Raw genomic sequence first — 56049 nt, forward strand, 5'->3', positions numbered from 1 at the left:
TATGGAAGCGACTTCGTAGGAGCGGCTTCAGCCGCGACCGGGCGTTCGCAGACGCCTGGTCGCGCTGGTCCCGCAGCGACGGCGGCAACGGCGGACCGGGTCCACCAGCGGTCGCCGCGGGTCGTCCTTCCCGGGGCAAACACCGCTTCCACGCAACTGCGCGTCGGCATTGAAGCCCTCCCACAGTGCACCCAGGGAGTTCACCTAAGGCGCTTATGGAAGCGACTTCGTAGGAGCGGCTTCAGCCGCGACCGGGCGTTCGCAGACGCCTGGTCGCGCTGGTCCCGCAGCGACGGCGGCAACGGCGGACAGCGGGTGCATCGGCGATCGCTGCGGGTCGCCACTTCCCGGGGCAAACGCCACTTCCACGCAACTGCGCGTCGGGACTGAGGCTCCTCCCACAGTGCACTCGGCGCGTTCGCCGCAAGCCCCTGTGGGAGCGACTTCAGTCGCGAGGCGCGAAGGACGGAGCGTCCGACAAACTGCAGTCGGGACTGAAGCCCTCCCACAGTGCACCCAGGGAGTTCGTCGCAAGCGCCTGTGGGAGCGACGTCAGTCGCGACGCGTGGAGGCCGAAGCGTCCGGCACTGCGGTCCTTCCCACATCCTCATGCTCACCGATGCGGCAGGGATGGCGGCAGCGTCGCCGATAGGGCATCACCGGCACGCCGGTCGCGGCTGAAGCCGCTCCTACGACGATATTCCCGGCTTACTGGGCGTCGGGCTGGTTTTCCGGGCGCGCCGCGTCGAAGGCTGGCAGCGCCAGGCAGGCGCGCTCGATCCGCTCCAGGGTCGGGTAGACCTGCAGGTCCACGCCGAAGCGGCGCGCGTTGTACAGCTGCGGCACCAGGCAGCAGTCGGCCAGCCCGGGCTGCTCGCCATGGCAGAAACTGCCGGTGTCCGGCGATTCGGCTAGCAGTTGCTCCAGCGCATCGAAGCCGACCTGCATCCAGTGCCGCATCCACTCCTCGCGCTCGGGCTGCGGTACGTTCCAGGCGCTCTCGAAGAACTGCGCCACGCGCAGGTTGTTGAGCGGATGGATGTCGCAGGCGATCAGTTGCGCCAGGCCACGCACGCGGGCGCGATCGATCGGCGCGTCCGGCAGCAGCGGCGGTTCCGGCCAGCGCTCGTCCAGGTACTCCAGGATCGCCAGCGACTGGCGGATCGGCTGACCGTCGTGGCACAGGGTCGGCACCAGCTCCTGCGGGTTCAAGCGTGCATATTCCGGCAAATGCTGCTGCCCGCCATCGCGCACCAGATGCACCGGCAGCGACTGATAGGCCAGGCGCTTGAGCTCCAGCCCGATGCGCACCCGGTACGCGGCACTGGAGCGCCAGTAGGTGTAAAGCTGCAGTGCCTCGTCCATGCCCGCCTCCGTCTGCGCAATCGACAACGATACCGGTGGACACCTGGGCCGCGGCGCCGCCGGTCGCCCCGGCACCGCCGCCGGCCGGGTCAGGGCAGCGGCGCCTGCTCGATGCGCTGCTCGATCGCGCCGAAGATGCTCACTCCGTCACGGTCCAGCATCTCGATCCGCACCACGTCGCCGAAGGACATGTACGGCGTGCTCGGCTTGCCGTCGCGCAGGGTCTCCACGGTGCGCTGTTCGGCGAAGCAGGAGGCGCCGCGCGCGGTGTCCTGGTTGGCGATGGTGCCCGAGCCGACCACCGCGCCGGCGGCCAGCGGCCGGGTCTTGGCCGCGTGCGCGACCAGCTGCGCGAAATCGAACTGCATGTCCTCGCCGGCTTCCGGCGCGCCGAACCAGGCGCCGTTGATGTGGGTCAGCAGCGGCAGGTGCACCTTGTTGTCGCGCCAGGCCTCGCCCAGCTCGTCGGGGGTGACGAACACCGGCGACAACGCCGAGCGCGGCTTGGACTGCACGAAGCCGAAGCCCTTGGCCAGTTCCGGCGGAATCAGGTTGCGCAGCGATACGTCGTTGACCAGGCCGATCAACTGGATGTGCGCGGCGGCCTGCGCCGGCGTCACCGCCATCGGCACGTCGTCGGTGACCACCACGATCTCGGCCTCCAGGTCGATGCCGTAGTCCTCGCTGACCACCTTGACCGCATCGCGCGGGCCGTAGAAACCGGCGCTGACCGCCTGGTACATCAGCGGGTCGGTGTAGAAGCTCTCCGGCACCTCGGCGCCGCGCGCGCGGCGCACGCGCTCCACGTGCGGCAGGTAGGCGCTGCCGTCGAGGAATTCGTAGGCGCGCGGCAGCGGCGCGGCCAGCGCCGCCATGTCCAGGTCGAACTGGCCGTCGGCACTGCCGTCGTTGAGCGACTCGGACAGGGCGTTCAGGCGCGGGGCGAGGTTGCTCCAGTCCTCCAGCGCGCGCTGCAGGGTCGGCGCGATGCCGGTGGCGCGCACCGCGCGGGTCAGATCGCGGGACACGACGATCAGGGTGCCGTCGCGACCGCCTTCCTTCAGGGAACCTAGCTTCATGTCCGTCCAGTGCTGGGGGCTGAGCCGGCGATTGTACGGCCAGACAGCGGCTTGGTTTCAACTGAAACGGACCCGCATTTTGTGCAGCGCGCCAATTCAGGTACACTGCGCGGGTCTGCATGCGGCCGTCCGTTTCCCTCAGGGACCGCCGGCGAGGCCAGGATCGCAACGATCCGACTCGCCCGCCCCGCCCGACGCCTTTCGTGGTGCCGACGAACCCCAGCCTCGCGTTGCGGGTTGATCCACCCTCTCGCAGCGCGGTTCACGGGAACGCTCCGAGCCTCACCTACTTGCGCCTGCGCGCCGGGTCCGTCCCGGCGTCGGCGCGTTATCCGGAGCATTCTCATGTCGTTCGAATCCCTGGGCCTTGCGCCCTTCCTGCTGCGCGCGCTGGCCGAGCAGGGCTACGAAACCCCCACCCCGATCCAGGCGCAGGCCATCCCGGTGGCCCTGCAGGGCCACGACCTGATGGCCGGTGCGCAGACCGGTACCGGCAAGACCGCCGCGTTCGGCCTGCCGCTGCTGCAGCACCTGGGCACCTCGCCGCAGACCGTGGGCGCCGGCCCGCGCAAGCCCCGTGCGCTGGTGCTGACCCCGACCCGCGAACTGGCCACCCAGGTCCATGACAGCCTGCGCGGCTACAGCAAGTACCTGCGCATCCCCAGCGCCACCATCTACGGCGGCGTGGGCATGGGCAACCAGCTCGACGCGCTGCGCCGCGGCGTGGACCTGCTGATCGCCTGCCCGGGCCGCCTGCTCGACCACCTCGAGCGCCGCAGCGTGGACCTGTCCGGCATCGAGATCCTGGTGCTGGACGAGGCCGACCGCATGCTCGACATGGGCTTCCTGCCGTCGATCAAGCGCATCCTCGCCAAGCTGCCGCGGCAGAACCGCCAGACCCTGCTGTTCTCGGCCACCTTCGAGGAAGGCATCAAGCAGCTGGCCCGCGAGTTCATGCACGACCCGCAGGAAATCCAGGCGACCCCGAGCAACACCGTGGCCGACACCATCGCCCACCGCGTGCATCCGGTGGACGGCGCGCGCAAGCGCGAGTTGCTGCTGCACCTGCTGGCCGCCGACTCGCGCAAGCAGACCCTGGTGTTCGCCCGCACCAAGCATGGCGCCGACAAGCTGACCACCTTCCTGGACAAGTCAGGGATCAAGGCCGCAGCGATCCACGGCAACAAGAGCCAGGGCCAGCGCCTGCGCGCGCTCGGCGACTTCAAGGCCGGCCGCATCACCGTGCTGGTGGCGACTGACATCGCGGCGCGCGGCATCGACATCGACCAGTTGCCCAAGGTCATCAACTACGACCTGCCGATGGTCGCCGAGGACTACGTGCACCGCATCGGCCGCACCGGCCGCAACGGCGCGCAGGGCGAGGCGGTGTCGCTGGTGGCGCAGGACGAGGCCAAGCTGCTGCGCGCGATCGCACGCCTGCTCAAGCGCGACATGGACATCCGCGACGTGCCGGGCTTCGAGCCGGCCACGCCGATCCGCTGGGGCAACAACAATCCGCCGGACGAGCGTCCGGGCGGCCAGCGTCCGCCGCGCCGCGGCAGTCACGCCCGCCGCGGCCACGGCGATGCGCCGGCGCACGCGCATGCCCACGCCGGCAGCAAGAAGCCCGGCGGCCACCACGCCGACGGCGCCCGCCGCCAGGGCCAGGGTCGCCGTCACGGCAATGGCGGCGGCAACCGCCCGGCCGCGCCGCGCTGAGCCCGCCGCGGCCGCGCCCTCCGCACACACCCAGGCCGCCCTTCGGGGCGGCCTTTTTTGTCCCGCCCCACCCGGCAGCACGCAGATCGCCCGCCTGCAGCATGACGCCACCGTCGTCGTTGCGCGCGCCCAGCACCACGCCATGCCGCCCCACCCCGACCGTAGAATGGCTCCCATGGATATCTTCAAAGTCTTCACCCTCGAAGCCGCGCACCGCCTGCCCAACGTGCCGCCCGGCCACAAGTGCGCGCGCCTGCACGGACACTCGTTCCGCATCGAACTGCACGTCAGCGGCGAACCCGGCGCCGAGAGCGGCTGGGTCATGGATTTCGGCGACATCAAGGCGGCGTTCCGCCCACTCTACGACCAGCTCGACCACCATTACCTCAACGACATCGAGGGGCTGGACAACCCCACCAGCGAACGCCTGGCGGTATGGATCTGGGAACGGCTCAAGCCGGCGCTGCCGCTGCTGAGCGAGGTGGTGGTGCACGAGACCTGCACGTCCGGCTGCCGCTATCGCGGGCCGGGTTGAGCAAGGCCGGGATCGGGGAATGAGGATTCGAGAATCGCAAGGGCGGCATCGCGCCGGTTGAGGGTTTTCGATGCCGCGCCTCGCGTTGCATCGTCGCGCGCATCTGGCGCTTTCCACGCTCGCGGAGGCGTCCGACAAGGACTGGCGGAATTGCGCCAAGCCATTGATCAGAAAAGTAGTTTGAACGAATCCTGAGCGGCTTCAGAAAATTTTGTTGCATCGCAGCAGAATGGGCGTATGTTGCACTGCAACAGCAGTCGGCATTCCAATGGAGTTGCATGATGTCCGCTCAATTCAACGACCAGTTCAGCAGCTACACCCAGCAGTTCGCTGCCACCGCGGCGCGTGCCAACCGCCTGGCGCTGGAGAGCGCCGAGAGCGTGTTCGGCGTGCAGTTGAAGACCTTCGAAAAGAACGTGTCGGCCACCACCGGCTTTCTCGGCGAACTGACCGAGGCGCGCGACCTGGGCACCGTGCAGGCGCTGTGGCCGAAGGGCCTGCAGATCGCCCGCGACAACTTCGAGCGGCTGGCCACGGCCAACCAGGAAGTGTTCGGCCTGGGCCTGAAGACCTCCGAGGCCATCGGCCAGCTCGCCAAGCACCAGTTCGAGGCGGCGACCGAGCAGGCCGCGCCCAAGGCCAAGCCCGCCGCCAAGTAAGACCCGATTCGACGTCGCTGCGGTTCGCCGCCCGACGCACCCTCGGTCTGCACGGGTCCCTCCCCCCGTGCAACCCCCAGGCCCGGTAGATCCCTCCCTCTACCGGGCCTTTTTTGTGTGTGGGATTTGGGAGTGGGGATTCGGGATTGGTCGATCGCGTGCGTCCCGGCGTCCGTGTCTTTCTTTGTGGGAAAAGCTGCTGCACCGGTGCTTCATCGGTGAGGCGTCGGGACTGAAGTCCCTCCCACACAACCCGCCCGGCAGTTGATTAGCCCGGCGACATGCCCATCCATGGCTGCAACTGCGCCGCCAACTGCTCGGCCTGCGGTTGCGGCCGGTACGGCAGCCGCCCCCAGCACGGCATCGGCAGCCGCGTGCGCAGCATCGCCATGTTGTCGTCGATGCGCTCCATCGCCGGGTCGATCTCGTTGCCGATCCAGCCGATGCACTGCAGGCCGTCGGCGGCGATCGCCGCGGCGCTGAGCCGGGCGTGGTTGAGGCAGCCCAGGCGCAGGCCGACCACCAGCACCACCGGCAGCCGCAGCGCGCGCGCCAGATCGGCCTGGTCCAGGCTCGCCGACAGCGGCGCCGCCCAGCCGCCCACGCCTTCCACCACCACCACGTCGGCCTGCGCGCGCAGGCGTTCGAACGCGGCCGCGATCGGCGCCAGTTCCAGTTGCACGCCGGCGTCGGCGGCGGCCAGTTCCGGCGCCAGCGGCAGCGGCAGCGCGTAGGGATTGAGATCGTCATAACGCGGGCGCGGCGCACTGGCCTCCTGCAACGCCAGTGCGTCCTCGTTGCGCCAGCCCTCGGCCTCGCGCGTGCAGCCGCTGGCCACCGGCTTCATGCCCACCGCGCGCTGGCCGCGCGCACGCAGGGCATGCAGCAGCGCGGTGCTGGCGATGGTCTTGCCGATGCCGGTATCGGTGCCGGTGACGTAGAAGGCGGGAACAGCCATGCGAACGAAACCCTGTCGGTTGGCCGGCGGGACGCGCGGCGGCGCGCAGGATAGCCGGGCGCGCCGCGCGCGTCAGCCGCGGCGGTGCCGGCGGACCCAGCGCGCTGCTAGACTCGGGCGATGTTCGCCTCGTCCTCGCTCACCGGCAGCAAGCCGGAACAGTACGCCCAGTTGCTCGACCAGGCCCGTGCCCTGGTCGCCGGGGAGCCCGACCGTATCGCCAATGCCGCCAACTTGGCGGCGCTGGTGTACCACGCGCTGCCGCGGCTGAACTGGGTCGGTTTCTATCTCTACGACGGCAAGGAACTGGTGGTCGGGCCGTTCCAGGGCCTGCCGGCCTGCGTGCGCATTCCGCTGCACAAGGGCGTATGCGGCGCGGCCGCCAGCAGCGGCCAGACCCAGCGCATCGACGACGTGGAGGCGTTCCCCGGGCATATCGCCTGCGATGCCGCCTCGCGTTCGGAACTGGTGGTGCCGCTGCTGCGCGACAGCGCGCTGGTCGGCGTGTTCGACCTGGACAGCCCCGACCTGGCCCGCTTCGACGCCGACGACCAGCGCGGGCTGGAAGCGATCGCCCAGGTCTTCGTCGACAGCCTGCGATGAGCACCACCAAGCTGCGCAACATCGGCCCCAAGAGCGCGGCCTGGCTGCGCCAGGTCGGCGTGCGCACGCAGCAGGACCTGGAGGCGGCCGGCGCGGTCGGGGCCTTCGTCAAGGTCAAGCGTGCCGGCTTCAAGCCCAGCCTCAACCTGCTGTATTCGCTGGAAGGCGCGCTCAGCGGCTGCCACTGGCAGGAACTGTCCGAGGCGCGGCGCGCGCAGTTGCTGGGCGAGCTGGAAACGGCGACGGCGGCGCTGCCGGCGCAGCGCGGCCTGCCGGTCGCCGGGCCGGTGGCGACCACCCATTTCGACCGCGACGACGCGCGCGGCGACGATGACGCCGACGGCGCCTACGCACAGGACCCGCACGACGCGCCGGTGAGCGACCACGGCGGCGGCGGCGACGGCCACGGCCCCCACGCCGACTGAGCCGCGCAGGCAGCGGCGATCGCGTACAATCGCGCCGCTTCAAGGTGACCCGCCGGCTCCGGCCAGCGGGTTGAAACGGGAAGCCGGTGCGTCTTGCGACAAGGCCGGCGCTGCCCCCGCAACGGTAAGCGATCCGCGCTGACGACCTGCGCCACTGTGCCTGGGCATGGGAAGGCGTCGCAGCCGGGAGGTCCGCCTCCCCGATCGCCAGCCCGGAGACCGGCCTTGCAGTTCACTGGTTGCGATGCGGAGGGCGTCGCGGCGTGCCGCGCCGCGTCCGGCGCCGTCCGCTTGCACCTTCCGTTCGCGACTTCCTTGCCGTCACAGCGCGCAGCCGCGCGCCGGAGTTGCCACCCATGTCGTCCCGCCTGCTTTCGGTCGCGATCGCGTCCGCCCTGTCCCTGCCCGCGCTGGCCCACGCCGCCGATGCCGCCACCGACCTCGACCAGGTCCTGGTCACCGCCACCCGCACCCAGATCTCGGTGGAGGACAGCGTGGTCCCGGCGCAGGTCATCGACCGCGCCGAGATCGAGCGCAGCCAGGCCGATTCGCTGGCGCAGCTGCTGCAGGGCCGCGCCGGCATCGGCATCTCCAACCAGGGCGGCCTCGGCAAGCTGACCACGCTGAACCTGCGCGGCAGCGAATCGGACCACGTGCTAGTGCTGGTGGACGGCGTGCGCATCGGCTCGGCCAGCGCCGGCCTGGCCGCGTTCCAGGACCTGCCGCTGAGCCAGATCGAGCGCATCGAGATCGTGCGCGGCCCGCGTTCGAGCCTGTACGGCTCCGACGCGATCGGCGGCGTCATCCAGATCTTCACCCGCCGCGGCGGCCAGGGCTTCCAGCAGAACCTGAGCCTGGGCGGCGGCAGCCACGGCCTGCGCGAGGCCGGCGCCGGCTTCAGCAACCGCGGCGAGCGCGGCTGGCTGGCCGTGCAGGGCGGCTACCAGAAGACCGACGGCATCAATGCCTGCAACGGCTCGGCCGCGCTGTTCGCCGGCTGCTTCGTCGACCAGCCCGACCGCGACGGCTACCGCAACGTCTCGCTGAGCGCGCGCGGCGGCTACGCGCTGACCGACACGCTGCGCGTCGAAGGCCAGGCGCTGAACATCGACAGCCGCAACGAGTACGACGGCGACGCGCTGTTCGCCGGCAACGAGGCCGACAACACCCAGCAGGTGTTCAGCGGCAAGCTCGACTGGACGCCCTCCGATCGCCTGCACCTGGCCGCGCAGCTCGGCCGCAACGTCGACGATGCCGACAGCTACTACCGTGCGCCGGGCGCACGCACCCGCAGCTTCATCAGCACATTCGACAGCCGCCGCGACACCGCCGCGCTGCAGGGCGACATCAGCCTGGCCGAAGGCCACCTGCTCAGCGTCGGCAGCGACTGGCAGCGCGAGCACGTCACCAGCACCACCGCCTTCGACGTCGACAGCCGCGACAACACCGGCGTCTTCGCCGAGTACCAGGGCCGCTTCGGCGCGCAGCAGGTGCAGGCCAGCGTGCGCAGCGACGACAACGAACAGTTCGGCGAGCACACCACCGGCAGCCTCGGCTGGGGCCTGGCGCTAGCGCACGGCCTCAAGCTCACCGCCAGTGTCGGCACCGGCTTCAAGGCGCCGACCTTCAACGACCTGTACTACCCGTTCGCCGGCAATCCGGACTTGAAGCCGGAGCGTTCCAAGAGCGGCAACCTGGGCATTGCGCAGTATGCCGACAGCTGGAACTGGACCTTCAACGCCTACGAGACCCGGGTCAAGGACCTGATCTCCTACGACGCGGTCAGCTTCCTGCCGGTCAACGTGGACGAAGCGCGCATCCGCGGCGCCGAACTGACCGGCTATGCGTTGCTGGCCGGCTGGGAACTGTCGGCGCAGCTGAGCCACACCGATCCGCGCAACCGCAGCGACGGCGACAACCGCGACAACTGGCTGGCGCGCCGCGCGCAGAACACCGCGCGCCTGGACGTGGACCGCGGCATCGGCCCGGTCAAGCTCGGCGTCACCGTCTTCGGCAGCGGTCACCGCTTCGACGACGCGGCCAACCGCGTGCGCCTGGCCGGCTACGGCACCGTCGACCTGCGCGCGGAATACGCGTTCACCCCGGACTGGACGCTGCAGGCCAAGGCCAGCAACGTGTTCGATCGCGACTACCAGACGGTGAACTGGTACAACCAGCCGGGCCGCGAATACGCGCTGACCTTGCGCTACGCGCCGGCGGCGCGCTGACCCACGCAGCGCGCTGCAGGAGCGACCGCAGCCGCGAACGGGGATCACCAGGAACGCTCCGTTCGTAGCTGAAGCCGCTCCTGCAGGGGCGGTGACGCGGCTGCTTGCAGGCGTGCGCAGCGTGCCCATGGCATGCTGCGCACCCACCGGCAGTGCCGGCCGATGCAACGGATTGCCAGCATGCATGTCGTCTATCGCCCTGCCGTTCCCGCCGATGCGGCCGCCTGCATCGACCTGCGCGCACGCACCCGCGAGAACGCATTCTCCGCCGAGCAATTGGCCGCGCTCGGGATCGATGCGGGCAGTTGGCAGGCGTGGATCGCCGATGGCAGCGTGCCGGGGCACGTGGCCGAGGTCGCCGGGCGCATGGTCGGCTACTGCTTCGGCGACCGCCACAGCGGCGAGATCATGGTGCTGGCCCTATTGCCCGAATGGGAGAACCACGGCATCGGCAAGGCGCTGTTGGCGCGGATGATCGAGGATTTCCGCCGCTGGGGCTTCGCACGCCTGTTTCTGGGCTGCGCGGCCGAGCCGGCGCTGCGCTCGCATGGGTTCTATCGCCACCTCGGCTGGCGCCCGACCGGCGCGATCGACGCCCTGGGCGATGAAGTGCTGGAGTATCGGCTGCCGCACTGAGCGGTTCGCGCCGCCATCGGCGACGCCGCGCTCGTCGCGGTCAGTGCGCAGCGGCGGTGGCGCGCGCCTCCTCCAGCAGCCAGTCGACGAATCGCTGGATCGGCGCATCGCTCAGTTGCACCGGCTCCGGTAGCACCAGGCAGAAGGTCTTGGCGATCGAGGTGGCCGCGGGCCACGGACACAGCAAGCGGCCGTCGGCCAGTTCGGCTTCCACATACAAGCGCGGCACCAGCGCGACCCCCAGGCCGGCCAGTGCGGCTTCGATCGCCATGGCATGCAGGTCGTAGCGTGCGCCGCGCGCGGGGTGGCTCAGGGCGATCCCGGACTCCTGCGCATAGCGTTGCCAGGCATCCGGATTCTGCCGGCGCTGCAGCCGCGGCAGCGCATCCAGCGCGCTGGTCGCGTCCTTCCCGTGCAACAGCCGCGGATGGCACACCGGCACCAGCACTTCGTGCAGCAGGCGCTGCACGCGCATCCCCGCCCAAGCCGGGTGCTCGAAATGCAGCGCGGCATCGAAGCCGCTGCCAACGAGCACGAACGGCTCCATCCGTTCGGCCAGATGCACGGTGATCTGCGGATGCCGCGCCTGGAACCGGCCCAGCCGTGGAATCAGCCAGCGCATGGCGAAAGTCGGCAGCGCGGCGATATCGAGACTCGCGCCGTCGCGCGGCCGCCCCATCAGATCGCGGCTGTCGCGCTCCAGCCGGTCCAGGGTCTCGCGGACCTGCGCCGCATAGCGACGGCCGTTCGGCAGCAGCCGCACGCGATTGCCGACGCGCTCGAACAGGACCACGCCGAGGAAACTTTCCAGACGGCCGATCTGGCGGCTGATGGCGCCTTCGGTCAGGACCAGTTCCTCGGCCGCGCGCGCGAAACTGCCATGCCGGGCCGCCGCCTCGAACGCCATGAGCGCGGAATGGCTGGGGATCTTGCGGCGCATGTCGGCTCCGGTAGCAGGCGGCGCACTTTACCAGCCCGAGCATGACATGCAGTCACGGAAGGGTGACCGAATATCGATATCAACGCGGAAAACACCGGACTAGGATGAGTCATCCTCAACCATGACACGCCGGCACGCACCGTTCCGGCCCAGGACGATCCGATGCTCTACACCGTGGAATGCAGCTTCGCCGATCCCGCCAGCGAAGCGGAATGGAACGACTTCTACAGCCGGGAAAAACTGCCGGCGCTGATCTCGGTCGAGGGCTTTCGCAGTTCGCAGCGCTTCAAGGCCCTTCGCGACGGCGGTCCGACCTATCTCGCGCTGCACGCCATCGACGGCCTGCACGTCCTCAGCGGCGCGGAATACCGGCAGAAGGGCGGCGGCAACTTCGCCCGCTGGCAACGCCACATCGCCGACTGGCACCGCAATCTCTATGACGGCTTGGAGCGCGCGCCTGCCGTGGCGCGCGACGAGGTGCTGCTGGTCAGCGCCGACGGCCCCGCATCGCTGTTGCGGCTCGGTCTCGCGCCGCATGGCCTGCATGCGGTGGAACTGGACAAGGTGCCGGCGCAGCGCTGGCTCGCCAGGTGCGGCCGCGCCCGGCTGCCGGCCATCGGCGAGCTGGCGCAGGATCTCCAGGCCTATGCGCCAATGACCGCGCAACTGGTCGCGGCCCGCGGCATCGCCCGCACGCTGCCGCAGTAGGCGCACGATGCCGAACCTCACGCTTTTCATCCCCGCGCAGGCCATGCCGGCCGATCCGGTGCTGGCCGCGCTGACCGACCACTGCACCGCACTGTGCACGGAGGTGCTGTTGGCCGCGGTGCAGAACGTGCACATCATCTATGTGCCGGTCCGGCACGGTCGTGGCCACCCGGTGTTCGCGGAACTCCGCTACCGACGCGCCGACGCGCGCACGCCGGCGGTCATGCAGCGGTTCATGGCCGCAATCGATGACGCCATCCGCGGTGCGACCGGCGCCACCGCACGCATCCGCTGCATCGGCCACGCGCCCGCCGAACTGCACGCACGCAACTGAGCCCCCGGGATCCGCATGTCCATCCCCACGTTTCCGCACCTGCAGATCGGCGATATCAGCGTCACCGCCCTCAGCGATGGCTATCTCGCCACCGGCCTGGAGATCCTGTCGCCCATCGCCGCGGCCGATGCGCTGCAGATGCAGCAGGCGGCGCGGGTGCTGCAGCCCAGTGCGGTGCACATCAACTGCTACGTGGTGCGCATCGGCGGCCGCACCGTGCTGATCGATGCCGGCGCCGGCGGCTTCCGCGACGGCGCCGGCCGGTTGCGCGGCAGCCTGGCGTCGGCCGGGCTACAGCCGGCGCAGATCGATGCGGTACTGCTGACCCACGCCCATCCCGACCATGTCGGCGGGCTGATCGAGGCGTCCGGAGACGCCGCGTTTCCGAATGCGGAGGTGCTCGTGCAGCGTCGCGAAGTCGGGTTCTGGCAGGACGACGCCAACCTGAGCCGCGCGCCCGCACGTGCCCGCGGCAACTTCCTGCTCGCGCGGCAGGTGTTCGCGGCCTATCGCGACAGGTTGCGCAGGTTCGACGACGGCGAAATCCTGCCCGGCGTGCACGCGTTGCCGCTACCGGGACACACCGCCGGGCACACCGGCTATCGGCTCGATTCCGGCGGCCGCGGCCTGCTGGTGTGGGGCGACATCGTGCATTTCCCCGACATCCAGATCCCGCGCCCGGACGTGGCGGTGGTCTTCGACCACGATCCGCAGCTCGCCACCGCGACCCGCGCGGCGCTGCTGGATCTGGTCAGCGCGGAGCGGCTGCCGATCGCCGGCATGCATCTGCGCGAGGCCGGCTTCGCCCACATCGAACGCCGCGGCACCGGCTACGCAATCGCCAGCGTTCGGTCGTGACCGGTCGATGGCGACCTGCGGCCGATGTCCGTCGGCACGCAGGCAGCGGGCCATGCCGTGCCAGCCGCGTTCCACCGCCGGCGTCAACGCAGCGTCAGCAGCTCGCGCAGATCGTCCATCAGCAGCACCACGTCGGCGGTGTCCAGATCCAGGTCGCGCGGATAGCCGTAGCGCACCAGCGCCACCGGCATGCCGGCGGCGTGGCCAGCCTGCAGGTCGGTGGGCGAATCGCCGACCATCAGGCAGTGCGCCGGCGGCTGCCCGAACTGCTGCGCCAGGTGCAGCAACGGCGCCGGGCTGGGCTTGCGCTCGGGCAGGCTGTCGCCGCCCAGCACCGCGGAAAACAGCGCGGCCACGCCCAGATGCTGCAGCAGTGGCGGCACCATCGCCGCCGGCTTGTTGGTGCACAGCGCCAGGGTCACGCCTTCCGCGCGCAGCTGCGCCAGCGCCTCGGCCGCCCCCGGATACAGCCGCGGGCTGCGCAACAGGCATTCGGCGTAGTGGCGCATGAAGGTCGGCATCACCGTGTCGAGCGGCGTGGCGTCGCCGGCGTGCCGCCAGGCGATCTCGACCAGTTTGCGCACGCCCTCGCCGATCCAGCCGAGCACGGTCGCCTCCGGCACGCGCGGCAGGCCGAAGTCGGCCAGCGTGCGGTTCAGCGCCTCGGCGATGTCGGCGCCGCTGTCGACCAGCGTGCCGTCCAGGTCGAACACCACCAATGCATACGGAAACGTCATATCGTGCCAGCACAGGGGAAGAAGTGTGCATTGTAGGTGGCGCACGGCCAGCATGCGGTCGCGCCAAGACCGATCAGCATGACCAGACGATGAAGTCAGTGTTCCAATCGTTGCAGCATGCCCCTGTGGGAGGGACTTCAGTCCCGACGCGGAGCGGGCGAAGGCCACGTTCCCGCTTCGCTCGCGCATCCCTTTGCTTTCAATCCACGCCGGTAACTGTGCGACTAGCGCTGGTGCCAGTCGTCGCTGTACCGAATCGGGCTTCGATCCACACACCCGCAAGCGCACGACTGCGACAGGCGCTGCCTATGGTGCTGCCGTTCCTGTCTCAATCTACGCAACGTTGAAGGTGCGGCTGCCAGCGCAGCATCCTCAACGACTACAACAACCCGCTTCAATCCACGTACCAGGCAGAACACGCTACAGCCTCCGCGCGCCACCGCCTTAACCGAACAGCCGTCCCTGCGCCTGCCCGGGCTCGCGCTCGTGGAAGCCCGACAGGCCCACGCCGACCAAGCGGTAGCGGGTGGATGCCGGCAGGTCCACGCGCGCGCGCAGCGCCAGGGCGATGTCGATCAAGGCCTGCAGCGATTCGGGCGGCTGCTCCGGGGTGAAGCTGCGGGTGAGGATGCGGAACTGCGCGGTCTTCAGCTTCAACACCACGGTGCGCGCGATGCGCTCGGTGCGGCGGGTGGCGTTCCAGGTCTTCTCGGCCAGTTGCCGGATCGCCGGCTCCAGCGCCTCCAGCGCCAGGTCTTCGGCGAAGGTGTCCTCTGAGGAGATCGACTGCACCGGCTGGTCCGATTCCACCGGGCGCTCGTCGATGCCGCGCGCGCGCTGGTACAGGCGCAGGCCGAAGCTGCCGAAGCGCGCTTCCAGTTCCGCCTCGCTGCGCGCGCGCAGATCGCCGACGGTGACGATGCCCAGCTCCGCCAGCTTGCCCTCCATGACCTTGCCCACGCCGGGCACCTTGTTCACCGGCAATGGGGTCAGGAACGCGTCCACGCGATGCGGGCGGATCACGAACTGGCCGTCGGGCTTGCGCCAGTCCGAGGCGATCTTGGCCAGGAACTTGTTCGGCGCGATGCCGGCCGAGGCGGTCAGCGCGGTTTCTTCGCGGATCTGCGCGCGGATGGTCTGGGCGATCTCGGTGGCGGTGCGCAGTTCGCCCTTGGGCGCGGTGACGTCCAGGTAGGCTTCGTCCAGCGACAGCGGCTCGATCATGTCGGTGTGGCGCTGGAAGATCTCGCGCACCTGCCGCGACACCGCCTTGTAACGGGCGAAATCCGGCGGCACGAAGATCGCGTCCGGGCACAGCCGCTCGGCGCGCAACGCCGGCATCGCCGAGCGCACGCCGAACACGCGCGCCTCGTAGGAGGCGGCGCACACCACCGAGCGCATGCCGCGCCAGGCCACCACCACCGGCTTGCCGCGCAGCGCCGGATCGTCACGCTGCTCCACGGACGCGTAGAACGCATCCATGTCGACGTGAATGATCTTGCGCATCGACCCCATACCCTACGCCTGCGAACGGTGTGCGCATGATAAGCCCGGCACTGCGCACGGATTGAGAACGCGCGCCTTGATCCGGCGCAGTGCGCGCGCCGTCGCCGCGGCCGACACTACGCGTGCGTACGGATAAAACGTTTGATTGAACGCGCGACGCTCATGCACTCTTGCGCGCCTCGACTGTCTCGCCTGGGAATGTTCCGCTCATGAGTCGTCTGTCCTCCTATTCGCGCGAGCAGTTGCTCGCCAGCGCACGCGGCGAGTTGTTCGGCGCCAATGCCGGGCGCCTGCCCGACGACCCGATGCTGATGTTCGACCGCATCGTCGCCATCGACGAGACCGGCGGCGCGCACGGCAAGGGCGTGATCCGCGCCGAACTGGATATCCGCCCGGACCTGTGGTTCTTCGGCTGCCATTTCATCGGCGATCCGGTGATGCCCGGCTGCCTGGGCCTGGATGCGATGTGGCAGCTGACCGGCTTCTTCCTGACCTGGCTGGGCGCACCCGGCCGTGGCCGTGCGCTGGGCGTGGGCGAGGTGAAGTTCACCGGCCAGGTGCTGCCCACCGCCAAGCAGGTGGTGTACGAGATCGACATCAGCCGGGTGATCAACCGCAAGCTGGTGATGGCGGTGGCCGACGGCCGCATGTCGGTGGACGGACGCGAGATCTATACCGCCAAGGACATGCGCGTGGGCCTGTTCACTTCGACGGAGGCATTCTGATGCGGCGCGTGGCAATTACCGGGATGGGCATCACTTCGTGCCTGGGCAACGATCTGGACAGCGTGGCGCGCGCCTTGCGCGAGGGCCGGCCCGGCATCCGTTACAACGCGCAGGCGGCGGAGTTCGGCCTGCGCAGCCAGGTCGGCGGCGATGTGCAACTGGACCTGGACGCGGCCATCGACCGCAAGCTCAAGCGCTTCATGGGCGACGCCTCGGCCTACGCCTACCTGGCGCTGCGCGATGCCTTGGCCGACGCCGGCCTGGACGAAGCGGCGATCAGCGATCCGCGGATCGGCCTGATCGCCGGTTCCGGCGGCGGCTCCAGCCACTGGCAGGTGGAAGCGGCGGACCTGCTGCGCAACCGCGGCGTGCGCAAGGTCGGCCCGTACATGGTGCCGCGCACGATGTGTTCGGCGGTGTCGGCCAGCCTGGCCACCGCATTCAAGATCAAGGGCGTCAGCTACTCGCTGTCGGCCGCGTGCGCGACCTCGGCGCACTGCATCGGCGCGGCGGCGGACCTGATCCGCCACGGCCAGCAGGACGTGATGTTCGCCGGCGGCGGCGAGGAACTGGACTGGACCATGAGCCTGATGTTCGACGCCATGGGCGCGCTGTCCACCGGCTTCAACGATACGCCGGCGGTGGCCTCGCGGCCCTACGACGCCGCGCGCGACGGCTTCGTCATCGCCGGCGGCGGCGGCATGCTGGTGCTGGAGGACTACGAGCACGCGGTGGCGCGCGGTGCGCGCATCCATGCCGAACTGGTCGGCTACGGCGTGACTTCCGACGGCGCCGACATGGTCGCCCCGTCCGGCGAAGGTGCGGTGCGCTGCATGCGCATGGCGCTGCAGGGCGTGGACGCGCCGATCGACTATCTCAACACCCACGGCACCTCGACCCCGCTCGGCGACGTCACCGAGTTGGACGCGGTACGCGCGGTGTTCGGCGACGCGGTGCCGCCGCTGTCCTCGACCAAGGCGCTGTCCGGACACTCGCTGGGCGCGGCTAGCGTGCACGAGGCGATCTACTGCCTGCTGATGCTGCGCGACGGCTTCATCGCCGGCTCGGCCAACATCGACACGCTGGATCCGCGCGCCGAGGGCTTCCCCATCGTGCGCGAAAGCCGCGATGCGGACTTGCGCACGGTGATGTCCAACAGCTTCGGCTTCGGCGGCACCAACGCCGCGCTGGTATTCGCCAAGGCCTGAGTCGGGCCACGCCTGCACGGTGCCGGCAGCGGCAGCGTGCCGCGCGTCAGCGCTCCAGTTGCCGGACGTCGCGACGCCCGGCGTCGTCGTCCTTGTGCGCTTCCGGCTTGGTCGGTGGCGCTGAAGGCGGTGGCGGTGGCGGTGGAGGCGGTGGTGGTGGTGGCGGCGGAGGCGAGGTCGGCTTCGGCGAATGCCGCTCGACCCACTGGATGGTCGCCGGCGACGGTGGCCACGCCGGCGATGCCGACGGCGCGGACGCAGGGGGCGGCACCGGCGGCAATCCCATCGATTCGCGCTGGCGCCGGTCGTCTTCCTGCCGTTGCAGTTCCTTCGACAAGTCTTTGTTGTAGCGGGGATTGAGCGCATCCGGCGGCGGGATCTGATACATCCGTTCGCCCGGCGGCGTCCATTGCGGCGCGCTGCTCACGGCCTCGGAGGCAGACGCCGCTGGCGGCGGCGCCCGCCATTGCGGCCCCAACTGCCGCTGCAACGGGGCCGGAATCTGCGCCGGGCCGGCCGCGGCCGTTGCGCTTTCCAGCGGCCGATAGCGCGCGCGTTCGCGCGCCCACGGCTGACCGCGATAGTGCGTGTCCCAATAGCGATCCAGCGCAAAGCCGACCGTGGGCACGCCGGGTGCAGTGCCCTGTTCCTGTGCGCTGAAATCGATCGCGCCGGCCGGCAGCCAGCCGCGTTTCTCGCGCCAACTGACATCGCACCAGGTCCAGTCGCGGGTGCAGCCATGCACCCGCAGTGCGTCGTCGGTGATCGGCGTGGCCACGCGCGGATACTCCGGCGCCGGGCCGGCGCGCAGGCTGGCGCCGATGCGCACCGTGCCGCTGCCGTCCTGCGCCAAGGCCGGCGCGACCATGCTCAACAGCAACGGCGTCCACCACCCTGATCGCTTCATGCGGTCCTCCTTGTGCGGTGCGGCAGTGTCCTATGCCGCGTTCGCGGCAGCGACGATCGCCGTGCCGCTGTGCTGTGTTCTAGCACAGAGGAGCTGGGATTGGAGATTGGAGATTGGGGATGACCAGCCTGCGGCTGTTGAGAGCCGGGATTGGGGATCGAGAACGGGAACGGGGTCGTCCTGCACGGAACAACATCGCCATCAAGCGATCTGACGAACGTGGCCGCCTTCCGATGAAAAGTCGCCGCTTTTTGTGGGAGGGGCTTCAGCCCCGACGGGCTTTCCCGGGAAAGCCCGTCGGGGCTGAAGCCCCTCCCACAGTGCAATCGCAACCACTACGCCTGCGCAGGAAAATCCCGAATCCCGGCTTCCAACAGCCTCAGGCTGGTCATCCCGAATCCCGAATCCCGAATCCCGGCTTATCCGGCCATGCCGCTGTGCCGCAGCAACGCCTCCAGCTCCGGCGCGCGGCCGCGGAAGGCGGTGAAGTTCTCCAGCGCCGGGCGGCTGCCGCCGCGCGAGAGGATCTCGTGCAGGAAGCGCGCGCCGGTGTCCGCCAACTGGTCCGGCGCTTCCTCGAACGCGGCGTAGGCGTCGGCGCTGAGCACCTCGGCCCACTTGTAGCTGTAGTAGCCGGCCGCGTAGCCGCCGGCGAAGATGTGGCTGAACTGGTGCGGGAAGCGGTTCCACGCCGGCGGCCGGTTCACCGCGACTGCGTCGCGCACCCGCTCGAGCAACTGCAGCACGCTGTCGGTCTGCGCATCGAAGCTGTGGTGCAGTTGCATGTCGAACAGCGCGAACTCGAGCTGGCGCACGGTGAACATGCCGCTCTGGTAGTTCTTCGCCGCCAGCATCTTGTCGAACAGTGGGCGCGGCAGCGGCTCGCCGCTGTCCACGTGCGCGGTCATCGCCTGCAGGCGCGGCCATTCCCAGCAGAAGTTCTCCATGAACTGGCTGGGCAGTTCCACCGCGTCCCATTCCACGCCGTTGATGCCGGCCACGCCCAGTTCGCCGACCTGGGTCAGCAACTGGTGCAGGCCATGGCCCATCTCGTGGAACAGGGTGGTGACCTCGTTGTGGGTGAAGGTGGCCGGCTTGCCGTCGCTGCCGCGACCGAAGTTGCACACCAGGTACACCAGCGGGGTCTGCACGCCGTCGGCGCGCTCGCGGCGGTTGCGGCAGTCGTCCATCCAGGCGCCACCGCGCTTGCCTTCGCGTGCGTACAGATCCAGATAGAACTGCCCGACCAGGCGCCCCTGCGCGTCGCTGAGGCGGAAGAAGCGCACGTCCGGATGCCACACCGGCGCGCTGTCGGCCTCCACGCGCAAGCCGTACAGGTCGTGGATCAGGCCGAACAGGCCGTCCAGCACCTTGGGCTCGGTGAAGTAGCGCTTCACCTCCTGCTCGGAGAAGCTGTAGCGTGCCTGCTTCAGTTTTTCGCCGGCGTAGGCCAGATCCCAGGCTTCCAGCGTATCCAGGCCCAGGTGCTCGCGCGCGAACGCTTCCAGCTCGGCGCGGTCGCGCTGCGCGTAGGGCTTGGCGCGTGCGGCCAGGTCGTGCAGGAACTCCAGCACCTGGGCGGGATCCTGCGCCATCTTGGTCGCCAGCGAATACTCGGCATAGCTGGCGAAGCCGAGCAGCGCGGCCAGTTCGCCGCGCAGGGCGAGGATGCGGCCGATCGCCGCGCTGTTGTCCAGCGCCGCATCGCCGAACTCCGAGGCGCGGATCGCATTGGCGCGGTACAGCGTCTCGCGCAGCGCGCGGTCCTCGGCATACATCTGCACCGGCAGGTAGCACGGCATCTGCAGGGTCAGCTTCCAGCCTTCCTGGCCGTCGCGTTCGGCCGCCGCGCGCGCGGCGGCGATGCTGTCCTCGGGCAGGCCGGCCAGGCGCGCCGGGTCGTCGATCAGCAGCGACCACGCGTCGGTGGCGTCGAGCACGTTCTGCGAGAACTTGGCCGACAGCGCCGAGAGTTCTTCCTGAATCGCGGCGAAGCGCTGCTTGTCGGCCTCGCCCAGTTCGGCGCCGCCCAGGCGGAAATCGCGCAACGCGTTGTCCAGCACCTTGCGCTGCGCCGGGCCGAGCGTAACCGCCTCCGGCGATTGCGCCAGCGTGCGGTACTGCGCGAACAGCGCCAGGTTCTGCCCCAGCGCGCTGGAGAAGCGCGTCACCTTGGGCAGGTTGGCGTTGTAGGCCTCGCGCAGCGCCGGCGTGTTGACCACCGCCTGCAGGTGGCTCACCTGGCCCCAGGCGCGCCACAGGCGCTCGGTGGCATCGTCCAGCGGCGCCACGAAGCTGTCCCAGTGCACCGGCGCCACCGTCTCGGCGGCGGCCACGGCGGCCTCGGCCTGCGCCAGCAACGTGTCGATCGCCGGGCCGATGTGCTCGGGCTGGATCGCATCGAAGCGCGGCAGGCCGGAAAAATCGAGCAGGGGATTGGTCATCGCGGAACTCTCGGTAGCGGGGAAAGGACCGGCGCGGCCGGCCATGGAAGACAGATGGCGGTCAGTCCAGCGCGGCACAAGGCAACGGCGGCAAGCCGGCGCCGGCCACCGCCGCGGCCAGCTGTGCGTCGGCCTGTTCGACGTCGATGCCGTGCTCGGCGTACCACTGCGGCCGGTAGTAGCTGTGCACGTAGCGCTCGCCGCTGTCGCACAGGATGGTGACGATGGCACCGCTGCGGCCCTGCTCGCGCATGCGCGTGGCCGCCTGCAGCACGCCGACGAAGTTGGTGCCGGTGGAGCCGCCCACGCGCCGGCCCAGGCGCGCGCTGACGTAGCGCATCGCCGCCAGGCTCAGCGCGTCGGGCACCTTGACCATCGCATCCACGCAGCTGGGGATGAAGCTCGGCTCCACCCGCGGCCGGCCGATGCCTTCGATACGCGAGCCGCCGGTGCTTTCCAGGCCGGCGTAGTCGCGCCCGGCCAGCGCCTCGCGGTAGCCGTCGAAGAATAGCGACACCTCCGGGTCCGCGCACAGGATGCGGGTGGGATGGCGCCGGTAGCGCACATAGCGGCCAAGCGTGGCCGCGGTGCCGCCGGTGCCGGGGCTGCATACGATCCACGCCGGGATCGGATGCGGCTCCTCCTGCATCTGCCGGAAGATCGACTCGGCGATGTTGTTGTTGGCGCGCCAGTCGGTGGCGCGTTCGGCGTAGAGGAACTGGTCCATGAAATGGCCGCCGGTCTCGCGCGCCAGTTGCACCGAATCGGCATGCAGGTCGCAGGCGCGCCCGACCAGGTGGCAGCGCCCGCCCTGGAACTCGATCGCGGCGATTTTTTCCGGCGAGGTCGTCGCCGGCATCACCGCGATGAACGGCAGCCCCAGCAGGCGCGCGAAGTACGCCTCGGACACCGCGGTGGAACCGCTGGAGGCCTCGATCACCGGCCGCCCCTCGCGCAACCAGCCGTTGGCCAGCGCGTACAGGAACAGCGAGCGCGCCAGGCGGTGCTTGAGGCTGCCGGTGGGATGGCTGGATTCGTCCTTGAAGTACAGGTCGATGCCGGGGAACCCGGGCAGGTCCAGCGGGATCAGGTGGGTGTCGGCCGAGCGGTTGAAGTCGGCTTCGATCTTCTGGATGGCGGCGGCCACCCAAGCGCGATGGGTCATGGCGGTGCGGGAGCGGAGAAACCGCGCTCACGATACACGCCCGGCCGGGCGCCAGGACCATGCGCCGCGCAGGCCGCCACGCCGGCGTTCACCCGGCGCGGCCCACGGCCCAGCGGCGGCGCTCAGCCGGCGGCGGCCACGCTGAAGCCGGCGTCGGCGATCGCCTGCTCCAGCGCGGCCACGTCGATGCGTGCGGGGTCGTAGTCGATGCCCACGCGCCCGCCCTCCAGCACCACCGTGCTGGCGGCCACGCCCGGGCAGGCGTCCAGCACCCGCTGCAGCCGTGCGCTGCAGCCGCCGCAACTCATGCCGTGGACGAGAAGATCGAGATGTTGCATGTCAGGCTCCAGGAGGAAGAAGGCGAATACGCGCTCACCGCGCCCGCCAGCGATTCAGCAGCAGCGCGTTGCCCAGCACCGAGACCGAACTCAGCGCCATCGCCGCGCCGGCGATCACCGGGTTGAGCAGGCCGAACGCGGCCAGCGGGATGCCCAGGCCGTTGAAGACGAAGGCGAAGAACAGGTTCTGGCGGATCTTGCGCACGGTCGCCGCGGACAGGTCGATGGCGGCGGCGACGCCGGCCAGGTCGCCGTGCATCAGCACCACGTCGGCCGCTTCGATCGCAATGTCCGAGCCGCTGCCGATGGCGAAGCTGACATCGGCCGCGGCCAGCGCCGGGGCGTCGTTGATGCCGTCGCCGACCATGCCCACGTGCGCGCCCGGCACGGCCTGCAACTCGCGCACATGCGCGGCCTTGTCCTGCGGCAGCACCTCGGCCTGCACCTGGGCGATGCCGAGCCGCGCGGCCACCGCCTGCGCCGCGTGGCGGTTGTCGCCGCTGAGCATGGTCACCGCGATGCCGCGCGCCTGCAGCCGCGCCACCGCCTCGGCAGCGCCCTCGCGCAGCGGATCGGCGATGGCGATATAGCCGGCCACGGCGCCGTCCACCGCCACGCCGACCACGCTGTGGCCCTGCGCCTGCGCCGCCTCGGCCTGGCGGCGCAGCGTCGGGTCGGCCGGCGCGGCGATCAGGCCGTCGAGCCACGCCAGCGCGCCCAGCGCGACCTCGCGCCCGTCCACGCGGCCGCGCACGCCTTGCCCCGGCAGGGTCTGCACCGCATCGGCGCGCGGCGCCGGCGCGGCCGTGCGCACCCCCAGGTCGGCGGCGCGCTGCACGATCGCACGTGCCAGCGGATGCGCCGATCCGGTCTCCAGCGCGGCGGCCAGGCGCAACAGCGGCGCGGACTCGGCCTCGTCGGCGACCAGCACCGCGGTCACCTGCGGCTGGCCCAGGGTCAGGGTGCCGGTCTTGTCGACCACCAGCGCGGTCAGCGCGCGGGCGCGTTCCAGCACCTCGGCGTCGCGGATCAGGATGCCGGCGCGCGCGCCGACGCCGGTGCCGACCATGATCGCGGTCGGCGTGGCCAGGCCCAGCGCGCACGGGCAGGCGATCACCAGCACCGCCACCGCGTGCACGAGGGCGTCGGCGAAGCTCCCGCCCAGCGCCCAGGTCGCGCCGAGGGTCACCGCGGCGATGGCCAGCACCGCCGGCACGAACACCGCGGCGATACGGTCGACTAGGCGCTGGATCGGCGCGCGCGAACCTTGCGCGGCATCGACCATGCGCACGATCTGCGCCAGCAAGGTGTCGGCGCCGACGCCGGTGGCGCGCGCGCGCAACAGGCCGAGCTGGTTGACCGTGGCCGCATGCAGGCGGCTGCCCGGCGCCTTGGCCACCGGCAGCGCCTCGCCGGAGAGCATCGCCTCGTCCACGCTGGAGTGGCCGTCGAGCACCTCGCCATCCACCGGCACGCGCTCGCCAGCGGCAACCACGAACACATCGCCGACCGCCAGTTCCGCCGCATCCACCTCCACGATGGCGCCGTCGCGCTCGACCCGCGCGGTGGTCGGCGCCAGGTCGAGCAGCGCGCGCACCGCGGCGGTGGTGCGGCGCTTGGCGCGGGCCTCCAGCAGGCGCCCGAGCAGCACCAGGGTGATGACGCTGGTGCTGGCCTCGAAGTACACGTGCTGGCCGTGCAGGCCGGCGACGGTGACCACGGTGCTGTACAGATAGGCCATGCCGGTGCCCAGCGCGACCAGCACGTCCATGTTGGCGCTGCCGTTGCGCAGCGCGCGATAGCCGGCGCGATAGAAGCGCGCGCCGATCCAGCACTGCACCGGCGTGGCCAACAGCAGTTGCAGCCAGCGCGGCAGCGGCTCGGCATGCGCACCGCGCAGGGCGTCGCCGTCCAGCATGCCGAGCATCTGCCCCCAGAACGGCAAGGTCAGCAGCACCGCCGCAGCGAACATGCCCAGTTCGCGCCGCCAGGCACGACGCTCGCGGCGCTCGCGCTCGGCCAGTTGCGCCGCGTCCATGGCCTCGGCGACACGCGCACCGAACCCGGCGCGGGCGATCCTCGCGATCAGCTCCGCCGGCGCGACCGTGCCCGGCACGATCTCCACCCGCGCCTTGGCCGAGGCCAGGTTGGCGTGGCCGCTGAGGACGCCCGGGGTCTTCGCCAACACGGCATCGATCGACGCCACGCAGGAGGCGCAGTGCAGGCCGCTGAGTTCCAGGGTCAGGGTCTGGGTCGGTACGGCGTAGCCAGCCTGCTCAATGCGCTGCCGCAGCGTCGGCAGGTCCACCTGCTGCGGGTCGTAGTCCACCTGCACGCGCGCGCCGGCATAGCTGGCCTGCGCCGCCACCCCGGGCAGGCGCTGCAGCGCCTTCTCCACGCCAGCCGCGCAGGCGGCGCAGGTCATGCCCTGCACCGGCAGGGTCAGCGAGGCGGTGGTACGGTCCGTGCTCATCGCGGCGGATCGCCGGCGGCATCGCCGCGGATGTCGCCCAGGATCGGGCAGGCGTCCGGCACGCCGCGGCCGGGGCAGTCCTCGACCAGGGCGGCCAGGGTGTCGCGCATCTCCGTGAGTTCGGCGATGCGCCGGTCCAGCGCCTGCAGGCGCGCACTGGCACGCTGCTTGATGCCCTCCACGCCGTGCACCTGGTCGTCCTGCAAGGCCAGCAGCTCACCGATCTCCTCCAGCGAGAAGCCCAGTTCCTTGGCGCGGCGGATGAAGCGCACCCGCTGCACCGCCGCGGCGTCGTACTCGCGGTAGCCGGAGGCGCGGCGCGGCGCAGGCGGCAACAGCCCCTGGCGCTCGTAGTAGCGCACGGTATCGATGGCGACGTCGGCCTGGCGGGCGAGCGCGCCGATGGTGAAGCGGGCGGTGGCGGGGTCGGATCGCATGCGCACACCCTACTCCCTGGAGTCGGGTCCAGAGTCAAGCCTCGCCACGCCGCAGTCGCTTGCCGCCCACGCCGGCTTCGGTATCCTCTGTGGCTCCCCGCCGCCACGCTGCCGCCTGTGCCGACCTTCGCCGTCCTGATGCGCCTGTTGCTGTGCATGAGCCTGCTGCTCAACGGCAGCGCGGCCGCCATGGCGATGCCGGGCATGGCGGCGCACGGCACCTCGATGCACGACACGGCTGTCACGGTCGCCAGCGCGGCGCCGGCGCATGCGGCGATGCCCTGCCACGAGCAGGCGCCACCGCCGCCCGCGGATCACGACGGCCACTGCCACGACCATGCCGGCAAGCATGGCGGCTGCGGCGGCATGGCCGGCTGCCAATGCCCGCACGCGCAACCGCTGCCGGCGCTGCTGGCGATGCCGCTGGCACTGCCGCGCATGCCCCGCCACCTGGTCGCCGCCGCGCCCCAGGCCGCGCACGGCGCGCCCGGCCTGCCGCGGCTGGAACGTCCTCCCAGCGCCTGAGCGCATGCGGCCGCCCCTAGGCGGCCTCCTGGCGGCGGCGCACAGGCGCTGCCGCGCCCGTGCCTGCAGCGCCGCCATCGGCGCTGCCTGGCGCATCGCATCCGCTTACGGACATCGCACATGAACGCATCTTCTTCCGGCCTGCCGGCGCTGCCGTCGCGGCGCCGCTTCGTCACCGGGCTGGCGCTGAGCGCCGCCGCCGGCCTCACCGGTCTGCCGCTGCGCCACGCCCAGGCCAGCGCACTCGCCCGCAACGGCGCCGCGCCCTATGTGCTGCACGGCACCGACCTGGACCTGAGCATCGGCAGCACGCGGGTCAACTTCACCGGGCGCGAGCGCCCCGCCATCGCCGTCAACGGCAGCGTGCCGGCGCCGCTCCTGCGCTGGCGCGAAGGCGACACGGTGACCATCCGCGTGGCCAACCGCCTGCCCGGCCACACCCAGACCTCGGTGCACTGGCACGGCCTGCTGTTGCCGGCCAACATGGACGGCGTGCCAGGCATGAGCTTCGACGGCATCTACCCGGGCGAGACCTACCAGTACCGCTTCGCCCTGCGCCAGTCCGGCACCTACTGGTACCACAGCCATTCGCTGCACCAGGAGCAGGCCGGGCTGTACGGCGCCATCGTCATCGACCCGCGCGAGCCGCCGCCGTACCGCTACGACCGCGAACACGTGCTGCTGCTGTCGGACTGGACCGACCTGGACTCGGCGGCGCTGTTCCGGCGGCTGAAGCAGATGCCGTCCTACGACAACCTGTACCAGCGCACCGTCGGCGACTTCCTGCGCGACGCGCGCGAGGATGGGCTGCGCGCCACCCTCGCCGACCGCGGCATGTGGGGGCGCATGCGCATGACCCCCACCGATCTGTCCGACGTCAACGGCAACACCTACACCTACCTGCTCAACGGCATGACCCCGGCCGGCAACTGGACCGGGCTGTTCCGCCCCGGCGAAAAAGTGCTGCTGCGCTTCATCAACGCCTCCAGCATGAGCTACTTCGACGTGCGCATCCCCGGGCTGAAGATGACCGTGGTCGCCGCCGACGGCCAGTACGTGCATCCGGTGAGCGTGGACGAGTTCCGCATCGCCGCCGCCGAGACCTTTGATGTGCTGGTCGAACCCAGCGGCCAGGACGCCTACACGGTATTCGCCCAGGACATGGGCCGCACCGGCCACGCGCGCGGCACCCTGGCTGTGCGCGAGGGGCTGCAGGCGCCGGTGCCGGCGAACGATCCGCGCCCGCTGCTGCGCATGCAGGACATGGGCCATGCGATGGCCGGACACGCCGGCATGGACCACGGCGCGGGCACGGCCATGCACGGCATGGAGGGCGGCTGTGGCGCGAACATGCACATGGCCGCCATGCCGGGCATGGAGCACGCCGCGCATGCGCCTGCCGCCGCACCTGCGCATCCGCGCAGCGAACGCGGCAATCCGCTGGTGGACATGCAGTCCTCCGCCACTGCGCCGCGGCTGGACGACCCGGGCATCGGCCTGCGCGACAACGGCCGCCGCGTGCTGACCTACGCCGACCTGCACAGCCTGTTCGAGGATCCGGACGGACGCGAGCCGGGGCGCGAGATCCAGTTGCACCTGACCGGCAACATGGAGAAGTTCGCCTGGTCCTTCGACGGCATTCCCTTCGCCAGCGCCGAACCGCTGCGGCTCAACTACGGCGAGCGCCTGCGCATCGTGCTGGTCAACGACACGATGATGCAGCACCCGATCCACCTGCACGGCATGTGGAGCGACGTGGAGGACGCCGCCGGCCGCTTCCAGGTGCGCAAGCACACCGTGGACATGCCGCCGGGCACGCGCCGCAGCTACCGCGTGCGCGCCGATGCGCTGGGCCGCTGGGCCTACCACTGCCACCTGCTGTACCACATGGATGGCGGCATGATGCGCGAAGTGCGGGTGGACGCATGAACCGTTTCCACTTGTCGCCGCTCGCGCAGGCGACCGCTCTGGCGCTGCTGCTCGCGCACGCGCCGGTGTACGCGCAGCATGTCCACGCTGCCGACAACGGCACGGACGTACCGGTAGCGCGCTGTGCCTGCCCGGCGTCCACTGCCACCATGCCCATGGCGAACGCGGAGGCGGCACAACCCGACACGGCAATGCACGGCGCCATGGACCATGCAGCCATGGGGCATGCCACGCAGGCGCCGGCCATGCACAGCGCGCCTGTCGCGCAGACCACGGCAGAGCACGCCGACGCCCTGTCGCACGAGCACATGGACCACGCCACGATGGATCACGCGGCGGCACCGCCGTCGCAGGGCGATCACCGCGAACACGCACACGCTGCACACGACGGCATGGATCACGACGGCATGGACCATGCGATGCCCACCGCGCCGGCACCGCCCGCGAGCGCGTGCCAGTGTCCCGCGAGCGCCGGCACGCCGCTGCCGCGCGAACCCATCCCGCCGATCACCGCCGCCGACCGTGCCGCCGCGTTCCCGGTGCTGCGCGACCACGGCATGGCGCACGGCGCATCGCGCACCGGCTACCTGCTGGTCGACCGCCTGGAGGGGTGGGACAACGCACACGGCAGCGGCCAGGCCTGGGAAGCCCGTGGCTGGTACGGCGGCGACATCGACCGGCTGTGGCTGCACAGCGACGGCGAACGCGAGGGCGGCCGCACCACGGCGTCGACGCTGGAACTGGCCTATGGCCGCGCGATCTCGCCGTGGTGGGACGTGCTGGTCGGCGCCAGGCAGGCGTTCGCGCCCGGCCGCGCGCGGACCTCGGCCGCGTTCGGCGTGCAGGGCATGGCGCCGTACAAGTTCGAGGTGTCGGCCATGCTCTACGTCGGCGAAGGCGGCCAGGCCAGCCTGCACCTGGAAGGCGAGTACGACGTGCTGCTGACCAATCGCCTGATCCTGCAGCCACGGCTGGAGGCGGAACTGGCCGCGCGCGACGATGCGGCGCATCGCACCGGAAGCGGCCTGACCACCGTGGAGGGCGGACTGCGCCTGCGTTACGAGGTCACGCGGCGGTTCGCGCCTTACATCGGCGTGGACCACGTCCGCAGCTTTGGCGATACCGCCGACCTGCGCCGCGCCGACGGCGAAGCGGCACGCGAGACGCGCTGGGTCGCGGGCCTGCGGTTCTGGTTCTGAGCGGCAGCGGCGCGCCGTAGGACATGGCGAACGGCGGCGCGGAAAATGCGCCGCCGCAGGACGCAGGCATCGCCGCCAAACCGACGCTCGCGGCGCGCCAGGTGCATGTGCGTCCATCGCCACCACCCAGCCACGGCGAACGGCTGTGCATTTGTAGGCACGGCTTCAACCGCGACCGGCGTTACCGGGAATGCCCGTCGCGGCTGAAGCCGCTCCTACGACACACCGAACCGGGTCGCGGCACGACGCATCCCGCATGGAAGGAGCAGGATGGATCGCGCGCCTCGCCGCCGCTCACGCGTGCAGCGCCGCCTGCAGCGCCTCCACCTCGTGCCGTGGCGGGCGCAGCGCCCCCAGCGTGCCGACCAGCTCGCGATAGCTGCGCGCGAGCTGCGCGAACAGCCCCGCGTCGCTGGCACGGGTCTCGGCGACTTCGGCATAGGCGCCGCGGCCGAGATCGATGAAGTAGTCCACGCTGACCCGGCGCCGCGCCGCCACGCCGGGAAACAGCCCGGCGATCAGCAGGCAACCGTCACCGACCTCGCGCAAGGCATCAGCACGGGCGCGCCCCACCTGCTCCTGCGCATGCAGCCAGGCCAATGCCTGGATACGCGCCAATAGTTGCGCGTCGCGCTGGTAGCGCAGCAGCACGAACACCAGATAGTGCTCGCGCGATTCGTCCAGCGGCCGGCCCAGGCGCTGCCCGGCCTCGTGCACCAGCGCCTGCCACAGCTCGGCCGGCGCCCCCTGTCTGAAAGACTCGTACATGCGTCCTCCTGCGTGGTGGAACCCTCGCAGGAAGCTTATGCATAACCCGGGCCACACTGCTGGCAATGTCCACGCACAAGTGCCAGCGTTCGCGTCGTGATCAGCGGCGTCATGCGGCGCTCGCAGCTGCGCGCTAGGTGCCACCTCGCGCAGCGCTCGGTGCCCGGATCGTTCAGGACCTGCGGCGCTTGCGGACGTCGCCGGTCGCCAGCGCATCGCCCTGCGCCAGAATGCCGGCCAGGATCAGGTCGATCCCGGCGAGGAAATCCAGACGGTCGTCGTGCGTCTGCAGTGCGCCGGCCATGCTGCGCACGAAGGGATAGGCGACCGGATCGAGCCGCGACCACGTGCTCGCCATTGCGGCCAGGGTCTCGTCGCGGACAAGGCCCTGGGTGAGAGCCAACTGGGTATTGGCCGCGTTCTGCCCGCTCACGCCAAGCATGTAGTTGAGCAAGGCGGACACCGCCGCCCACTGTGCCGTGTCGGCTACACCGAGCGCACGCAGCGGCTGGCCGAGGGCTTCGATGATGCGCACGATCGGCAACTGTCCCGGCGCCTGCCACAGCGCCGACCCGATCCAGGGATGCGCATCGATCGCATCGAACATGGCCAGGGCCAGCGTGCGGATGGCCGCCTGCGGCGTGGCGCCTGCCGGTGCCGACGGCAGGCTGCGCGCGATGACGGCGTCGCAGGCGGCCGTCAGCAGATCGCGCTTGTCGGCGATGTGTCCGTAGAGCGCGCCCGGTCCGGTGGCGAGCCGTTCGGACAGCGCGCGGAAGGTCAGGCCGGCTTCGCCGTCGCGATCGAGCAGGACGATCGCAGCGTCGACGATCTGCTCGCGCGACAACGCGGCGTCGCGGCGGGACGGGCTGGGGCGTGGCTTGGCCATGGCCGATCTTGACACGGATGGAACGCCATTCCAAGATGATGGAACGGCGTTCCATCACCACGTACCGCGCGCATCGCTGCACGCACTGCTCCCTTGAGGTCCCGGATGCACACATCCATCGCGATCATCGGCGCCGGACTCGGCGGGCTTGCGCTCGCCCGCGTCCTGCACCTCCACGGCATCGCCGCGACCCTCTACGAAGCCGAGGCATCGGCCGATGCGCGCCCGCAGGGCGGCCTGCTCGACATTCACGACTACAACGGCCAACTGGCACTCAAGGACGCCGGGCTGTATCCGCAGTTCCGCGCGCTGGTGTTGCCCGGCGCGGATGCGAAACGGGTCGTCGACCGCGAGGGCACCCTCCTGATCGAGCGGCCGGACACCGGCGCCGGCAATCGGCCGGAGGTGGATCGTGGGCAGTTGCGCCGCCTGCTGCTCGATGCGCTTCCTGACGGCGCGGTGCGCTGGGGCTGCAAGCTCGCCGGCGTGTCGCCGCTCGCCGATGGGCGGCATCTGCTGCGCTTCGGCGATGGCGCCACGGTGACCACCGACCTGCTGGTCGGCGCGGACGGCGCCTGGTCGAAGGTGCGGCCATTGCTGTCCGCTGCGGTGCCCGCCTACAGCGGCACCACCTTCGTCGAGACCCGCCTGCTGGACGCAGATACCCGGCATCCGGCCAGCGCGCAGCTGGTCGGCCACGGAACGCTGATGGCGGTCGCACCGGGCAAGGGCCTGTTCGCGCACCGCTATGCCGACGGCACGCTGCATGTCTACGTGTCGCTGGTCCGGCCGCCGGCGTGGTTCGACGGCATCGACATGGCCGTGCCGGCGAGCGCGATGGCACGCATCGCCGCGGAGTTCGCCGGTTGGGCGCCGGCGCTGACGGCGTTGATCACCGCCAGCGACACACCGCCGGTGCTGCGTCCCATCCATGCCTTGCCGGTCGAGCATCGCTGGGAACGCGTCCCCGGCGTGACCCTGCTCGGCGACGCGGCGCATCTGATGTCGCCGTTCGCCGGCGAAGGCGCCAACCTCGCGCTCTACGATGGTGCCGAGCTGGGCAAGGCCATCGCCGCGCATCCCGGCGCGATCGAGGCCGCACTGTCCACGTACGAGACCCAGTTGTTCGCCCGCAGCGCGCCGTTCGCCCGCGAATCCCAGCGCAACCTCGCCCTGTTCTTCGACGACGCAGCGCCGCAGAGCCTGGTCGACTTCTTCAACGGCATCGCCACGTAGCCGCCAGCGACATCCCGAGCGGCGCTATTGCGGAAATCACCATGGCGCCGTCCCCCTCGCACCGTCATGGCGGCCCGCGCACGCCAGCCGTCGCTGGCGCGCCGAACGCGCCTGGACGCGCTTACTCCACCGTCACCGACTTGGCCAGGTTGCGCGGCTTGTCCACGTCGGTGCCGCGCGCCAGCGCGGTGTGGTAGGCCAGCAACTGCACCGGCACGGTGTGCAGCACCGGGCTGAGCACGCCGGCGTGGCGCGGCGTGCGGATCACGTGCACGCCTTCGGATTCGTTGAAGTTGCTGTCCTGGTCGGCGAACACGAACAGTTCGCCGCCGCGCGCACGCACTTCCTGCATGTTCGACTTCACCTTCTCCAGCAGGGTGTCGTTGGGCGCGATCACAACCACCGGCATGTTGGCGTCGACCAGCGCCAGCGGGCCATGCTTGAGTTCGCCGGCGGGGTAGCCCTCGGCGTGGATGTAGGTGATCTCCTTGAGCTTGAGCGCGCCTTCCAGCGCGATCGGGTAGTGCAGGCCGCGGCCGAGGAACAGCGCGTTGTGCTTGTCGGCGAAACGCTCGGCCCACACCGCGATCTGCGGCTCCAGGTTGAGCACGTGCTGCACGCTGCCGGGCAGGTAGCGCAACTGTTCCAGGTAGTCGGCCTCCTGCTCCGCGCTCAGCCGCCCGCGGCGCTTGGCCAGCACGCAGGTGAGCTGGAACAGCGCCGCCAGCTGGGTGGTGAAGGCCTTGGTCGAGGCCACCCCGACCTCGGCGCCGGCGCGGGTGTACAGCACCATCGCGCTGGCGCGCGGGATCGCGCTCTCGGGCACGTTGCAGATCGACAGGGTCTTGGCATGGCCCAGCGACTTGGCGTATTTGAGCGCCTCCATCGTGTCCAGGGTTTCGCCGGACTGGGAGATGGTCACGATCAGTTGCCGCGGATTGGCGCAGGCGTCGCGGTAGCGGTACTCGCTGGCGATCTCCACGCTGCACGGCAGCCCGGCGATGCCTTCGATCCAGTAGCGCGCGGTCAGGCCGGCGTAGTAACTGGTGCCGCAGGCCAGGATCTGCACGGCGTCCACGTCGGTCAGCAGCGCCTCGGCCTTGCTGCCGAACAGCGCGGTGTCGAACCCGCCGGCGTCGAACAGCGCCTCCAGCGTGTCGGCCAGCGCGCGCGGCTGCTCGTGGATCTCCTTCTGCATGAAGTGGCGGTACGGGCCGAGTTCGAGAGACGCCAGCGACACGTCCGAGACGTGCGGCTCGCGCTGCACCGGCTGGTCCTGCGCGTCGTACACCTGCACGCCGTCGCGGCGCAGTTCGGCGGTATCGCCTTCTTCCAGGAAGATCACCCGGCGCGTGGCCTGGATCACCGCCGAGACGTCGGAGGCGATGAAGTTCTCGCCCTCGCCCAGGCCGATCAGCAGCGGGCAGCCCATGCGCGCGCACACCAGCAGGTCCGGGCGCGACTTGCTGACCGCGGCCACGGCATAGGCGCCGGTCAGCTCCTTCACCGCCGCCTGCAACGCGCCGAGCAGGTCGCGGCCCTGGGCGATGTAGTGATGGATCAGGTGGGCGATGACCTCGGTGTCGGTCTGCGACTCGAACACGTAGCCCAGCGCGGCCAGGCGCTCGCGCTGCTGTTCGTGGTTCTCGATGATGCCGTTGTGGACCAGGGCCAGGTCGCCGTGGCTGATGTGCGGATGCGCATTGGCCTCGGTGACGCCGCCATGGGTGGCCCAGCGGGTGTGGCCGATGCCCAGCGGCGCATGCAGGCCCTCGGCCAGCGCGGCGCTCTCGGTCTCGGCCACGCGGCCGGTGCGGCGCACCCGGCGCACCTGCCCGTCGGCGATGGCGGCGATGCCGGCCGAGTCGTAGCCCCGGTATTCCAGGCGTTTCAGCCCTTCGATCAGGACCGGAACCACATCGCGATCCGCGATCGCACCGACGATACCGCACATAGCCACGTCCTTCGCCGAAAAGTCCGCCATTCTAGCCAAGTCCGCTGAATGTCTCGCCGCTGTCCGCTACCGGACCTAGGGCGGTCACCAGTTCCCGAACATGCCGCGTTGGGTCTGCAGGCGCGCAGCCGGCGTTGCGGGGCGCAGCGCCTGACTGGCCGTCAGGTCAAGCCCCGCGGCGCCGGCTACGCGCCTGCCACGCCCAACCCGAAGGGCCGCGATTGCGCGGGAATGGATGACACGCCCCAGTGTCCGCGAACGTGTCCGCGGACACCCGGACACCTGTCCGCGCCGACCACCTCCATGCAATTCAATGGGTTGCAGTTGGCACGCACCGTGCTTTGGAGTTCCCGTCCTCACCGCTGCGACCGTACCGATGATCCGTGACACCTCCGCCCAGGACCAGGTTCTCGCCCGCCCCCGCTCCGCGGCCTGGCGCCGCTGGCTGTGGCCCGGGCTGATCGTCGCGCTGGTGCTGCTGGGCATCGCCTTCGCCGCACGCGGCTGGATCGCCGGCAGCCGCTCCTTCGACGCGCAACGCGTGCGCATCGCCACGGTGACCCGCGGCGACCTGGTCCGCGACATCTCCGCCGACGGCCGCCTGATCGCCGCCAACAGCCCCACCCTGTACGCCATCTCCGGCGGCACCGTGACCCTGAAGGTGGTCGCCGGCGACGTGGTCAAGCAGGGCCAGGAACTGGCCGAGATCGACAGCCCCGAATTGCGCAGCAAGCTGGCCCAGGAAGAGGCGACCCTGGCCGGCCTGCAAGCCGAGGCCGGCCGCGCCGACCTGGACGCGACCCTGGCCCGCGCCAACGCCAGCAAGCTGATCGACCAGGCGCAGATCGAGCGGCAGGCCGCCAGCCGCGACCTGGAGCGCTACCAGCGCGGCTACGCAGGCGGCGCGGTGCCGCAGGTGGAACTGGCCAAGGCCCAGGACACGCTGAAGAAGGCCGACATCGCGATGAGCCACGCGCAGAAGGATTCCGGCCTGCAGGCGCAGGGCGCGTCGCTGGACGCGCGCAACAAGCGCCTGCTCGCCGAGCGCCAGCGCGCGGTGGTGGCCGAGGTGCAGCGCCAGGTCGACCTGCTGACCCTGCGCTCGCCGTTCGATGGCCAGGTCGGGCAGGTGCAGGTCTCGCAGCACACCAACGTCGCCGCCAACGCGCCGGTGCTGAGCGTCGTGGATCTGTCCAAGTTCGAACTGGAGATCAAGGTGCCGGAGAGCTTCGCCCGCGACCTGGCGATCGGCATGCCGGCGCAATTGACCAGCGGCGCCGGCGAACCGTTCGCCGGGGCGATCTCGGCGGTGTCGCCGGAAGTGGTCAACGGCGAGGTCAACGCGCGCATCCGCTTCACCGACAAGCAGCCGCCGGGCCTGCGCCAGAGCCAGCGCATGAGCGCGCGGGTGCTGCTGGACACCCGCAGGAACGTGCTCAAGCTCGAGCGCGGCCCGTTCGTCGAGCAGTCCGGCGGCCGCTACGCCTACGTCATGGACGGCGACTCGGCGGTGCGCCGCCCGGTCGAACTGGGCGTCACCAGCCTGGGCGAAGTCGAAGTGCGCTCGGGCCTGCAGCCGGGCGACCGCGTGGTGGTCTCCGGCAGCGATCTGTTCGGCGACGCACCGCAGGTCACGGTGCATTGAAAGCCGGGACCCGGGTCCCGGGACCCGGGTCCCGGAAAAGCCAAAGCGATCGGCTGTTGCTGTTGTTCTTGATCTTCCGGGTCCCGGGTCCCGAGTCCCGGCTCCACACCACCACACATCACAAGGAACTCCCCCATGCTCGAAATGCGCGCCGTCTCCAAGGTCTTCCGCACCGAACAGGTCGAGACGCATGCGTTGCGCTCGCTGGACCTGCATGTCCGCGAGGGCGAGTTCGTCGCCGTCACCGGGCCGTCGGGCTCGGGCAAGACCACTTTCCTCAACATCGCCGGGTTGCTGGAAACCTTCACCAGTGGGCAGTACCTGCTCGATGGCCAGGACGTCAGCAACCTCAACGACGATGCGCGCTCGCGCATGCGCAACCAGAAGATCGGTTTCATCTTCCAGGGCTTCAACCTGATCCCCGATCTCAACCTGTTCGACAACGTCGACGTGCCGCTGCGCTACCGCGGCATGGGCGCGGCCGAGCGCAAGCAACGCATCGAGGAGGCGCTGAGCCGGGTCGGGCTGGGTTCGCGCATGAAGCACTATCCGTCCGAACTGTCCGGCGGCCAGCAGCAGCGTGCGGCGATCGCCCGCGCCCTGGCCGGCAGCCCGCGCCTGCTGCTGGCCGACGAACCGACCGGCAACCTCGACTCGCAGATGGCGCGCGGGGTGATGGAACTGCTGGAGGAGATCAACGCGCAGGGCTCGACCATCGTCATGGTCACCCACGATCCGGAACTGGCCGCGCGCGCCCAGCGCAACGTGCACATCGTCGACGGCCAGGCCACCGACCTGCAGCGCGAACCGGTGCTGGCGCACGGCGGCAGCGACGCCGCGGCCGTGCGCTGAGCGGCACGACGGGGCGGGGACCGGCATGCTCGGCTACTACTTCCAGCAAGCGTGGCGCAGCCTGCGCCGCAGCCCGGTGCTTACCGCGCTGATGGCGCTGTCCATCGCGGTGGGCATCGGCGCGGCGATGACCACGCTGACGGTGATGCGGCTGCTGTCCGGCGACCCCCTGCCGGGGCGCAGCCAGCAGATCTTCTTCGCGCAACTGGATCCGCGCCCCAGCAACGGCGCCAACCAGACGCCGTACGACAAGCTCGACTACCCCTCGGCCATGGACCTGTGGAAGCGCGGGCGCGCGGATCGCCAGGCCATGGTCGCCGAGAGCCAGATCAAGGTGCATGCGGCGGACAGCGCCGCCCCGCCCTTCATGACCCAGTTGCTGATGACCCAGGCCGATTTCTTCCCGATGTTCCAGGTGCCGTTCGCCTACGGCAGCGGCTGGCGCGCGCGCGACGATCAGGATCGGGCGCGGGTGGCGGTGATCTCGTCCGACCTCAACGCCAAGCTGTTCCAGGGCCGCAACAGCGTCGGCCGCAGCCTGCTGGTGCGCGGCACCGCGGTGCGCATCGTCGGCGTGCTGGCACCGTGGCGGCCGTCGCCGCTGTTCTACACGTTGGCCGGCGGCAGCTTCGCCCATGGCGATACCGCCAGCTTCTATGGACGCACGCAGGACGTGTTCATGCCGCTGTCCAGCAGCCTGGAGGTCAACGACGGCCACATCCAGCCGTGGACCTGCTTCAGCAAGCCCGAGCCCAACATGGACCTGCGCAGCGCCCCGTGCGTGTGGCTGCAGTTGTGGGTGCAACTGGACACGCCGGCGAAGGTCGCCGACTACCGCCGGTTGCTGGCCGACTACGCCGCGCAGCAGCACGCCGCCGGACGCATCGGCCGCGCCGACACCGCACGCCTGCTGTCGCTGCCGCAATGGCTGGACCACAACCGCGTGGTGCCGGGCGACGTGCGCCTGCAGAGCTGGCTGGCGCTGGCGTTCCTGGGCCTGTGCCTGTTCAACAGCGTCGGCCTGCTGCTGGCCACGTTCCTGCGCCGCGGCGGCGAGATCGGCGTGCGCCGCGCGTTGGGGGCCTCGCGCCGCGCGATCTTCGCGCAGTGCCTGACCGAGGCCAGCGTGATCGGCCTGATCGGCGGCATCGGCGGTTGGCTGCTGACCCTGCTCGGCCTGTGGAGCGTGCGCCAGCAGCCCACCGCCTACGCCGACCTGGCGCATCTGGACCTGACGACCTTCGCCGGCACCTTCGCGCTGGCGATCGCCTGCAGCCTCGCGGCCGGCCTGTTCCCCGCCCTGCGCGCCAGCGGTATCGCGCCAGCCATGCAACTCAAGAGTCTGTAAGCGGGAGACGCGACGATGCAGATCACTCCCATCCTCAGCGCGCTGTCGCGCCACCGCGTCGCCGCGACGCTGATCGCGCTGGAAGTGGCTCTGGCCTGCGCCGTGCTGTGCAACGCCTTCTTCCTGATCGGCAACCGCCTGCAACTGGTGCACCTGCGCAGCGGCATCGACGAGGCCGCGCTGGGCCTGGTAACGCTGTCCGGCTGCGACGGCTGCAACGATGCCGACGTCAACGCCCGCGCCTTGGATGCGGTGCGGCGCACGCCCGGCGTGCGCGCGGCCGGCGCCATCAACACGGTTCCGTTCGCGCCACCGGCGTTCAACAACGGGCTGTGCCTGGACCAGGACTGCACCCAGGTCGGCGGCGTGCCGCACTTCTACATGCTCAGCCCGGGCGCGGTCGCCGCACTGGCGCTGAAGCCGGACAGCGGCCGCGCGTTCGGCGACGCGGACTACCAGCCGCTCGACAACGGCATCCCGGTCGCGGCCGGCGTGTGGATCACGCGGGCGCTGGCGACGCACCTGTGGCCAGGCCAGGATCCGCTGGGCAAGGAGTTCTGGGCCGGCGGCCACTTTCGCGTGATCGGCACACTCGATCACCTGGCGCGCCCCGATCCGGGCCGCAGCGAGGACGGCGTGATCGGCAGCGACTGGTCGGTGGTGATCCCGGTGCGCGAGGCCGCGCAGTCCGGCACCTACGTGCTGCGCGCCGATCCGCGCGATCTGCCGCGAGTCTTGGCCCAGGCGCGCGCGGCGGTGGCACGGGCGGTGCCCGAGGCGGTGCTGGACAACGCCGCCAGCCAGCCGCTGGACGAATTGCGGCAGACGTATTTCCAGAGCGACCGCGCGATGACCGGGCTGCTGGTCGCGATCATCGTCGCGATGCTGCTGGTGACCGCACTGGGCATCGTCGGCCTGGCAAGCTTCTGGGTGCAGCAGCGCACCAAGCAGATCGGCATCCGCCGCGCGCTCGGCGCCACCCGCCGCGACATCCTGCGCTATTTCCAGACCGAGAACCTGCTGCTGGTCGGCGCCGGCGTGGCCCTGGGCATGCTGCTGGCCTACGGCGGCAACGTGCTGCTGATGCACGTCTTCGAACTGGAACGGCTGCCGGCCAGCTACCTGCCGGTGGGCGCGCTGCTGCTGTGCGCGCTGGGCCAGCTCGCCGTGCTCGGCCCGGCCCTGCGCGCCGCCGCGGTCGCCCCCGCCATCGCCACCCGCAGCGCCTGACCCGGAGTCCGCATGTTCGCTTACTACCTCCGCCTGGCGCTGCGCAGCTTCGGCCGCAACCGCATCCTCACCGCGCTGATGGTGCTGGCCGTGGCGCTGGGCATCGGCGCGTCGATGACCATGCTGACGGTGCTGCACACGCTCTCCGGCGATCCCTTGCCCGGGCGCAGCGCCACGCTGTTCCACCCGCAGTTGGATCCGCGTCCGCGCAACCTGCCCAGTGCCGGCCCCGAGCCGCCGGACGAGTTGACCTGGCAGGACGCGACCGCGCTGTACCGGGCGCAGGCGGCGCCGGCGCAGACCATGACCAGCGGGAACTGGCTGCCGGTGCGCCAGACCGTGCCCAACAGCCCCTTGCGCATGCTCACCACCCGCGCCGCCACGGCCGATCTGTTCGGCATGTTCGGCATGCGCTTCCTCTACGGCAGCGGCTGGAGCCATCGCGACGATACGCAGCGCGCGCCGGTGGTGGTGCTGAGCCGCCAGCTCAACGACGCGCTGTTCGGCGGCGCGGACAGCGTCGGCAAGACCCTGACCATCGCCACCCGCCCGTTCCGGGTGATCGGGGTGATCGACGCCTGGGATGCGCAGCCGCGCTTCTACGATCTCAACTCCGGCGCGTACACGCCGCCGGAGGCGCTGTACATGCCGTTCGAGACCTGGCTGGACCTGCCGCAGGACTACGGCTACGGGCCGATGCAGTGCTGGGGCAAGGATGGCGAGGCCGGCCTGCACGACCCCAAGGCCGCGCAATGCACCTGGGTGCAGTACTGGGTGCGGTTGGACACGCCGGAGCAGGTGCGGCGCTACCGCGCGGCGCTGGATGCCTACAGCGCGCAGCAGCGCCAGCTCGGCCGTTTCGAGCGCGTGCCCAACACGCGCCTGCGCAGCCTGGTCGCGTGGCTGGATTACAAGCGGGTGGTGCCGGCCACGGTGCGCATGCAGACCTGGATCGCCTTCGGCGTGCTGCTGGTGTGCCTGCTCAATGCGGTCGGCCTGCTGGTCGCCAAGTTCATGCGCAAGGCCGGCGAGATCGGCGTGCGCCGTGCGCTCGGCGCCAGCCGCCGCGCGGTGTTCGCGCAATGCCTGGCCGAGTCGGCGCTGATCGGCTGCCTGGGCGGACTGCTCGGCATTCCGCTGACCTGGATCGGCCTGTGGCTGGTGCGCCAGCAACCAGTGGCCTATGCGCAGCAGGCGCATGCCGATCCCGCGATCCTGGGCATCGCCCTGGCCGTGGCCACGCTCTCGGCGCTGGCCGCCGGCCTGTGGCCGGCCTGGCGCGCCTCGCGCATCGCCCCCGCCCTGCAGGTGAAATCGCTATGACCTCGCTGCCTCCGGTACGCCCCATCCTGTCCGCGCTGGGCAGCCATCGCGCCGCGGTGGTGCTGATGGCGCTGCAGATCGCCCTGACCCTGGCGGTGCTGTGCAACCTGGTGTTCATCATCGTCCGCACCTACCAGCGCGTGCACACGCCCACCGGGGTGATGGAGCAGGACATCGGCCTGATCCAGAGCATCGGCGTGATCGGCGAGCCGGGCAGCGTCAGCAGCGTCGGCCGCAGCCTGGACATCCTGCAGGCGGTGCCGGGCGTGGAAGCGGCGGCGTTCGGCACGCCGCCGCTGTGGGGCCCGGCACAGGCGCAGCTGTTCCTGGAGCCGCAGGCCACGCAACCGGTCGCCCGTGCCAGCCTGTTCCTCGGCAGCCAGGGCCTGAACCGCACGCTGGGCATCCGCATCGTCGCCGGCCGCGACCTGCGCGATGCGGAACTGCCTGGCGCCTCGGCCCTGTTCGGCGCGCCACCGGAGATCGAGCGTCGCCTACCGGCGCTGATCACGCCCTCGCTGGCCGCCAAGCTGTTCCCCGGGGTCTCGCCACTGGGCCGCACGCTCTACACCAGCACCTTCAATCAGCCGGTGCGGCTGGACATCGTCGGGGTGATGGCGCCGCTGCGCGGCGAGATCACCGGGCACGACGACGATGCCGATGCGCTACTGAGCGAGATCCACGTCGGCAGCGAAGGCTGGGGCGGCGGCTACGTCATCCGCAGCAAGCCGGGGCAATTGGCGCGGGTGCTGCCGCTTGCGGCGGCGGCGATGCAGCGCGCCAACCCCACCTACGTGCAGCAGCGCGTGGCCACCATGCAGGAACTGCGGGCCGACTACTTCAAGAGCGACAGCGCGGTGGCGCGGATGCTGCTGGCGATCATCCTGATCCTGCTCACCGTCACCGCACTGGGCATCGGCGGGCTGGCCAGCTTCTGGGTGCAGCAGCGCACCCGGCAGATCGGCATCCGCCGCGCGCTCGGCGCCACCCGCGGCGACATCCTGCGCTACTTCCAGCTGGAAAACCTGCTGATCGTCGGCGGCGGCGCGCTGCTCGGCGCGGTGCTCGCCTACGTCATGAACCAGTGGCTGATGCAGCGCTTCGAACTGGAGCGGCTGTCTTCGCCCACCGTGCTGACCGGCATCGTCGCGGTGTGGCTGCTCGGCCAATTCGCCGTGCTCGGCCCCGCCCTGCGTGCCGCCGCCGTCCCGCCCGCCACCGCCACCCGCAGCGCCTGACCCCGGAGCTCCCATGTTCGGCTACTACGTCCGCCTCGCCTTGCGCAGCTTCCGCCGCAACACCGTCCTCACTGCATTGATGGTGCTGGCCATCGCCCTGGGGATCGGCGCCAGCATGACCACGCTGACCGTGTTCCACGTGCTCTCCGGCGACCCGATCCCGCAGAAGAGCGATCGCCTGTTCTACGTGCAGGTGGATGCCCAGCCCAAGGCAGGCTACCAGCCGGGCGAGGAACCGGATTCGCAGAACACCCGCTTCGATGCCGAGGCCCTGCTGCGCGAGAAGCGCGCCCAGCGCCAGGCGCTGATGACCGGTGGCAGCGTGGCGATCGAACCGCGCAAGAGCGGCCTGAAGCCGTTCAAGTCGGAAGTACGCTTTACCTCGGCGGACTTCTTCCCGATGTTCGACACGCCGTTCCTGTACGGCCACGGCTGGACCGGCACCGAAGACGAGCGCCACGACCGCGTGGTGGTCATCAGCCGGAAGCTCAACGAGAAGCTGTTCGACGGCGCCGACAGCGTCGGCCGCGAACTGCGCATGGACCAGAACACCTTCCGCATCGTCGGCGTGCTCGACGCTTGGGACCCCAAACCGCGCTTCTACGACGTCACCAATACCTACGGGTCGGACGAACAGGCCTACCTGCCGTTCTCGGTGGCGATGGACCTGAAGATGGACCGCAACGGCAGCATGAACTGCTTCGGCGACAGCAACGGCGACCAGACCGCGCTCAATGCGCCCTGCACCTGGGTGCAGTACTGGGTGGAACTGGAAAGCCCGGCGCAGGCCGCCGACTACAAGGCCTACCTGGAGAACTATTCGGCCCAGCAGCGCGCCGCCGGCCGCTTCCAGCGCCCCAACAACGTGCGCCTGCGCAACGTCATGCAGTGGCTGGACCACAACGAAGTGGTGCCCGGCGACGTGCGCCTGCAGCTGTGGCTGGCGATGGGCTTCCTGCTGGTGTGCCTGCTCAACACCGTCGGCCTGCTGCTGGCCAAGTTCCTGCGCCGCAGCGGCGAGATCGGCGTGCGCCGCGCATTGGGCGCTTCGCGCGGAGCGATCTTTGCGCAATGCCTGGTGGAGGCCGGCGCCATCGGCCTGGTCGGCGGCATGGCCGGCCTGGCGCTGGCCACGCTCGGCCTGTGGGCCGTGCGCCAGCAGCCGGCCAGCTACGCCAAGCTGGCGCACCTGGACCCCAGCATGCTGGCGCTGACCTTCGCGATGGCGGTGGGCGCCAGCCTGCTCGCCGGCCTGTTGCCGTCGTGGCGCGCCATCCAGGTCGCGCCCGCCCTGCAGCTCAAGTCCTGATCCTGCGCGCCCTGCGCCTTCCACGCATCCTCACAAGGTCATCGCCATGGATATCCGCCCCATCCTGTCCACCCTGCGCCGGCACAAGACCGCCGCCGCGCTGATCGTGCTGGAGATCGCCCTGGCCTGCGCGATCGTGTGCAACGCGCTGTTCCTGATCGGCAACCGCATCGAGACCCTGCACCGGCCCAGCGGCATCGCCGAGTCGGAACTGGTGACGATCTCGCTGGGCGGGATCGGCCAGCAGGTCAACGCCGCCGCGCGCACCCGCGAGGACCTGGCCGCGTTGCGCGCGGTGCCCGGCGTGCGCAGCGCCACGTTGCTCAACCAGGTGCCGTTCGTGCACTACTCCTGGAACACCAGCCTGTCGCTGACCGCGGACCAGGAGCGGCCCACGCTCAACGCGGCGCAGTACATGGCCGAGGAAGGCACGCTGAAGACCCTGGGCCTGAAGCTGGTGGCCGGGCGCGATTTCGCCCCCGACGAATACATGGATCTGGAAGCCGCCCAGACCGACAAGCGGATCCAGGAGAAAGGCACCGCCATCATCCTCAATCGCGCCACCGCCGAAAAGATGTTCCCGGGGCAGAACGCGCTGGGCAAGACCGTGTATACCGGGCCGGTGGGCGCCCGCGTGGTCGGCATCGTCGAGACCCTGGCGCGGCCCACCGCCACCAGCGGCCTGGCCGAGATCGACTACGCGATGCTGCTGCCGTTTCGCCTGAACTACACCGACGGGCTGTACGTGCTGCGGGTCACCGACCCGTCACGGCGCCAGGAAGTACTGAACGCGGCCACCGCGGCGCTGATGAAGGTCGACAGCAGCCGGCTGGTGCTCAAGCAGCAGACCTACAGCGAGATTCGCGACGCCTACTTCCAGGGCGACCGCGCGATGGTGTGGCTGCTCGGCGCGGTCTGCGTGGCGCTGCTGGTGGTGACCGCGCTGGGCATCGTCGGCCTGGCCAGCTTCTGGGTGCAGCAACGCACCAAGCAGATCGGCATCCGCCGCGCGCTCGGCGCCACCCGCGGGCAGATCCTGCGCTACTTCCAGACCGAGAACTTCCTGCTGGCCAGCACCGGCATCGTGCTCGGCATGCTGCTGGCCTACGCCATCAACCAATGGCTGATGGGCAAGTACGAACTGCCGCGCCTGCCGCTGTCCTACCTGCCGATCGGCGCGGTGGCGCTGTGGCTGCTCGGCCAGCTCGCCGTGTTCGCGCCGGCGCGCCGCGCCGCCGACGTGCCGCCGGCCGTCGCCACTCGCAGCACCTGACCCATCCCGTTGGCCGGCTTCGGCCGGCCTTTTTTCATCAGGACGCACGATGCTCGGCTACTACTGCAAACTGGCGCTGCACAGTTTTCGTCGCAATCGCCTGCTCACCGCCCTGATGGTGCTGGCGATGGCGGTGGGCATCGGCGCGTCGATGACCACGCTGACCGTGTTCCACGTGCTGGCGGCCGATCCCATTCCCGGCAAGAGTGCGCAGCTGTTCAACGTCGAACTCAATCTTCAGCCGGACGACCACTACGATCCGAACGACACCGATCCACAGCAACTGAGCCGGCGCGATGCCGAGACGTTGCTGCGCGACCGGCGCGGCGACCGCCAGGCGATGATGTCGGCCGGCGGCGTGACCGTGATCCCTGCGCAAGCGGCGCAGACCCCGTTCGGCGCCGAAGCGCGCTACACCAGTGCCGATTTCTTCCCCATGTTCGCGGTGCCGATGCGCTACGGCCACGCCTGGACCGCGGACGACGATGCCCGGCGCGCGCGCGTGGTGGTCATCTCGCAACGCCTCAACGCGCAACTGTTCGGCGACGTGGACAGCGTCGGCCGCGAACTGCAGCTCGGCGATAGCGCGCTGCGGGTGGTTGGGGTGATGGACGACTGGAACATGAATCCGCGCTTCTACGACCTGACCAATACCGAGTACGGCAACAGCGAGGACGTCTTCGTGCCGTTCTCCACCGCACGCGACCTGGACCTGGACGTCAGCGGCTCGATGTCCTGCTGGGGCGACACGGCCGATGGCAAGACCAGCGAAAACGCGCCGTGCGCCTGGATCCAGTACTGGGTGGAACTGGACAGCCCCGGCAAACGCGTCGCCTACCTGGACGCGCTGCAAGCGTATGCGCAACAGCAGCGCGATGCTGGCCGCTTCAGCCATCCGCCGGACATCCGCCTCAGCGACGTGATGACCTGGTTGGACCGCAACCACGCGGTGCCCTCCGACGTGCGTCTGCAGGTGTGGCTGGCGCTGGCGTTCCTGGGCATCTGCCTGCTCAACACCGCCGGCCTGATGCTGGCCAAGTTCCTGCGCCACAGCGGCGAAATCGGCGTGCGCCGCGCGCTGGGCGCCTCGCGCCGGGCGATCTTCGCCCAGCACCTGGTCGAGGTAGCGACGATCGGCGTGGCCGGTGGCAGCGCCGGCCTGCTGCTGGCCTGGATTGGCACCTGGCTAGTGCGGCAGCAGCCGGCCGAGTACGCGTCGCTGGCGCACCTGGATGGCCGCATGCTGCTGCTCGCGCTTGGCCTGAGCCTGGGCAGCAGCCTGCTGGCCGGCCTGCTGCCGGCCTGGCAGGCGATGCGCGTGCCCACCGCCCTGCAACTCAAGTCGCAATGACGCGCCGCGTGCGCCCCTCTCAGCCAGGACTCCCGCCGTGTCCCTTCATCCCATTCTCTCCAGCCTGCGCAACCACCGCGTCGCGGCCAGCCTGATCGTGCTGGAAATCGCCTTCAGCTGCGCTGTGGTCTGCAATGCGCTGTTCCTGATCGACCAACGGCTCGAGCGCATGCACCGGCCCAGCGGCGTCGCCGAGCAGGAGCTGGTGCAACTGCGCACCCGCAGCGTGGTCAAGGACGGCAACAGCGCCGCATTGACCCAGTCCGATCTGGACGCGCTGCGGCGCATTCCCGGCGTGCGCGATGCCAGCAGCATCAACATGGCGCTGTTCGGCGATTCGATCGGCTACAGCGGCGTGTCACTGCAGCCGGACCAGGAGCGCAGCACCCTGCATGCCGTGCACTACTTCGGCGATGCGCATCTGCTCGACACCTTGGGGCTGCGCCTGATCGCCGGACGCGGTTTCCGCGCCGACGAATTCGTCGACGAAGCGCAGTTGACCAGCACCGTCGACAAGCGCGCGCCGCCGGCGGTGATTCTTAGCCAGGCGCTGGCGCAGCGCCTGTTCCCCGGCCGGGACGCGGTCGGCCGCAAACTCTATGTGTTCGGCGAACATCGCGTGGTTGGCGTGGTCGAGCGCCTGGTGCAGCCGCGCGACATGGGCGCCGAGTCCCAGTACGACTTCGCCATGCTGTTCCCGGTGAACGTGGCCTCCTCCAGGAGCACCTACCTGCTGCGCGTACGCGACCCGGCGCAACGCGAGGCGGTGCTGCGGCAGGCCAAGGCGGTGCTGCAGCAGCAGGGCCCACGGCGCATGGTCAGGAGCGCCAAGACCCTGGAGCAGGCGCGCGCGGACTACTACCGCAGCGACCAGGCGATGGCCTGGCTACTGGTGGGCGTGAGCGCGGCGCTGCTGCTGGTCACCGCGCTGGGCATCGTCGGCCTGACCAGTTTCTGGGTGCAGCAGCGCACCAAGCAGATCGGCATCCGCCGTGCGCTCGGCGCCACCTGCACGCAGATCCTGCGGCATTTCCAGCTGGAGAACTTTCTGCTCGCCAGTACCGGCATCGTGCTCGGCATGCTGCTGGCCTACGCCGCCAACCTGTACCTGATGAGCGCCTACGAGTTGCCGCGGCTGCCGTTGTGGTACCTGCCGGTCGGCGCGGTGGTGCTGTGGCTGCTCGGCCAGCTCGCGGTGCTGCCGCCCGCGCGCCGCGCCGCCGCGGTGCCGCCGGCGGTGGCCACGCGCAGTGTCTGAGCGAGCGCGGCCCCCCATCGAGCGAGGAGACGCGGGATGCTGAACTATTACCTGCCGCTGGCCTGGCGCAGCCTGCTGCGCACGCCGGTCGCCACTGCGTTGATGGTGCTGGCGATCGGCCTGGGCATCGGCGCGAGCATGACCATGCTGACGGTGCTGCACGTGATGTCGCGCGATCCGCTGCCAGGCAAGAGCGATGCGCTCTACACCCCGCACCTGGATCCGTTGCCGTCCAGCTATCCAGAAAACCACGAGTGGGGCGATCCGGCCGACAACCTCACATGGCCCGACGCCATGGCGCTGCTACGCGCCGCACCCGCCACGCCGCAGGCGGCGATGGCCGGCGGACAGGTCTTGCTGTGGCCGCCGCGCGCGGCGCAAGCGCCGCTCGACCTGAGCGGCCGCTACACCAGCGCCGGGTTCTTCGCCCTGTTCGGCATCCCCTTGCAGCGCGGCCACGGCTGGAGCGCGGCGGACGACCAAAGCCACGCCCGCGTCATCGTGCTGAGCCGCACCCTGGCCAACACCCTGTTCGGCGCGCGCGATCCGATCGGCCAGCGGGTGGCGCTGGGGGAAAAGCGCATCGGCTTCCAGGTGATCGGCGTGACCGGCCAATGGGATCCGCAACCGCTGTTCTACGCCGACCCTGGCAGCAAGGGCAGTTTCGGCCAGCGCGACGATTTCTTCCTGCCCCTGTCGACCGCGATGGAACTGGCACTGGACGTCAACAGCAACATCAGCAGCTGGAACAGCTTCAACGGCGACGACGCGGCGCGACGCAAGGATCCGTCGACCAGCTGGCTGCAGTTCTGGGTGCGCCTGGACACGCCGCAGCAGGTCGCCGCCTACCAGCGCCTGCTCTACGACTACGCCGCGACACAGCACGCCAGCGGCCGCTTCCAGCGGCCGCCGGAGCGGGCGCGCCTGTATGCGTTGATGGACTGGCTGCGCCACCTGCGGATGGTGCCCGACGATGTGCGCCTGCAGACGCTGCTGGCGCTGGGTTTCCTGTGGATCTGCCTGGTCAACGTGATCGCCTTGCTGCTGGCGAAATTCCTGCGCCGCGGCGGCGAGATCGGCGTGCGGCGCGCGCTCGGTGCCCGCCGCGGCCACGTGTTCCTGCAGTTCGGCAGCGAGGCCGCGCTGATCGGACTGCTCGGTGGCGCAGTGGGCATCGCCATCGCCGAACTGGGTCTGTGGAGCGTGCGGCAGCGCCCGGACGACTACGCCAGGTTGGCGCGGATGGACCTGCAAATGCTGCTCGCCACCGTGGCACTGGCGGTGATCGCCGCACTGCTGGCGGGCCTGCTGCCCGCCTGGCGGGCCAGCCGGATCGACCCCGCCCTGCAGATCAAGGACCTGACATGAATCTGCCAATCCGTCCCATCCTCTCCAGCCTGCAGCATCACCGCCTGACCGCCGCGCTGCTGGCGCTGCAGGTCGCGCTGACCTGCGCCTTCGTCGCCAACGCCGTGTTCCTGATCGATGGGCGCATCGAACGTCTGCGGGTCTCCAGCGGCTTGCCCGAGGAAGAACTTTCGCTGATCTCGGTGCGCGGCGTCCAGAGCGATGGCAACGCGCTGGCCCAGCAACAATCCGATCTGCGGGCGTTGCGCAGCATTCCCGGTGTCACCGCGGCCGCCGCGATCGGCTTCAGCCTGCCGCTGTCCGGCGGCGCCAACGACTATGGCGGTTGCCCCGACCGGCAGACGCTGGACCGCGCGATGGCGCAGCAGTCGATGGACAATACAGGGTGCATCCAGGCCACGTATTACTCCGGCTCGCCCGGTTTCGTGCAGGCCATGGGCGCGCACCTGGTCGCTGGCCGCGACTTCCGTGCCGACGAATATTCCACCGCCACACCGAGCGCCGTGATCGTCACCCGCGCGCTGGCGCGGCAACTGTGGCCAGGTCAACCTGCGGTCGGCAAAACGCTGTATGGCGGAGTCCACGGCGCCATCGTCGTCGGTGTCGTCGACGATCTGCTGCGCACGACGCTGCGCGGCGCAGCGGTCGACCATCTGGCCGCGCTGTCGCCGCAGCTGCCCGCGGGCAACCAGGTGCAATACCTGTTGCGCAGCGCGCCGCAGGACCGCGAACGGATCCTGGCCGCAGCGGCCGGCGCGCTGGCACAGGCAGGACCGCTGCGGCTGATTCCGGCCGAAGGGCGCCGCAGCTATTCCCAGCTGCGGCAGCGCTATTTCCAGCGCGATGCCACCATGATCGGGTTGCTGCTCGCGGCGACCACCGGCCTGTTGTTCGTGACCGCCCTGGGCATCGGCGGACTAGCCAGTTTCTGGGTGCAGCAACGCACGCGCCAGATCGGCATCCGCCGCGCCATCGGCGCGACCCGTCGCGACATCCTGCGCCATTTCCAGACCGAAAACCTGCTGATCGTGAGCGCCGGCAGCGCCGCGGGCATGGTGCTGGCGGTGCTGCTCAATCAAGCGCTGTTGCAGCGCTACGATCTGCCACGCCTGCCGCTGGGCTACCTGCCGACCGTCGCTGCAACGCTCTTGCTGCTCGGCCAACTGGCGATCCTGGCGCCCGCCCGCCGCGCCGCCGCGGTGCCGCCGGCGGTGGCCACGCGCAGTGTCTGAGGCGCCGATGCACGCAGGCACGACAAGCCGCGCGCGGACTGCGATGATGCCGCCTGGTCCGTTTTTCTTCGCCAGCGCGCCCGCCCGCGCCCAAGGTGCACGATGCCCTGCCTCCTGATCATCGACGACAACCCCGCGGTCGCCACCGCGCTGGAAGTGCTGTTCTCCCTGCACGACATCGACACCGTCTACGCCGACAGCCCGCAGGCCGGCCTGCAGCGCCTGAGCGAGGGCGACATCGACCTGGTGCTGCAGGACATGAACTTCACCGCCGACACCACCTCCGGCGAGGAAGGCGTGGCCCTGTTCGATGCGATCCGCGCGCGCCACCCGGACCTGCCGGTGATCCTGCTGACCGCCTGGACCCAGCTCAGCAGCGCGGTGGAACTGGTCAAGGCCGGCGCCGCCGACTACCTGGCCAAGCCCTGGGACGACCGCAAGCTGCTGACCACGGTCAACAACCTGCTGGAACTGTCCGAGACCCGCCGCGAACTGGAGCGCCGCCGCGACGGCGAGCGCCGCCACCGCCAGCAGCTGGCGCAGCGCTACGACCTGTGCGGCGCGGTGTTCGCCGACCCCGCCAGCGAGCGCGCGATCGCCCTGGCCTGCCAGGTCGCGCGCTCGGAACTGCCGGTGCTGATCACCGGCCCCAACGGCAGCGGCAAGGAGAAGATCGCGCAGATCATCCAAGCCAACTCCTCGGTGCGGCGCGGCCCGTTCGTGGCGCTGAACTGCGGCGCGATCCCGGCCGAATTGATCGAGGCCGAGCTGTTCGGCGCCGAGGCCGGCGCCTACACCGGCGCCAACAAGGTGCGCGAGGGCAAGTTCGAGGCCGCCGACGGCGGCACCCTGTTCCTGGACGAGATCGGCAACCTGTCGCTGGCCGGGCAGATGAAGCTGCTGCGGGTGCTGGAGACCGGCCGCTTCGAGCGCCTGGGCTCCAACCGCGAGCGGCAGGTCAAGGTGCGGGTGATCAGCGCCACCAATGCCGACCTGACCGCGATGATCCGCGAGGGCACGTTCCGCGAGGATCTGTACTACCGGCTCAACGCGGTGGAACTGTCGCTGCCGGCGCTGGCCGAGCGCCCCGGCGACATCGTGCCGCTGGCCGAGCACTTCCTGTCCGGCGACAAGCCGCTGTCGGCCGGCGCCTGCCAGGCGCTGCAGCGCCACGCCTGGCCCGGCAACGTGCGCGAACTGCGCAACGTGGTGCAGCGCGCCGAACTGCTGGCCGGCGGCACACAGATCGAGGCCACCGACCTCAACCTGCCGAAGCCGGCAGCGCCGCGCGTGACCGCCGCCGCCGAACCCGATCGCGAGCGCATCGTGGCGGAACTGGGCCGTGCGCACGGCGTCATCGCCCAGGCCGCCGCCGAACTGGGCATGAGCCGGCAGGCGCTGTACCGGCGCATGGACCGCTACGGCATCCCGCGCGAATGAAACTGCGCCGCTCCTTCACCGTCATGCTGTTCCTGCGCCTGCTGCCGGTGCTGGCGCTGGCCGCCGCCTTGCCGTGGTTGCTGGCCTACTGGATGGACCGCGGCTGGGAAGTGGTGACGGCCTCGGCGCTGGCCCTGCTGCTGTTGATGTGGTGGACCCTGCGCCGTGCCACCGCGCCGATGCGCTCGCTGTTCCGCGCCCTGGCCGGCACCGTCAGCAGCTACCGCGACGGCGAATACAACTTCGGCGTGCACTGGCGCGGCGACGACGAACTCGGCGAGATGGTCGCCGCACACGCCCAGCTCGGCGAGATCCTGCGCGAGCAGCGCCAGGGCCTGGCGCAGCGCGAACTGATGCTCGACACCATGGTGCAGAACACCCCGGTGGCGATGCTGCTCACCTCCAAGGGCGGCGACGGCCTGCGCCGCGTGGTGTTCTCCAACCTGGCCGCGCGCAAGCTGCTGCACAGCGGCTGGAAGCTGGAAGGCCAGCGCCTGGACGACCTGCTGCTGGGCGTGCCGGCGCCGCTGCGCGAGGCCATCTCGCGCGGCGGCGACAGCCTGTTCGCCATCGAGGGCGGCGACGAAGATCCGGACGAGGAACAGATCTACCACCTGTCGCAGCGCCGCTTCCATCTCAACGGCCGCCCGCACGAGCTGCTGCTGATCCGCCTGCTCACCGCCGAGTTGCGTCGCCAGGAAGTGCACACCTGGAAGAAGGTGATCCGGGTCATCAGCCACGAGCTCAACAACTCGCTGGCGCCGATCGCCTCGCTGGCGCACTCCGGTGCCGAGCTGGTGCGGCGGCAGAAGGTGGAAAGGCTGGAAGAGGTGTTCGGCACCATCGAGGAACGCGCGCGGCATCTGGAGGGCTTCATCCGCGGCTACGCGCGCTTCGCCAAGCTGCCGCAGCCGCAGCTGCAGACCGTGCACTGGGCGCAGTTCCTGGCCGGGCTGCAGCAGCACATCCCGTTCGCGCTGGAACTGGAGGCGCCGGACCTGCACAGCCGCGTCGATCCGGCACAACTGCAGCAGGCCCTGCTCAACCTGGTCAAGAACGCGCACGAATCCCTGCCCGAGGGGCAGACACCGGCCGATGGCGTGCGGGTGCGCGTGTCCACCCGCCCGGACTGGCTGCGCCTGGAAGTGCTGGACCGCGGCAGCGGCATGAACGAAGCAGTGCTGCACAACGCCCTGATGCCGTTCTATTCGACCAAGCGCAACGGCACCGGCCTGGGCCTTGCCCTGACCCGCGAGATCGTCGAGGCCCACGGCGGCCGCCTGTCGCTGCACAACCGCGACGAAGGCGGATTGTGCGTGACCGTGCAACTGCCGCAGGGGGAGCGCGGCTGATTTTTTTGGGGCCGGGATTGGGGATTGGGGATTCGGGATTCGGGATGGAAGACCCGGCTCCCTAGGAATGCAGCGGTTGCGGCGAGCTGAGAAGCGGCGAGCCGGCCGCGAAGCTCAGGGCGACGGCAACGGGCAACGCATCGCCACCCGCAGGTGCATCGGGAAGCCCAGCGCGGCTTCCTGTTGCCAGGTGGCGTGCAACTGCGGTCCCCATTGCGCAGGCAACAGCTCGGCGAAGCCTTCGCTGGCGTAGAACGGGGCATTCCACGGCACATCGCGCAAGGTCGTGAGCAGCATGCACGGGAAGCCGGCCTCCACCGCGGCCGCGCGCGCATGCCGCAGCAGCGCACGACCATGACCACGGCGGCCTGCATCGGGGTCCACATCCATCTGCTGCACATGGAAGCCGTCGTCCAGCCGCCCGCCGAGCAGATAGCCGGCGCAACGGCCGTCTTCGTCCAGCGCCACCCACAGCTGCCCGCGTGCAAGCCCCGCGCGCAGCGCCTGCGCATCCAGCGTGTGCGCCGCGAACACGGCCTGTGCCGCATGGCCCTGCAACAGGGCGCCGGCGCCCCGCTCGATCTCCAGCAACCGCGCCAGCTCCTGCTCGCGCGCCAAACGAATGCGTCCGGCCATGCCTCAGTCGCGTTTGCCCGGGCGCTTCCAGCCCTCGACCGTTTCCTGGCGCACCCGCGCCACGCTCAGCTTGCCGGCCGGCGCGCTGCGGGTGATCACCGAGCCGGCGCCGATGGTCGCACCCTCGCCGATCTCCAGCGGCGCCACCAGCGCGCTGTTGGAGCCGACGAACACGCCATCGCCGATCGATGTCTGCGACTTGTTGACCCCGTCGTAGTTGCAGGTGATGACGCCGGCGCCGATGTTGACGCCGCTGCCGATGGTGGCATCGCCCAGGTAGGTCAGGTGATTGGCCTTGCTGCCGACGCCGAGCACCGCCTTCTTGGTCTCGACGAAGTTGCCGATGTGCACGCCGTCGGCCAGCACCGTGCCCGGGCGCAGCCGCGCGAACGGGCCGATCTGCACCGCGCCCTCGGCCACCACGCCTTCCAGGTCGCAATGCGCGCGCACCTCCGTCCCTGGTCCCAGCACCACGTCCTTCAGCCGCACGAACGGGCCGATGCTGACGCCATCGCCCAGTTCCACCTCGCCCTCCAGGATCACATTGGCGTCGATGCGCACGTCGTGGCCGGCGCGCACGCGGCCGCGCTGGTCCAGGCGGCTCGGGTCGATCAGTTGCACGCCCTGTTCGCACAGCGCCCGCGCCGCGCGCAGTTGCCAGGCGCGTTCCAGCTGCGCCAGCTGCCACGGGTCGTTGGCGCCCTCGGCCTCGATCGGATCGGCCACCAGCACCATTTCCGCCGGGGTGAACTCGGCGGCGGCGGCAGCGAACACGTCGGTCAGGTAGTACTCGCCCTGCGCGTTGTCGTTGCGCAGCTGCGCCAGCCAGCGCCGCAGCGCGGTGGATTCGGCGGTGACGATGCCGGTATTGATGGTGCGGATGCGCCGCTGCTCGTCGTCGGCATCCTTCTGCTCGACGATCGCCGCGACCTTGCCGGCGGCGTCGCGCACGATGCGGCCATAGCCGGTGGGATCCTCCGGTTCGGCGACCAGCACCGCCACGCGTCCCGGCGCATGCAGCAAGCGGGTCAGGGTCTCGGCGCGGATCAGCGGCACGTCGCCGTACAGCACCAGCACCGTGGCCGCGTCGGGCACGGCCGCCATCGCCTGCTGCACCGCGTGGCCGGTGCCCAGCTGTTGCGCCTGCTCGGCCCACAGCAGATCCGGCTGGTCGGCGAAGGCCGCCAGCACTTCCTCGCCGCCGTGGCCATGGACGATGTGGATCGCATCGGGCTGCAGGTGGCGCGCGGTCTCGATCACATGCGCCAGCATCGGCCGGCCCGCGATCGGCTGCAGCACCTTGGGCTTGACCGACTTCATCCGCTTGCCCGCGCCGGCGGCGAGGATCACGACATGCAGGGGCAGGCTCATGGGGCGGTTCCGTTGCGGGTGGACGACGAATTCTAGAGGGTGCCGGCCGCGCTTGCCGTCACGGCCGCAGCACGCGCGGCGGGCTGCACATCGACGCGGCAAGCGCTAGCATGCGCGATCGTCTTCTCCTGCGGATGTTCATGGGTCTCCTGCGCCAGGGCAGCCAGTTCCTGCTGATCGGCCTGCTGCAATTGCTGGTCGACTGGAGCGTGTTCGTCGCCGCCACCGCGGCCGGCATGCCCACGGTCCCGGGCAACGTGCTGGGCCGCGTCTGCGGCGCCCTGCTCGGGTTCTGGCTCAACGGCCGCATCACCTTCGCCAACGGCGACGACGCGCGCCTGGGCTGGCGCCGCTTCGGCCGCTTCATGGCCATGTGGCTCGTGCTCACCGCGCTCAGCACCTGGCTGGTGGCGCTGTGCGCGCACGCGCTTGGGCTGCGCCTGGCCTGGCTGGCCAAACCGCTGGTCGAAGGCATGCTGGCGGTGGTGTCGTTCTTCCTGGGCCGGCAGTTGGTGTATCGCTAGCGTTGGCGAGCACGCCTGGCGGGTCGGCGATGCGTGCCACCGGCATGCGCTCCGCGGCGACGGCTGTCGGGTGGGAACCCGCTCCCATGGAAGACGCCCCAGATGCACCGAACTGCTCATGGGAACGATCTCCGATCGCCTCTATCGAGCCTCCGCGACGAACGCGTTGCACCGTAGGAGCGGCTTCAGCCGCGACCGGGCGTTACCGGGAGAGCTTGTCGCGGCTGAAGCCGCTCCTACGAGTGCACCTGCTACTGCATGCCGCGAACAGCGAAGTCCGGACAGCGACCGGCTTCGACAGCTGTCGGGGCTGAAACCCCTCCCACAAGACCCGCGGGATGCAACGAGCCCCCTGTAGGAGCGACTTCAGTGGCAACGAGCGCAGCCTGGACGGCCAGCGTGGATCGCGCCTGCAGAGCGCTAGAACGGCTCTAGCGCCGCTGGCCCCGGCGGCTGACGACTCAGTGGCAGAAATCGCCCAGGCTGCGCACCAGCGCGGTGCGGTGCAGTTGATCCAGCTGCCAGCGCAACGCATAGGCCTCGGCCGCGCGCGCGGTCGTGGCCGGGCAGTCGGGCGACTGGCGCACTGCGGCGCTGGCCTGCAGCGCATCCAGCATCTCGCCCTGCAACTGATCCAGGCGCGCACGCAGTGCGGTCAGGTCCGGGCGCGGGCTGTTGGGCGCGCGGCCGCGCAGGTGCCAACGCGACAGCAGTTCGTACTGCACCAGCTTGTTGGATTCGATCTGCATGCCGAAGAAGCGCGCCGCATCGTCCGGGTCCACACCATGGGCCGGCGCCTGCTCGCGCACGCTGGCCAGCACCGCGGCCTCGCGCGTGGCATCCAGCACCGGCTTGCCGCTGTCCCACTTGCTCAACGCGACCTGGTCGCCGATCGCATTGCGCTCGACGATACGGTCCAGCAGCGGCTCCAACGGGGTGGCGCTGCGCGCGGGCAAGGCGCATCCCATCAACATGGCGCCGGCCAGCATGGCGGTCAGCGCATGGACGCAGGGACGAGGAACGGAAGCGGACAGGCTCATCTCGATTCTCCGGTAACCGTCTGCGGATGGGGGATGGGCCGCAGATCGGGCCGCCATCTTGCCGTAGTCCACGGACCGGACGATGACCACGCCCGCGTCTTGTCGCATGACATCGCAGCCGAGTCAGCGACCAGCAAGCCAGCGCCGTGCGCCACGTCGCATTCCGCGACGCTGATCCGGCGCGCGTGCAGACGCCGCGCGTAAACGGGGAGCGCCCCACATCTGCAGACACGACAACGCCGGCAAGCGCCGGCGTTGTCGTCGCGCATGCGGCCACCGGCCGCGTGGCACGGAACTCAGTGCTTGAGGTTCTTGCGCAGACGCTCCAGCGCCTGCAACTGCGCGGTGACTTCGGCCAGCTTGGCCTGCGCCTCGGCCACGTCCATGCCTTCGCCGCGGTTGGCGAGCAGGCGCTCGGCTTCTTCCTTGGCTTTGCGCACCGACGCCTCGTCGATGTCCTGGGCGCGGATCGCGGTGTCGGCCAGGATCGTCACCACCTGCGGCTGCACCTCGAGGATGCCGCCGGAAATGGCGAAATCCAGCTGCTCGCCGCTCGGGGTGGTCACCACCACCTTGCCGGGCTTGAGCCGGGTGATCAACGGCGCGTGCTTGGGCGCAATGCCCAGCTCGCCCAGTTCGCCGGTCGCGACCACCAGGGTGGCGTCGCCGTGGTAGATCTCATGCTCGGCGCTGACGATGTCGCAACGGATGGTGCTCATGGTTACCTCGCTGGCGCGAGGCGGGATTGGGGAGTGGGGATTCGAGATTAGCC

Annotated in this window: 50 protein-coding genes and 1 riboswitch; of the genes, 31 read left to right on the top strand and 19 right to left on the bottom strand. The window is 70.3% G+C overall.

What is annotated here, in order from left to right:
- Nucleotides 1–708 precede the first annotated feature (708 nt).
- Nucleotides 709–1365: a maleylacetoacetate isomerase gene (maiA, locus tag FHR56_RS01445; protein WP_160948158.1), complete on the bottom strand. Its 657-nt coding sequence runs from the start codon at nt 1363–1365 to the stop codon at nt 709–711.
- Between the two features lie 89 nt (nt 1366–1454).
- Nucleotides 1455–2444 (bottom strand): fumarylacetoacetate hydrolase family protein, encoded by a 990-nt coding sequence (locus FHR56_RS01450; protein ID WP_160948159.1) that lies wholly within the window; start codon nt 2442–2444, stop codon nt 1455–1457.
- A gap of 345 nt (nt 2445–2789) precedes the next feature.
- Between FHR56_RS01450 and FHR56_RS01455 the strand changes: the two genes are divergently transcribed.
- The 3 genes from FHR56_RS01455 (at nt 2790) to FHR56_RS01465 (ending at nt 5357) form a co-directional block, all read left to right on the top strand.
- Entirely contained in the window at nt 2790–4163 is a 1374-nt protein-coding gene (locus FHR56_RS01455) for a DEAD/DEAH box helicase (RefSeq protein WP_160948160.1), read from the top strand.
- 175 nt (nt 4164–4338) lie between these two features.
- Nucleotides 4339–4698, top strand: a complete 360-nt coding sequence (gene queD, locus FHR56_RS01460) for a 6-carboxytetrahydropterin synthase QueD (protein ID WP_160948161.1) — start codon at nt 4339–4341, stop codon at nt 4696–4698.
- 281 nt (nt 4699–4979) lie between these two features.
- Entirely contained in the window at nt 4980–5357 is a 378-nt protein-coding gene (locus tag FHR56_RS01465) for a phasin family protein (protein WP_160948162.1), read from the top strand.
- A 268-nt stretch (nt 5358–5625) separates the two neighbouring features.
- On the opposite strand, the gene bioD is transcribed toward FHR56_RS01465, so the two are convergent.
- The gene (gene bioD, locus FHR56_RS01470; RefSeq protein ID WP_160948163.1) at nt 5626–6315 is read right to left on the bottom strand and encodes a dethiobiotin synthase; all 690 of its coding nucleotides are present in this window, start codon (nt 6313–6315) and stop codon (nt 5626–5628) included.
- A gap of 120 nt (nt 6316–6435) precedes the next feature.
- Between bioD and FHR56_RS01475 the strand changes: the two genes are divergently transcribed.
- The 4 genes from FHR56_RS01475 (at nt 6436) to FHR56_RS01490 (ending at nt 10207) form a co-directional block, all read left to right on the top strand.
- Nucleotides 6436–6918, top strand: a complete 483-nt coding sequence (locus FHR56_RS01475) for a GAF domain-containing protein (protein WP_160948164.1) — start codon at nt 6436–6438, stop codon at nt 6916–6918.
- Complete coding sequence (locus FHR56_RS01480) at nt 6915–7343, top strand: TfoX/Sxy family protein (RefSeq protein ID WP_160948165.1); 429 nt, start codon at nt 6915–6917, stop codon at nt 7341–7343. The genes FHR56_RS01475 and FHR56_RS01480 overlap by 4 nt, the downstream gene beginning before the upstream one ends.
- A 25-nt stretch (nt 7344–7368) precedes the next feature.
- Nucleotides 7369–7586: riboswitch (cobalamin riboswitch) on the top strand.
- 113 nt (nt 7587–7699) lie between these two features.
- Nucleotides 7700–9571, top strand: a complete 1872-nt coding sequence (gene btuB, locus FHR56_RS01485; protein ID WP_160948166.1) for a TonB-dependent vitamin B12 receptor — start codon at nt 7700–7702, stop codon at nt 9569–9571.
- Nucleotides 9572–9751: 180 nt separating this feature from the next.
- Nucleotides 9752–10207 carry a GNAT family N-acetyltransferase gene (locus tag FHR56_RS01490; protein ID WP_160948167.1) on the top strand — a complete coding sequence of 152 codons (456 nt, stop codon included), beginning with the start codon at nt 9752–9754 and terminating at the stop codon, nt 10205–10207.
- A 40-nt stretch (nt 10208–10247) separates the two neighbouring features.
- Here FHR56_RS01490 and FHR56_RS01495 read toward each other — a convergent pair whose 3' ends face one another.
- Nucleotides 10248–11147: a LysR substrate-binding domain-containing protein gene (locus tag FHR56_RS01495; protein ID WP_160948168.1), complete on the bottom strand. Its 900-nt coding sequence runs from the start codon at nt 11145–11147 to the stop codon at nt 10248–10250.
- A 162-nt stretch (nt 11148–11309) separates the two neighbouring features.
- Between FHR56_RS01495 and FHR56_RS01500 the strand changes: the two genes are divergently transcribed.
- Genes FHR56_RS01500 through FHR56_RS01510 form a run of 3 tightly spaced genes read left to right on the top strand, consistent with a single transcriptional unit; the run spans nt 11310 to nt 13047 of the window.
- Nucleotides 11310–11855 (top strand): sugar ABC transporter, encoded by a 546-nt coding sequence (locus FHR56_RS01500; RefSeq protein WP_160948169.1) that lies wholly within the window; start codon nt 11310–11312, stop codon nt 11853–11855.
- A 7-nt stretch (nt 11856–11862) separates the two neighbouring features.
- Nucleotides 11863–12189, top strand: coding sequence for a hypothetical protein (locus FHR56_RS01505; protein WP_160948170.1), 327 nt, complete (start codon nt 11863–11865; stop codon nt 12187–12189).
- A 15-nt stretch (nt 12190–12204) separates the two neighbouring features.
- The gene (locus FHR56_RS01510) at nt 12205–13047 is read left to right on the top strand and encodes an MBL fold metallo-hydrolase (protein WP_160948171.1); all 843 of its coding nucleotides are present in this window, start codon (nt 12205–12207) and stop codon (nt 13045–13047) included.
- Between the two features lie 83 nt (nt 13048–13130).
- Here the strand turns inward: FHR56_RS01510 and gph are convergent, their stop codons facing one another.
- A complete protein-coding gene (gene gph / locus FHR56_RS01515) occupies nt 13131–13784 on the bottom strand; it encodes a phosphoglycolate phosphatase (RefSeq protein WP_160948172.1) in 654 nt (217 codons plus the stop codon).
- Between the two features lie 444 nt (nt 13785–14228).
- The gene (dinB, locus tag FHR56_RS01520; protein ID WP_184502391.1) at nt 14229–15299 is read right to left on the bottom strand and encodes a DNA polymerase IV; all 1071 of its coding nucleotides are present in this window, start codon (nt 15297–15299) and stop codon (nt 14229–14231) included.
- 200 nt (nt 15300–15499) lie between these two features.
- Here dinB and fabA point away from each other — a divergent pair, with 200 nt between their 5' ends.
- Both fabA and fabB read left to right on the top strand, forming a co-directional pair.
- Nucleotides 15500–16015 carry a 3-hydroxyacyl-[acyl-carrier-protein] dehydratase FabA gene (gene fabA, locus FHR56_RS01525; protein ID WP_160948174.1) on the top strand — a complete coding sequence of 172 codons (516 nt, stop codon included), beginning with the start codon at nt 15500–15502 and terminating at the stop codon, nt 16013–16015.
- Complete coding sequence (gene fabB / locus FHR56_RS01530) at nt 16015–17223, top strand: beta-ketoacyl-ACP synthase I (RefSeq protein WP_160948175.1); 1209 nt, start codon at nt 16015–16017, stop codon at nt 17221–17223. Before fabA ends, fabB begins: the two co-directional genes overlap by 1 nt.
- A gap of 46 nt (nt 17224–17269) precedes the next feature.
- Here fabB and FHR56_RS01535 read toward each other — a convergent pair whose 3' ends face one another.
- The 6 genes from FHR56_RS01535 to FHR56_RS01560 all read right to left on the bottom strand — a co-directional run bounded on the left by FHR56_RS01535 (nt 17270) and on the right by FHR56_RS01560 (nt 24987).
- On the bottom strand, nt 17270–18130 hold the full coding sequence (locus tag FHR56_RS01535) for a hypothetical protein (protein WP_260400281.1): 861 nt from the start codon (nt 18128–18130) through the stop codon (nt 17270–17272).
- Between the two features lie 419 nt (nt 18131–18549).
- Entirely contained in the window at nt 18550–20574 is a 2025-nt protein-coding gene (locus tag FHR56_RS01540) for a M3 family metallopeptidase (protein WP_160946312.1), read from the bottom strand.
- 61 nt (nt 20575–20635) lie between these two features.
- Complete coding sequence (locus FHR56_RS01545; protein ID WP_048492234.1) at nt 20636–21739, bottom strand: PLP-dependent cysteine synthase family protein; 1104 nt, start codon at nt 21737–21739, stop codon at nt 20636–20638.
- A gap of 122 nt (nt 21740–21861) precedes the next feature.
- Complete coding sequence (locus tag FHR56_RS01550; protein WP_184502392.1) at nt 21862–22077, bottom strand: heavy-metal-associated domain-containing protein; 216 nt, start codon at nt 22075–22077, stop codon at nt 21862–21864.
- 34 nt (nt 22078–22111) lie between these two features.
- Nucleotides 22112–24550 carry a heavy metal translocating P-type ATPase gene (locus FHR56_RS01555; protein ID WP_160946311.1) on the bottom strand — a complete coding sequence of 813 codons (2439 nt, stop codon included), beginning with the start codon at nt 24548–24550 and terminating at the stop codon, nt 22112–22114.
- Nucleotides 24547–24987 carry a heavy metal-responsive transcriptional regulator gene (locus tag FHR56_RS01560; protein ID WP_160946310.1) on the bottom strand — a complete coding sequence of 147 codons (441 nt, stop codon included), beginning with the start codon at nt 24985–24987 and terminating at the stop codon, nt 24547–24549. Before FHR56_RS01560 ends, FHR56_RS01555 begins: the two co-directional genes overlap by 4 nt.
- A gap of 117 nt (nt 24988–25104) precedes the next feature.
- Between FHR56_RS01560 and FHR56_RS01565 the strand changes: the two genes are divergently transcribed.
- The 3 genes from FHR56_RS01565 (at nt 25105) to FHR56_RS01575 (ending at nt 28640) form a co-directional block, all read left to right on the top strand.
- Nucleotides 25105–25512 carry a CopL family metal-binding regulatory protein gene (locus FHR56_RS01565; protein ID WP_160946309.1) on the top strand — a complete coding sequence of 136 codons (408 nt, stop codon included), beginning with the start codon at nt 25105–25107 and terminating at the stop codon, nt 25510–25512.
- A gap of 120 nt (nt 25513–25632) precedes the next feature.
- Nucleotides 25633–27441, top strand: a complete 1809-nt coding sequence (locus FHR56_RS01570; RefSeq protein ID WP_160946308.1) for a copper resistance system multicopper oxidase — start codon at nt 25633–25635, stop codon at nt 27439–27441.
- Nucleotides 27438–28640, top strand: a complete 1203-nt coding sequence (locus FHR56_RS01575; protein ID WP_160946307.1) for a copper resistance protein B — start codon at nt 27438–27440, stop codon at nt 28638–28640. Before FHR56_RS01570 ends, FHR56_RS01575 begins: the two co-directional genes overlap by 4 nt.
- A 294-nt stretch (nt 28641–28934) precedes the next feature.
- Here the strand turns inward: FHR56_RS01575 and FHR56_RS01580 are convergent, their stop codons facing one another.
- Complete coding sequence (locus FHR56_RS01580; RefSeq protein WP_160946306.1) at nt 28935–29408, bottom strand: hypothetical protein; 474 nt, start codon at nt 29406–29408, stop codon at nt 28935–28937.
- Nucleotides 29409–29580: 172 nt separating this feature from the next.
- On the bottom strand, nt 29581–30297 hold the full coding sequence (locus tag FHR56_RS01585) for a TetR family transcriptional regulator (protein ID WP_160946305.1): 717 nt from the start codon (nt 30295–30297) through the stop codon (nt 29581–29583).
- A 105-nt stretch (nt 30298–30402) separates the two neighbouring features.
- Here FHR56_RS01585 and FHR56_RS01590 point away from each other — a divergent pair, with 105 nt between their 5' ends.
- A complete protein-coding gene (locus FHR56_RS01590; RefSeq protein ID WP_160946304.1) occupies nt 30403–31533 on the top strand; it encodes an NAD(P)/FAD-dependent oxidoreductase in 1131 nt (376 codons plus the stop codon).
- Between the two features lie 121 nt (nt 31534–31654).
- On the opposite strand, the gene glmS is transcribed toward FHR56_RS01590, so the two are convergent.
- Entirely contained in the window at nt 31655–33487 is a 1833-nt protein-coding gene (gene glmS, locus FHR56_RS01595) for a glutamine--fructose-6-phosphate transaminase (isomerizing) (RefSeq protein WP_160946303.1), read from the bottom strand.
- Between the two features lie 376 nt (nt 33488–33863).
- Between glmS and FHR56_RS01600 the strand changes: the two genes are divergently transcribed.
- From FHR56_RS01600 to FHR56_RS01665, 14 genes are all read left to right on the top strand, one after another.
- Nucleotides 33864–35132, top strand: a complete 1269-nt coding sequence (locus FHR56_RS01600) for an efflux RND transporter periplasmic adaptor subunit (protein ID WP_160946302.1) — start codon at nt 33864–33866, stop codon at nt 35130–35132.
- Between the two features lie 135 nt (nt 35133–35267).
- Complete coding sequence (locus FHR56_RS01605; RefSeq protein ID WP_160946301.1) at nt 35268–35984, top strand: ABC transporter ATP-binding protein; 717 nt, start codon at nt 35268–35270, stop codon at nt 35982–35984.
- 25 nt (nt 35985–36009) lie between these two features.
- Nucleotides 36010–37332 (top strand): ABC transporter permease, encoded by a 1323-nt coding sequence (locus tag FHR56_RS01610; protein WP_160946300.1) that lies wholly within the window; start codon nt 36010–36012, stop codon nt 37330–37332.
- Nucleotides 37333–37347: 15 nt separating this feature from the next.
- Nucleotides 37348–38562, top strand: coding sequence for an FtsX-like permease family protein (locus FHR56_RS01615; protein WP_160946299.1), 1215 nt, complete (start codon nt 37348–37350; stop codon nt 38560–38562).
- Between the two features lie 12 nt (nt 38563–38574).
- Nucleotides 38575–39885, top strand: a complete 1311-nt coding sequence (locus FHR56_RS01620) for an ABC transporter permease (RefSeq protein WP_160946298.1) — start codon at nt 38575–38577, stop codon at nt 39883–39885.
- Nucleotides 39882–41123 carry an FtsX-like permease family protein gene (locus FHR56_RS01625; RefSeq protein WP_160946297.1) on the top strand — a complete coding sequence of 414 codons (1242 nt, stop codon included), beginning with the start codon at nt 39882–39884 and terminating at the stop codon, nt 41121–41123. Before FHR56_RS01620 ends, FHR56_RS01625 begins: the two co-directional genes overlap by 4 nt.
- Nucleotides 41124–41136: 13 nt before the next feature.
- On the top strand, nt 41137–42432 hold the full coding sequence (locus FHR56_RS01630) for an ABC transporter permease (RefSeq protein WP_160946296.1): 1296 nt from the start codon (nt 41137–41139) through the stop codon (nt 42430–42432).
- A gap of 46 nt (nt 42433–42478) precedes the next feature.
- A complete protein-coding gene (locus FHR56_RS01635; protein ID WP_160946295.1) occupies nt 42479–43705 on the top strand; it encodes an FtsX-like permease family protein in 1227 nt (408 codons plus the stop codon).
- Nucleotides 43706–43754: 49 nt separating this feature from the next.
- Complete coding sequence (locus FHR56_RS01640; RefSeq protein WP_160946294.1) at nt 43755–45056, top strand: ABC transporter permease; 1302 nt, start codon at nt 43755–43757, stop codon at nt 45054–45056.
- Between the two features lie 37 nt (nt 45057–45093).
- Entirely contained in the window at nt 45094–46314 is a 1221-nt protein-coding gene (locus tag FHR56_RS01645; RefSeq protein WP_160946293.1) for an ABC transporter permease, read from the top strand.
- A 36-nt stretch (nt 46315–46350) separates the two neighbouring features.
- Nucleotides 46351–47682: an ABC transporter permease gene (locus tag FHR56_RS01650; RefSeq protein ID WP_160946292.1), complete on the top strand. Its 1332-nt coding sequence runs from the start codon at nt 46351–46353 to the stop codon at nt 47680–47682.
- A complete protein-coding gene (locus FHR56_RS01655) occupies nt 47679–48914 on the top strand; it encodes an FtsX-like permease family protein (protein ID WP_160946291.1) in 1236 nt (411 codons plus the stop codon). The genes FHR56_RS01650 and FHR56_RS01655 overlap by 4 nt, the downstream gene beginning before the upstream one ends.
- 102 nt (nt 48915–49016) lie before the next feature.
- Nucleotides 49017–50354 carry a sigma-54 dependent transcriptional regulator gene (locus FHR56_RS01660; protein ID WP_160946290.1) on the top strand — a complete coding sequence of 446 codons (1338 nt, stop codon included), beginning with the start codon at nt 49017–49019 and terminating at the stop codon, nt 50352–50354.
- Nucleotides 50351–51706 (top strand): HAMP domain-containing sensor histidine kinase, encoded by a 1356-nt coding sequence (locus FHR56_RS01665; RefSeq protein ID WP_019797852.1) that lies wholly within the window; start codon nt 50351–50353, stop codon nt 51704–51706. The genes FHR56_RS01660 and FHR56_RS01665 overlap by 4 nt, the downstream gene beginning before the upstream one ends.
- A 114-nt stretch (nt 51707–51820) precedes the next feature.
- Here FHR56_RS01665 and FHR56_RS01670 read toward each other — a convergent pair whose 3' ends face one another.
- On the bottom strand, nt 51821–52342 hold the full coding sequence (locus FHR56_RS01670; protein WP_160946289.1) for a GNAT family N-acetyltransferase: 522 nt from the start codon (nt 52340–52342) through the stop codon (nt 51821–51823).
- A gap of 3 nt (nt 52343–52345) precedes the next feature.
- Entirely contained in the window at nt 52346–53713 is a 1368-nt protein-coding gene (glmU, locus tag FHR56_RS01675) for a bifunctional UDP-N-acetylglucosamine diphosphorylase/glucosamine-1-phosphate N-acetyltransferase GlmU (RefSeq protein WP_160946288.1), read from the bottom strand.
- Between the two features lie 140 nt (nt 53714–53853).
- Here glmU and FHR56_RS01680 point away from each other — a divergent pair, with 140 nt between their 5' ends.
- Nucleotides 53854–54237, top strand: a complete 384-nt coding sequence (locus FHR56_RS01680; RefSeq protein WP_160946287.1) for a GtrA family protein — start codon at nt 53854–53856, stop codon at nt 54235–54237.
- 461 nt (nt 54238–54698) lie between these two features.
- On the opposite strand, the gene FHR56_RS01685 is transcribed toward FHR56_RS01680, so the two are convergent.
- The gene (locus tag FHR56_RS01685; RefSeq protein ID WP_160946286.1) at nt 54699–55277 is read right to left on the bottom strand and encodes a chorismate mutase; all 579 of its coding nucleotides are present in this window, start codon (nt 55275–55277) and stop codon (nt 54699–54701) included.
- A 296-nt stretch (nt 55278–55573) separates the two neighbouring features.
- Nucleotides 55574–55996: a F0F1 ATP synthase subunit epsilon gene (locus tag FHR56_RS01690; protein ID WP_019796279.1), complete on the bottom strand. Its 423-nt coding sequence runs from the start codon at nt 55994–55996 to the stop codon at nt 55574–55576.
- Between the last annotated feature and the right edge of the window lie 53 nt (nt 55997–56049).

This window comes from Xanthomonas sp. F10, from assembly GCF_014206815.1.
In the GTDB taxonomy this organism is placed as follows: Bacteria; Pseudomonadota; Gammaproteobacteria; order Xanthomonadales; family Xanthomonadaceae; genus Xanthomonas_A; species Xanthomonas_A indica.

Bases quoted from the DNA above. Each gene is read 5' to 3' on its own strand.
- maiA (WP_160948158.1), bottom strand. From the start codon at position 1,365: ATGGACGAGGCACTGCAGCTTTACACCTACTGGCGCTCCAGTGCCGCG.
- FHR56_RS01450 (WP_160948159.1), bottom strand. From the start codon at position 2,444: ATGAAGCTAGGTTCCCTGAAGGAAGGCGGTCGCGACGGCACCCTGATC.
- FHR56_RS01455 (WP_160948160.1), top strand. From the start codon at position 2,790: ATGTCGTTCGAATCCCTGGGCCTTGCGCCCTTCCTGCTGCGCGCGCTG.
- queD (WP_160948161.1), top strand. From the start codon at position 4,339: ATGGATATCTTCAAAGTCTTCACCCTCGAAGCCGCGCACCGCCTGCCC.
- FHR56_RS01465 (WP_160948162.1), top strand. From the start codon at position 4,980: ATGTCCGCTCAATTCAACGACCAGTTCAGCAGCTACACCCAGCAGTTC.
- bioD (WP_160948163.1), bottom strand. From the start codon at position 6,315: ATGGCTGTTCCCGCCTTCTACGTCACCGGCACCGATACCGGCATCGGC.
- FHR56_RS01475 (WP_160948164.1), top strand. From the start codon at position 6,436: ATGTTCGCCTCGTCCTCGCTCACCGGCAGCAAGCCGGAACAGTACGCC.
- FHR56_RS01480 (WP_160948165.1), top strand. From the start codon at position 6,915: ATGAGCACCACCAAGCTGCGCAACATCGGCCCCAAGAGCGCGGCCTGG.
- btuB (WP_160948166.1), top strand. From the start codon at position 7,700: ATGTCGTCCCGCCTGCTTTCGGTCGCGATCGCGTCCGCCCTGTCCCTG.
- FHR56_RS01490 (WP_160948167.1), top strand. From the start codon at position 9,752: ATGCATGTCGTCTATCGCCCTGCCGTTCCCGCCGATGCGGCCGCCTGC.
- FHR56_RS01495 (WP_160948168.1), bottom strand. From the start codon at position 11,147: ATGCGCCGCAAGATCCCCAGCCATTCCGCGCTCATGGCGTTCGAGGCG.
- FHR56_RS01500 (WP_160948169.1), top strand. From the start codon at position 11,310: ATGCTCTACACCGTGGAATGCAGCTTCGCCGATCCCGCCAGCGAAGCG.
- FHR56_RS01505 (WP_160948170.1), top strand. From the start codon at position 11,863: ATGCCGAACCTCACGCTTTTCATCCCCGCGCAGGCCATGCCGGCCGAT.
- FHR56_RS01510 (WP_160948171.1), top strand. From the start codon at position 12,205: ATGTCCATCCCCACGTTTCCGCACCTGCAGATCGGCGATATCAGCGTC.
- gph (WP_160948172.1), bottom strand. From the start codon at position 13,784: ATGACGTTTCCGTATGCATTGGTGGTGTTCGACCTGGACGGCACGCTG.
- dinB (WP_184502391.1), bottom strand. From the start codon at position 15,299: ATGGGGTCGATGCGCAAGATCATTCACGTCGACATGGATGCGTTCTAC.
- fabA (WP_160948174.1), top strand. From the start codon at position 15,500: ATGAGTCGTCTGTCCTCCTATTCGCGCGAGCAGTTGCTCGCCAGCGCA.
- fabB (WP_160948175.1), top strand. From the start codon at position 16,015: ATGCGGCGCGTGGCAATTACCGGGATGGGCATCACTTCGTGCCTGGGC.
- FHR56_RS01535 (WP_260400281.1), bottom strand. From the start codon at position 18,130: ATGAAGCGATCAGGGTGGTGGACGCCGTTGCTGTTGAGCATGGTCGCG.
- FHR56_RS01540 (WP_160946312.1), bottom strand. From the start codon at position 20,574: ATGACCAATCCCCTGCTCGATTTTTCCGGCCTGCCGCGCTTCGATGCG.
- FHR56_RS01545 (WP_048492234.1), bottom strand. From the start codon at position 21,739: ATGACCCATCGCGCTTGGGTGGCCGCCGCCATCCAGAAGATCGAAGCC.
- FHR56_RS01550 (WP_184502392.1), bottom strand. From the start codon at position 22,077: ATGCAACATCTCGATCTTCTCGTCCACGGCATGAGTTGCGGCGGCTGC.
- FHR56_RS01555 (WP_160946311.1), bottom strand. From the start codon at position 24,550: ATGAGCACGGACCGTACCACCGCCTCGCTGACCCTGCCGGTGCAGGGC.
- FHR56_RS01560 (WP_160946310.1), bottom strand. From the start codon at position 24,987: ATGCGATCCGACCCCGCCACCGCCCGCTTCACCATCGGCGCGCTCGCC.
- FHR56_RS01570 (WP_160946308.1), top strand. From the start codon at position 25,633: ATGAACGCATCTTCTTCCGGCCTGCCGGCGCTGCCGTCGCGGCGCCGC.
- FHR56_RS01575 (WP_160946307.1), top strand. From the start codon at position 27,438: ATGAACCGTTTCCACTTGTCGCCGCTCGCGCAGGCGACCGCTCTGGCG.
- FHR56_RS01580 (WP_160946306.1), bottom strand. From the start codon at position 29,408: ATGTACGAGTCTTTCAGACAGGGGGCGCCGGCCGAGCTGTGGCAGGCG.
- FHR56_RS01585 (WP_160946305.1), bottom strand. From the start codon at position 30,297: ATGGCCAAGCCACGCCCCAGCCCGTCCCGCCGCGACGCCGCGTTGTCG.
- FHR56_RS01590 (WP_160946304.1), top strand. From the start codon at position 30,403: ATGCACACATCCATCGCGATCATCGGCGCCGGACTCGGCGGGCTTGCG.
- glmS (WP_160946303.1), bottom strand. From the start codon at position 33,487: ATGTGCGGTATCGTCGGTGCGATCGCGGATCGCGATGTGGTTCCGGTC.
- FHR56_RS01600 (WP_160946302.1), top strand. From the start codon at position 33,864: ATGATCCGTGACACCTCCGCCCAGGACCAGGTTCTCGCCCGCCCCCGC.
- FHR56_RS01605 (WP_160946301.1), top strand. From the start codon at position 35,268: ATGCTCGAAATGCGCGCCGTCTCCAAGGTCTTCCGCACCGAACAGGTC.
- FHR56_RS01610 (WP_160946300.1), top strand. From the start codon at position 36,010: ATGCTCGGCTACTACTTCCAGCAAGCGTGGCGCAGCCTGCGCCGCAGC.
- FHR56_RS01615 (WP_160946299.1), top strand. From the start codon at position 37,348: ATGCAGATCACTCCCATCCTCAGCGCGCTGTCGCGCCACCGCGTCGCC.
- FHR56_RS01620 (WP_160946298.1), top strand. From the start codon at position 38,575: ATGTTCGCTTACTACCTCCGCCTGGCGCTGCGCAGCTTCGGCCGCAAC.
- FHR56_RS01625 (WP_160946297.1), top strand. From the start codon at position 39,882: ATGACCTCGCTGCCTCCGGTACGCCCCATCCTGTCCGCGCTGGGCAGC.
- FHR56_RS01630 (WP_160946296.1), top strand. From the start codon at position 41,137: ATGTTCGGCTACTACGTCCGCCTCGCCTTGCGCAGCTTCCGCCGCAAC.
- FHR56_RS01635 (WP_160946295.1), top strand. From the start codon at position 42,479: ATGGATATCCGCCCCATCCTGTCCACCCTGCGCCGGCACAAGACCGCC.
- FHR56_RS01640 (WP_160946294.1), top strand. From the start codon at position 43,755: ATGCTCGGCTACTACTGCAAACTGGCGCTGCACAGTTTTCGTCGCAAT.
- FHR56_RS01650 (WP_160946292.1), top strand. From the start codon at position 46,351: ATGCTGAACTATTACCTGCCGCTGGCCTGGCGCAGCCTGCTGCGCACG.
- FHR56_RS01655 (WP_160946291.1), top strand. From the start codon at position 47,679: ATGAATCTGCCAATCCGTCCCATCCTCTCCAGCCTGCAGCATCACCGC.
- FHR56_RS01660 (WP_160946290.1), top strand. From the start codon at position 49,017: ATGCCCTGCCTCCTGATCATCGACGACAACCCCGCGGTCGCCACCGCG.
- FHR56_RS01665 (WP_019797852.1), top strand. From the start codon at position 50,351: ATGAAACTGCGCCGCTCCTTCACCGTCATGCTGTTCCTGCGCCTGCTG.
- FHR56_RS01670 (WP_160946289.1), bottom strand. From the start codon at position 52,342: ATGGCCGGACGCATTCGTTTGGCGCGCGAGCAGGAGCTGGCGCGGTTG.
- glmU (WP_160946288.1), bottom strand. From the start codon at position 53,713: ATGAGCCTGCCCCTGCATGTCGTGATCCTCGCCGCCGGCGCGGGCAAG.
- FHR56_RS01680 (WP_160946287.1), top strand. From the start codon at position 53,854: ATGGGTCTCCTGCGCCAGGGCAGCCAGTTCCTGCTGATCGGCCTGCTG.
- FHR56_RS01685 (WP_160946286.1), bottom strand. From the start codon at position 55,277: ATGAGCCTGTCCGCTTCCGTTCCTCGTCCCTGCGTCCATGCGCTGACC.
- FHR56_RS01690 (WP_019796279.1), bottom strand. From the start codon at position 55,996: ATGAGCACCATCCGTTGCGACATCGTCAGCGCCGAGCATGAGATCTAC.